We start from the raw sequence: 56482 nt of genomic DNA, 5'->3' as shown, positions 1-56482 counted from the left end.
GCGTTGTAGAAGGCCAGGGTTTGCAGCGGGGCCAGCTTGAGCTCGTAGCCGATGCTCATGGTGGTGAGCGAGGTGCGGCTCCAGCTGCGGTCGGCGGGGTCTTTCACGTAGGGCCGCGCCTCGCCGGCCATCTGGAAGCCCAGCGGCTTGTCGAGCCCGAACTTCTTGAGGTAGTCGGTGTACTCGGTGGGGTTGCCGGCGAAGTATTTGTCGACCAGCTTGGCCACGCCGATGTTGCTCGACTTCTCGAACACCTGCTGCACCGTGATGCGGCCGAAGGCGTGCGAGTCCGACTTCACGGCCCCGCCCACGTACATGCGGCCGTTGCCGGTGTCCACCATGTCCTCCAAGGTGATGTTGGGCCGGGCTTCAAACAGGGCCATCATCGAGGCCAGCTTGAACGTGGAGCCCGGCTCGGTGCGGCCCTGGTCGGCAAAAGCGTAGTTGTAGTCTTCCTTATAGGTATCGTCCGAAGCCTTGCCCAGGTTGGCCACGGCCTTGATTTCGCCGGTGGCCACTTCCATCAAAATCACGCAGCCGTACTGAGCGTTGTTATCGACCAAGGACTTGTAGAGGGCGTTTTCGGCCACGTCCTGCAGATTGATGTCGAGCGTGGTTTGCACGTCGTAGCCGGGCTGGGGCTTGATTTCGGTGCCGTCGTACACGGGCTTCACGCCGCCGGGCACCCGTTCAAACAGGGCTTCGCCGGCCTTGCCGGCCAGGCTTTGCTCATAAGTGTACTCCAGGCCCGCGCCGTGGCGCTCCTCGTTCACGAAGCCAATGGTGCGCTGCGCCAGGCCGCCAAACGGCCGGAAACGCTTGTCAACCTTCTCAAAAATGGCGCCGCCGCGGTTGCGCTTGGCCCGGAAAATGGGCCAGTTGGCCAGCAGCTTCTTCTCCTGAAAGTTGATTTGGCGCGAATTGAGCCGGATGTAACGGGCCTTGCCGTCGTGGGCGTTCTTCAGGCGGCGCTTGTACTCCTGCACGCTGCGGTCGCCGAAGAAATGCGCCAAGTGCCAGGCCAGCGAGTCGACCCCAGCCCGAAACAGGTCGTCGTCGACCACGCCCGGGTCCCAGGCCACCCGGTAAAAAGGCAGCGAGGTGGCCATGATGCTCTTGCCGTCGCCGGCGTAGATGGTGCCGCGCGTGGCCGGCACCGGCAGGTAGCTGATGCGGCGCTCCTGCTCCAGCGCCCGCCACTTGCTGCCTTCCTGAAACTGTATTTTGGTGGCTTTCCAGAAAATGGCGCACGAAAACACGGCCACGCCCAAAAAGGCCAGCCGCACACGCGTAACAATGGATTTTTTAACGCTGCCTTTCATCGGGAGTGGCTTCTGGCGGCGGGCTTGGCCGCGCTTGACGTGGGGCGGTTAGGCTTGCGGGTTTTGGCCTTGGGCGCGGGTTTGGCAGCCGACTTGGCGCGGCGGCTGCTCGGCCTCGCGGGTGTCGAGCGGGGCGCCGGAGCGGCGTCGGTCGTCACGGAGTCGCCGTTGAGCGGCTGGGGCGGGGCAATGATTTCGGGGCCGGAGTCTTCGCTGCTCACCGTGCCGCGCTTGCGGCCGGCCAGCAGGTCGGCCTGCAGCGCAGCAGCCGAGTCGCGGGCAGCCCGGGCGGCCAAGGTATCGGCCGTGAGCACGGGCATCAGTTCCAGTTCGGCGGCGTCGAGGTGGCCGCTGGGCACGGTGATGCGGAAGGGTGGCGAGGAGCTTTCTACCAAGCCAAAAGCGGCCACCTTGCGGGCCACCTCGCTTTGCTTGCTGGCCTCCATGTAGTCTGATTTCAGGGTGGTGTAGTCGGCTCGCAAGTCTTCGGTTTCCTGCTTGAGGCGCTGAATGCTGCGGTTCATGCGGTTGCCGTAGTGCGTGTTGCCGATGTAGAGCAGCGTGAGCAGCATGATAAACAGCAGGTTGGGCAGGTAGCGCACCGGCAGCCCTTCCCGAAACAACCCGTCGACGCTGGTTACCCGGTCGAGCAGCGAAAACAAGCTCCACGAGCTGCGCGGGCGCGGCTCGGGGGCCGGCCTACGGGGGCGTTTTGCGGGTTCGGGCGCCGGCTCGGGGGCGGGCGGAAGCTCTTCCACCACGGCTTCGGGCACCACGGCGGGCTCGGGCACGACCAGCTCGCGCGGCACGTTGGCGCGCCGGGGGCCGTCGGAAGGTCTAAGCGTGTTGGAAGCCACGGTCTGGGCGGAAAGGGTGTTTATAGTTTCACGGCAACCCGCAATTTAGCACTTCTGGCGCGGCTGTTCAGCGCCACTTCGTCCGGGTCGGCCTCTTCGGGCTTGCGGTTCAGCGCCTCAAACGGCTTGCTTTCATTGCCAAAGAAGTCTTTTTCGACCTCGCCAAAAAACTTGCCCTTGGCGATAAAATTTTTCACCAGCCGGTCTTCCAGAGAATGGTAGCTCAACACTACCAACCGGCCGCCGGGCCGCAGCACGTCGGCGGTTTGCAGCAGCATTTCCTGCAGCGCCTGCATTTCCTGGTTCACTTCAATGCGCAAGGCCTGGAAAACCTGGGCCAGGTACTTGTTCTCCTTGCCGCGGGGCGTGCACGGCAGAATGGCCTGCTTGAGCTCGGCAATGGTTTCGAGGCGGCGGCCGCGGCGGGCCGCGCCCACGGTCTGGGCCAGCGTGCGGGCGTTGGTCACTTCCCCGTACATGCCGAAGATGCGGTGCAGGTCGGCTTCCTTATAGTCGTTCAGAATGTCGGCGGCGGTCAGGGGACCGTCGGGGTCCATGCGCATGTCAAGCGGGCCGTCAAAGCGGGTCGAAAACCCTCGCTCCGGCGTATCGAACTGGTGCGAGCTCACTCCCAGGTCGGCAAGGAGGCCATCTACTGGCAGCGCGTCAATGGCCTCAAGCTCAGCATATAAATGCCGAAAGTTCGACTTTACAAATGTAAATTGGGGCCGCGCCAGCTTCTGTGCCTCGGCTTCCGCATCGGAATCCTGGTCGAAGCTGTAGAGGTGGCCGGTGCTGAGCTTTTCGAGGATGCGGGCCGAGTGCCCTCCCCCACCAAACGTCACGTCCACGTAGCGGCCGTCGGGCCGCAGGTCGAGGCCGGCCAGGCACTGGGCCAGCATCACGGGGCGGTGGTAAGCACTGTCGTTGGCGTAGTCGCTCATGCGGTGGGGCCGCTCTGCGGCGGCGTTTCAACGGATAAAAACTTCTGCGCCAATTTGCTAAAGCTTTGCTGGTCTTTGATGAGAAACTCGTCGTAGCGGGTGGGGTCCCAAATTTCACAACGGTTTCCCAGGCCGACAATTATGGCTTCCTTCTCAATGCCGGCGTAGCGCAACATGCTGCGTGGCAGCGTAAACCGGCTGATGGAGTCAAGTTCCACTTCCGTCATGCCCCGGAAAAAGTTGCGCTGAAACTGCCGGTACTCTTCGTTGAATTCGTCGAGGGCCATCACCTTTTCGTGGATGACGCGCCAAGCGGCCCGCGGGTACAGCACCAGGCAGGGCTCAAACCCGCGCACCAGCACCAGCTGATTGCCGGACTGCTCGGGGAGGTTGCCTTTCACCTTGGCCGGCAACACAAGCCGCCCCTTCGGGTCGAGCTTGCATTCGTATTCGCCGGACAACAGGTTCATGGGCAGGGACGCCAGGAAGGCAAAAAGGCGACACGGGCAAATGTACGGGAAGCCAAGCAGAATTCAACCACCTTTTACCACTTTCTACCACAGATGCAAAACAGCCCTGAAAGGTCAAAAACTGCTCTTTTGCACCACTTATCAGAAAACCGTCTGCAATAGCTAACGCAGCTTTCGAAGCCGTGGACAAAATGTCAGCACTGCATTTCCTGATGGTAAGCCGGGACAAGTAGTGGTACCGGCATGGAATGCAGCATGAAGTCTAGGCAGTAAAACCAGCCTGCAGGCCAGGCGCGCAGGCTAGGCGCTGTTACCCTTGGGACTGAGGCAGGAATCTTGAACGCACGGCGCCGAGGTTGTGTACGCTCTTCTCCGAAGCCGTTATTGTACCTTTGTGGCCGTGCAACACTCCCGCATTCGTCGCTTATCCTGCTTAGTGCTCGCGGCATTGGTGCTCGTCGCGTCGGTGGGCCTCACGGTGCAGCGCCTGACGTGCCGCATGAGCGGGCAGAGCACCGTGGCTGTGTCGGTGGCCAGCCCCGCCGAGCTGCGCGGCTGCACCGGCGAAACAGCTCCCACCAAGCCCGAGGCCAAGGATAACTGCTGCGATTTCAGCAAGCAGCTGCACAAGCTCTCGTCGCCCGCCCACGAGCTGGCGGCTAAAATTTTGGTGCCCGCGCCGCTGCTCACGGCAGTACTGCCGGAGCGGTTTCAGCCGTTGGCACGTGCCCCCATGGGCATTGCCAGCAGCGCGACTCGGTGGTTTGCTGCCGATGCTTCGCCCCCGCCCAAGGCCGGGCGCGCGCTGCTGACTTTCGTTTGTAAGCTGGTGGTTTAGGAATTCTGAAACGACCGTGCGCGGCTGCTTCGGCGGTGGGCACGGGTGTGCTCGGGGCAATGGCCTCGATATTTCAGAATGCCTTAACTTACAGAACTTATGAAACCCATTCGCGGGGCTTACCCGCTGCTTTTCGTTTTTTTCGCGGGCATCATTGCCCTGCAGCCGCAACGGGCGCGGGCCCAGTCGGCTGCCATTGCGCCGGTGCGCGGCGAAATAACCGAAGCCGGCAAAGCCACTCCCCTGCCCGGCGCCGTGCTGCGCTGGCTCTTCGATGCCCCCGAGGCTTCCGACCCGGTGGTTACGGCCAGCTCCGATGGGTCCGGCCGATTCTCCATAACCCGGCCTGCCCGGGCCGCGTCGCGGCTGGTGGTGCAAGCCCTGGGCTACCGCGCCGACACCGTGGCCGTGGCCGCTACCGGCGCGCCCTACCTGCGGGTGGCCCTGCGCCCCGGCCAGGAGCTGAGCGAGGTGACCGTGACCGCGCGCGGCCCCTCCTACTCGGCCCTGACGCCGGCCAACGTGCAAGTCATTTCGAGCCGCGACCTGACCAAGTCGGCCTGCTGCAACCTGGCCGAGAGCTTCGAAACCAACGCCTCGGTGGAGGTCACGACGTCGGATGCCGTGTCGGGCGCCAAGCAGATTCAGCTACTGGGGCTCGACGGCAGCTACTCGCTGCTGACCGTGGACAACCAGCCCGCGCTGCGGGGCCTGGCCGCGCCCTACCGGCTGGGCTACCTGGCCGGGCCGTGGATTGACAACATTGAAATCATCAAGGGCACGGGCTCGGTGGTGAATGGCTACGAAGCCATTTCGGGGCAGGTGAACGTGAAGCTGAAGGAGCCCGAGAAAACCGACCAGCTTTTGTTCAACGCCTATGTCAACGACCTGGGCAAGTTTGACCTCAACCTGAACACCTCGGCCCGCATCAACCCCAAATGGAGCACGGTGCTGCTGCTGCACTCCGACCACCTCGGCAACCGCGTGGACCGCAACAAAGACGGCTTTCTGGATTTGCCGCTGGCTACGCAGTTCAACGCCTTTAATAAGTGGAAGTACCAGTCAGGCCACGGCGTGGTGAGCGAAGTGGGCCTGGGCGCCCTGCGCGAAACCCGGCAAGGCGGCCAAATGAGCTTCCGCGACACCGACGAGGCGGCATTCCTGGCCAACTACGGCACTACGCAAGCCACCACCCGCTACACGGGCTACGCCAAAACTTCCTACACCTGGCCCAGCCGCCCCTTCCAAAGCCTGGGCCTGCTGCTGAGCGGCACCAGCCACGACTTCACTTCGCGGTACTCCTACGGCTACGATACCTACACCTTCGAGCCCAACCTGCCGCCCACGGCCACCACCAACCGTTCCATGCGCGACTACGACGGCACGCAGCGCACGGGCCTGGGCACGTTGCTGTTTCAGAGCGTGATTGGCAACACCGCGCACGTATACCGGGCCGGCCTCAGCTTTTTATACGACGACTACAAGGAGCGCCTTACCTCGGGCCGCACCTATCTGTTTGAAGGCCCGCAGGAGAATTTCACCCGGCGCGAGCTGGTGCCCGGCGCCTTCGCCGAGTACACCTACCAAAACAGCCGCAACCTGACCCTGGTGGCCGGCCTGCGGGCCGACCGCCACAATCTGTACGGCTGGCAGGTGACGCCCCGCCTCAACGTGAAGTACGACGTGGCCAAGAATACCGTGCTGCGCCTGGCTGCCGGCCGCGGCTTCCGCGTGGCCAACCCCATTGCCGACAACGCCTCCCTGCTCGTGAGCGCCCGCGAATTCAACATCAGCCCCAACCTGCGGCCCGAGCGGGCCTGGAACGTGGGCGGCAGCGCCACGCAGTACTTCACGGTGCTGGGCCGGCCGGCCACGTTCGTGGTCGACTATTACCACACCGAGTTCGATAACCAAGTAGTGGCCGACATGTATACGGCCGCGCGCTACGTTTTCATCGACAACCTGGGAGCCGGCGGGCGCTCCTTCGCCCGCAGCCTGCAGGGCGAGCTGCAGGTAGAGCCCGTGAAAGGCCTGCAAGTGAAGGGGGCCTACAAGTACCTCGACGTGCGCACCACCTACGACGGCGTGCTGCTGCCCAAGCCCCTCACGCCCAAGCGCCGCGGCTTCCTCAACCTGGGCTACGCCAGCGCTTTCGACAAGTGGCGGGGCGATTTCACGGTGCAATGGTTTGGCCAGCGGCCGCTGGCGCACATCAGCAGCACCCACGTGCACGGCACGGGCCAAGAGTATACGCCCGAAACCTCGCCGCGCTACGCCCTGCTCAATGCCCAGCTCACCCGCGGCTTCAAGCGCCTCGACGTGTACGCGGGCGTGGAAAACCTGACCAACTACCGCCAGACCAACCCCATCGAAAGCGCCGCCAATCCCTTCGGGCCCACCTTCGACGCAGCTATGTCGTGGGGGCCGGTATATGGCCGCCTCACCTACCTGGGCCTGCGCTACCGCATTGAGTAGTAGCGCCGGTTTTCGCTAATTTTTTCGGCAGCAATTTTGTTATGGCTGCCTCACCCACGCTTTTTCAATTTTCGACGTATGAAATTCTTTCTCCTGCTGCCGCTGCTTGCGCTATTGAGTTCCTCGCCCAGCGCCCACGCCCAAACCACTCCCGCTGCCTCGGCCAAACCGGCCGGCATGGCCACCGTGCAGTTTAAAACATCGGCCGTGTGCGACATGTGCAAAGCCCGCCTTGAGAAAAGCCTGGCTTATGAAAAAGGCGTGCAGTCGGCCACGCTCGACGTGCCCACCAAGGTGCTCACCGTGACCTACAAAGCCGACAAAACCACGCCCGACGCGCTGCGCACTGCCGTGCAAAAAACCGGCTACGACGCCGACCAGCTTACCGCCGACGCCCGCGCCTACAGCCGCCTGCCCGACTGCTGCAAGAAAACCAACGCGGTGCATTAATCTGGACCACGGATTCGACGGATTTTTCGGATGAGTCGGATTTTGTGGACGCTTTTGGAAACCAGCCGCATACGATGCAAAAGGCCGCCCCATTGGGCGGCCTTTCTTGTTTTTCCCGTGGTGCAAGCCGCTTCTACTTGGTGCCGTCCACAAAATCTGACCTATCCGAAAATTCCGTCGAATCCGTGGTTCAGGCTATTTCGACTTCCACAGCCGCCACCAGGGCAGATAGGGCTGGTCGTGGTGCTCATAGTGATACCCGAAGAAGTAGCAGCTCACAAAGGCCCACAGGTGGTGCCGAAACTGGCTGCGCGACTTGTGCGGGTTGTCGGGTGCGTGCTCGCCGCGGTGCGGCAGATAGGTGCCAAAGAAAAAGAGCTGGAACGTGGCCAGAATGGCCGGCACCATCCAGAACGCAATGACGTTGGCCTGCGGGAAAAATAGCTTGAGCACGTTGTAGGTGGCGGCCATCAGCAGCACTTGCCACCAGGTCACGTAGTTCCAAGCGAAGCGCAGGAACCAGGGCAGGAAGCCGGGGTGGCGGCCATTGTGAAAATCGGGGTCATCCTGCGTGCCCACGTGGCGGTGGTGGGCGTGGTGCTTGGGCAGCTGGCCCGGAAACCAGTTGTAGGCAAACAGCCCGGCCGCCAGGGTGCCGATGGCATTATTAAGCCGTTTGTTGGGGCTCACCAGGCCGTGCATGGCATCGTGCGCGGTGATGAACAGGCCCGTATAGAGGTGCGTTTGGAGCAGCACCAGCAGGTACGGCGCCGGGCTATACCAGTTGGGCTGGTACCACGCCAGCAAAAAGCTCAGCAACGCGGCCCAGCTTGCACCTACCGTCGCGGCCACCGCAACCCCTTTCAGGCCGAGCGGCTCCGGCGCCACCCGGAGGCGGCTGGATGGCAGAATAGTAGATGGATGGGCTGTGGTTGCGGCGAGGGCCATGCGACGAATTACGAACGAAACAGTCAAACGGCGGGCTCAACAGTTTTAACCCGCCACTCCGACAATCAAACAAGCCACCGCTATAGGCTCAGCAGCTGGTCGCGCACTTGCTCCATCAGCCACATGGGCGTGCTGGTGGCGCCGCAAATGCCCACCGACTGCCCCGGCTGAAACCACTCCGGCTGAATCTCGCCCACGTTCGAGATAAAATGGGTTTGCGGATTGGTTTCCTTGCACACTTGGTAGAGCACCTTGCCGTTGGAGCTTTTGGTGCCCGACACGAACACAATCTGGTCGAACTGCGCGGCGAAGCGCCGCAGGTCCTTGTCGCGGTTGCTCACCTGGCGGCAGATGGTGTCGTTGGCATTCACCTGGTAGCCACGGCCCTCCAGTTCGCCCTTGATGTTGTAGAAGCTGTTGGTGCTTTTGGTGGTCTGGCTGTAGAGCGTGATGTTTTCAGGCAATTCGTGGCGCAGCAGCTCGTCGAGGTTTTCAAACACCACGGCGTCGCCGCCGGTCTGGCCCAGCAGGCCCAACACTTCGGCGTGGCCATGCTTGCCGTAGATGAATATTTTCTCCTTGCGGTCGTAGCTCGCCTTGATGCGGTTTTGGAGCTTGAGCACCACGGGGCAACTGGCGTCAATCAGGGTCAGGTTGTTTTCCATGGCCATCTGGTAGGTAGCCGGGGGCTCGCCGTGGGCCCGGATGAGCACGGCTTCGTTGCGCAGCTCGGCCAGCTTTTCGTGGCAAATGATGCGCAGGCCGCGCGCTTCGAGGCGCTGCACCTCCTCGTCGTTGTGCACGATGTCGCCCAGGCAATAGAGGTAGCCTTGCTCGTCGAGCAGGTCTTCGGCCATTTGAATGGCGTAAATCACGCCAAAGCAAAAGCCGGAGTTAGGGTCGATGCGGACGCTGAGGTGCAAGTGGGGCATACGTCAGGACAAACCGCGAAACCACGGTTAAGGTTGTGACCGCCGGAAACGTTTTTGGCGGGCGCCAAAAACTACGTCAGAACCGCGCAAACCGGTTTTAGGTTTACTCGGCCACGCGGCTCAGGCGTTGGGCCTGCTCGTCGCTCACGTGGCCACGGTCCACCAGGAAGCTACGCACCGTGCGGAAGGCCTCGGCATCGAGCCCCGATTTGGGGTGGCTCAGGGCCGCGTTGAGCAACATTTCCTTGTCTTCGTCGATGTGCTTGCTCAGGCCCAGAAAGGCCGGCAGGTTGCTTTCGACCGAAAAACGCAGAAACCGGATTTCGGGGTTGCGAGGGTCCAGGCTCACCGCCTGCTCGAAGGTGCGGGCGGCGTCCTGCACGTAGGTCAGCTTGTTGAACATCGAGGCATCGCGGGCCCGGATGGCCTCGGCGGCGCCCTTGTAGCCCAGCACCAGCGCGTCGCGGTCCTTGTAATCGGCCAGGAGCTTGTAGAATTTTTCGCCCGCGGCTTTGTCGGCGGCGGCCTGCTCGTAGTGGCGGCGAAGAACGGAAGGGTGGTAAGGAGAAGCCACGGAAAGGGTCGGGAAAGAGGGATTAGTAGAGGAAACGCGGGCCGCCGCAGGGTCGCTCGCGGGAGCAAAGCTGCACGCCATCGGCACAAGCAGCAGGCCCAGGCCGCGTCGAAACAAAGCATTCATGGGAGCAAAACTACTTCAGGCTTCAAAGAATTCAGCTCATTGGCAAACGGGCCCGGCCGACCCGCTCAGATGCGCGACAGCCGGTAGCGGAAATACGAGCCCAGCAGCAGCAGCAGCTTGGTGTTGTCGGGCACGCGCACCCGCTCGCCCAGAATGCGGGCCGCCGGCAGCTTTTTGATTTTATAAAACAGCTTTAGGTAATACACATACGCCAGGTACACGCCCAGGCGGGCCGAGCGCGGCAGCTGCTGAATGCCCACGTAGGCGGCCTCAAAATCGGCCTTGATGTCGGCCTCAATCTCGCTCTTGGTGGCGTCGTTGAAGCGCTGGTACACCACGCCGGGGAAGTACACGCGGCCCCGTTCCTCGTAGTCGGAGCGGATATCGCGCAGGAAATTCACCTTCTGAAACGCCGCCCCCAGCCGCCGGGCCGGCTCGCGCAGGCGCTCAAACAGTGCGTCGTCACCGTCGCAAAACACCCGCAGGCACATCAGCCCCACCACTTCGGCCGAGCCGTAGATGTACTCGTTGTAGAGGTCGGGGTGGTAATTCTGGTCTTCCAAATCCAGCGCCATGCTGTGCAGAAACGCTTCGATGAACTCGCGGTCGATGCCGTAGCGGCGCACCACGTGCTGAAACGCGTGCAGCACCGGGTTGAAGCTCAGGCCCGTGTCCAGGGCCTCGTAGGTTTGGCGGCGGAAGTCGGCCAGCAGCGCCGCCTTGTCGTGCTCGTGAAACGTGTCCACGATTTCATCGGCCCAGCGCACAAACCCATACACGGCGTACACCGGCAGGTGCAGGCGCTTATCGAGCGTGCGAATGCCCAGCGTGAACGAGGTGCTGTAGCGCCCCGTGATGAGTTTGCTGCAAGCCAGGCTGGTGTCGGTGAAAAGTTTAACGTGGTCCATTTTCTTTCAAAACTTCTCCCGCCACCACTTGGCCCGAAATTAACGAGGGCGGCACGCCCGGTCCGGGCACGGTAAGCTGGCCGGTGAAATACAAATTACTGACTTTTTTACTCTTCAACGTGGGCTTCAGAATAGCCGTTTGCCGCAGGGTATTCGCTAAACCGTAGGCATTGCCTTTGAAGCTGTGGTAGTCGGCCATGAAGTCGCGGTGGGCGTAGCTGCGCTTGAACACCACCGCGTCGCGGATGGGGTGGCCGCAGTGCTTTTCGAGCCGGTCCATCAGCAGGTCGTAGTACCGCTCGCGGGTGGCTTCGTCGTCGGTCAGGTCCGGAGCCACGGGGATGAGCAAAAACAGGTTTTCCTGGCCTTCGGGGGCCACGGTGGGGTCGGTTTTGCTGGGCACCGAGGCGTAGTACAGCGGCTTGGTGGGCCACTGCGGCTGCTCGTAAATCTCGCGGGCGTGCTGGTTCAGGTCCTCGTCGAAAAACAGGTTGTGGTGGCGCAGCTTGTCGAGTTTGCGGTTCACGCCCAAGTAAAACAGCAGGCTCGACGGGGCCATCACACGCGAATCCCAGTACTGGGCGTTGTAGTGCCGGTATTCGGGCGCCAGCACCTCCTGCTCGATGTGGTGGTAGTCGGCCCCGGCCACCACGGCATCGGCCGCCAGGAAACCGGTGGCGGTGCGCACGCCGGTGCTGCGGCCGTTTTCCACCGCTATTTCGGTCACTTCCTGATTGTAGCGGATTTCCACGCCTAGCTCTTCGGCCAGGCGCACCATGCCTTCCACAATCTTGTGCATGCCGCCCTTGGGGTACCAGGTGCCCAGCGCCAGGTCGGCGTAGTTCATCAGCGAGTAGAGGGCGGGCGTATTTTCCGAGGTGGCGCCCAGAAACAGGATGGGAAACTCCACCAGCTCCAGCAGGCGCGGGTCTTTGAAGAAGCGGCGCACGTGCTTGTGCATGCTTTGCAGCACGTCCATGCGCACCATGTCGACCAGCAGCCGGGGGTCGGCAAACTCCAACACGGAGCGGCTGGGCGCATACACCAGCCGGTTGATGCCCACTTCGTACTTGTAGGCCGCTTGCTTCAGAAACTCGTCGAGGCGGGCGGCGCTGCCGGGCTCGTAGCGCTCAAACAAAGCCCGCAATTCGCTCATTCGGGCCGGAATGTCCACCGCCTCGGGCCCCCGAAAGATTACCTGATACGACGGGTCGAGGCGCACCAGCTCGTAGTAATCGGCCACTTTTTTGCCGAAGCGGGCGAAATACTTCTCAAACACATCGGGCATCCAGTACCAGCTGGGGCCCATGTCGAAGGTGAAGCCCTGGGCCCGGAAAACCCGCGCCCGCCCGCCGGGGCCTTCATTTTTTTCCAGGATGGTGACGCGCCAGCCGGCCTGGGCCAGCGTGGTGGCAGCGGCCAGCCCCGCAAACCCCGCCCCGATGACGACGGCTTGTTTCGACGAGCCCGAGTTGGGCGTGCGGGCAGCATGAAGGGCGGCATTAACTGCCGCATTGACGGCGACGCTGGCGGCAGTGGTGGCGGCGGCTGAAGACAAAAGCAGTAAAAATCTGGATGAATGAATAAGCGAAAGTCGCCCGGAAAAACGGACCGCCGGCCCCGCGCCGCGCGAGCAGCAACAAGGCCGGCGGCCAACGCAATTACAGCCGGGGGCTAGTCTTCAACTACTTCGCTGGCATCGGCGGCCGAGGCGCCCACCGGCGCATACACCTGCAGGGCCGATTTCAGTTCCTTGCGGGCAATGTGAATGCGGTTTTTGACGGTGCCAATGGGAATTTGCAGCTTCTCGGCAATCTCCATGTACTTGTAGCCAATGTAGTACATCATGAACGGCGTGCGGTAGTCGGTACCCAGGCCGGCAATGGCCTCGTTGATGTCGCGCACCACAAAATCCGACGTCGCGCCGTTGTGGGTGATGTAGTTCTGGTCGGTGTTGAAATACTGAAAATACTCCGTCGAATCGATGTTGGAGCTGCGCTTGGTAATCTTGTTGTAGTTGTTGATGAAGGTGTTGCGCATGATGGTATACAACCACGCCTTCAGGTTGGTACCGGCTTTAAACTTGTCTTTGTTGAGCAGGGCTTTGAGGAGGGTTTCCTGCACCAAATCCTTGGCGTCATCAGCGTCTCGCGTCAAGTTCATGGCGGCGGGCCGGAGGGTGAGCGAAATCTTCTGCACTTGCGAGGTGAATTCTAGCGAAGTCATGCTGTTTAGCTTTTCGTGGCCGATTGTTAAACAAATATACGAGCCCGCCGCAAAATCAGCTAGCCCCGCCGAAATAATTTCGTTCGGCACGCCTACTAGTTGCTCGCAGGCGCGGCAAGGTACGCCCGGCCAGGGCTTCGCACCGGCGCCGGACTGACTTTTGCCATTATCCTTTTGTGAAGCCGGCGCGCACGCCGGCCTACCATTACGTGGCAAACTGCGCCAATGGTTTGTTTTTCGGCACGGCCGGGTTTACGCCGCCACCGGCTCGGTAGCGTGGTCGGCCACCAGCGCCAAAAAATCAGTCATCAGCGCCGGCGAGATGCAGTTTTTAGGCAGCACCAGGCCCTCCTGCCGGGCCAGCTGGCCATACAGCACCACCAGCTTGCCGGGGCAGCAGGCGGCCACGGCTTCGGCAAACTCGCCTACCCGGCTGCGCTCGGGCTGGGTGGTGAGCACCGTGGCCACGGCGTCGGGCTGGTAGGTGCGGCACACGGCGTCCAGTTCTTCCAGCGGCAGGTTCTGGCCCAGGTACAGCGTGTGCAGGCCCCGAGCGCGCAGCACGTAGTTCATGAACAACAGGGCCAGCTCGTGCAACTCCTCAGCCGGCAAAAACAGCACCCAACGCCGCGCCGTGACCGGCACGGCGGGCAGGGCATCGGTAGCGGCCAGCATTTTCTGGCGCAGCAAATGGGCCAGCAGGTGCTCCTGGGCCGGGTTCACGGTGCCGGCCAGCCACATCAGGCCAATGCGCTGCAGCAGCGGGTAGGCCACGTTGAGCATCATGTTCTCGAAACCCAGCTGGGCACTGGCTTCACTGAACAATTGGTTTATGCGCTGTTCATCGAAGCCCAGCATGGCGGCCAGCAGCGCGTTCACCTGCTGGTGGTAGTCGTGCACGTCGTTGCAGCAAGCCAGCACGGCGGCCTGGATTTCGTCGTCGCTGAGGCGGGCCACCTGCGAAATGCGCTGCCCCCGGCTGCACAGCGTGGTCACGTTGAGCAGGCGGCGCAGGTCGTCTTCGCAATAGGTGCGAATGTTGGTGGCCGTGCGCACGGGCCGCAACAGGCCGTAGCGCTGCTCCCACATCCGAATGGTGTGCGCCTTGATGCCCGAAAGCTGCTCTAAGTCGCTGATGGAGAAGTGGCCCATTGTGGGGTATGAAAAGGGTATAGCAAGAAGGTAAAAAGCAGCGGGCGCGTGCTGCTAGCCCGGGCCCATTTCGGAGCCCGTTTTCATTTTCTCGCTTTTTAGTTTTTGGCGCCGTTTGCGGGCCAGCTCCAGGTATTTGGGCGACACCCACAGCAGGCCAAACTCGGCCGAGCCGTCGCGGCCCTGGGTCTTGTGGTGGGTTTTGTGGGCCATGTTGAGGGCCCGCAGGTAGGTGTTGTCCGACTTTTTCCAGAAGCGCAGGCGGCCGTGAATCAGCACGTCGTGCACGAAGAAATACACCGTGCCATAGGCCGCAATGCCCACGCCCACCCAAAACCACCAGCGCGCGCCGTTGTCGCCGGTGATGAACAGCGCGGCCGAAATGGCGCCGTAAATCAGGAAAAACAAGTCGTTGCGCTCCACCGGGTGCGGGTGCCGCACGTGGTGCGAGCGGTGCAAAAACCACAAGGGCCCGTGCTGCACGTACTTGTGCATGAACCAGGCCCAGAATTCCATGAATCCGAAGGTGGCGAGCGTGATGCCGAGGGCGGCGAATGCAGTCATGGGCAACTAACCAGAACGGGAAACGGGATGTTTCGACGGGGAGTAATGAGTAACGGTTAGTGCGTGGCAGACGGCCGCCTGGCCTTCCATCATTCACTAACCGTTAACTGCTAGGTACTAAACCATTACCAGCCGATTTTTTCTTTGCTGAGGAAGGCCGCAATGCCGCGGCGGCAGTCGTCCGAGCCGCGGGCTTCGGCGTTGCGCTGGGCGGCGTACCGAAGGCCTTCTTCGAGGTCCATCTCGGGCAGGCGAGCCAGCATTTCTTTGGTTACCTCCATGCTCTGGGCCGAGTTTTCGCGGCAGAGGCGCTGGGCGTAGATTCTCACGGTTTCGGCCAGCTCCGCTTTGGGCACCATGAAGGTGATGAGGCCCATGTCGAGGGCGGCCTGGGCCGGCACGACATCGCCCGTGAGCAGGAGCTGTTTGGTGCGAGCTTCGCCGATTTTGCGCACCAGGAACACGCTCACGATGGCCGGCAAAAAGCCGATTTTCACTTCGGTGTAGCCAAACTTGGCTTCGGGCACGGCAAACGTGAGGTCGCAGATGGCGGCCAGCCCACAGCCCCCGGCCAGCGCGTGGCCCTGCACCTGCCCTATCACCACCTTTTTGAGGGTGTAAATCTGGTGGAAGAGCTGCATGAGGTGCGTGGAGTCTTCCAGGTTGTCGGTGTAGCCAAAGCCCTGCAAGTCCTGAATGTAGGCCAAATCGGCGCCCGCGCAGAACACGTCGCCGGCCGCGCGCAGCACGATGACCTTCACGGTTTCGTCGTTTTCGGCAAACTCGAAGGCTTGCTTTAGCTCGGTCACCACGTCGGCGTTCAGGGCGTTGCGCTTGTCGGGCCGGTTGAGGGTGATGTAGCCGATGCGGTCCTGGGCTTCGTAGCGGATGTAGCGGAGGGCTTCGAGTTCGGGAGTGAGCAGGTCTTCCATGAGGGCGGGGTTGGCGCGGGCGGATGGGTGTAACCATGATGCCAACCGCCGGGGAAAGGTGGCATCACCAGAGCAATTAACGGAAAAAAGACGCACTTGGTCGGCCGCGCTCGACCAAACCCGTGCCCGGCCTTACCCAATGCCCTGGCAAACTGGACGAACGCCGAATCAGAGGCAACTCGGACGGGATTGCCGCTTGGGTTGCCTGCGCGGGCGGCTACCGCAGCGGCGCGCACTGGAAAGCCCCCTGCGCCGTCACGTCCCAGGTGCGAAAGCCGCGGGCGCGCAGCAGCGAGTCCTGCCGGGCCACGTACCAGATTTTGCAGCTGGAATCGAACACCACGCGCGCGTTGGTGCCAAACACGGCGGCCAGGGTTTCGGGCTGCACGCGGGCATTGCGGCGCAGCACCAACACGTCGACCGGCGCCGGTTGGGTGGCCGAAGAAATGCGGTTCGACACAAACCCGATGCGCAGGCCGCGCCATTGGGCCAGCAGCACGGGGCCGGGCTTCCAGTACAAGGCAGCTTTGGCGCTGTCGGCATCGGCCAGGCGGCGCACGGGCACGGTGGTGCCGCGCCAGCCCACGCTGTAGTGCGTGCGGCGGGCCGCTTTGCGAATGATGCCCGGCAGCAGGCGGTAGGTGCGCTCGGTTTCGTTGAGCGGCACCGAATCGGGGGTGACGAACTCGGCCGCCGCGCCCTGCCAGAAGCCCACCGCCGAGCGGCGCGGAATGCTGTACACGATGAATTCCTCGGTGGGGGCCACGGCGCGGGCTTCGGCCATGCGGCTGCCCGCGTAGCCCAGCAGCAGCAGGGCCATGCCGCGCAGCCAGCTCAGGTGGCGGGTGTTGAGCCAGGCCAGGAACGTGCCGATGAGGCCAAAGATGAGCACCGTCTGCAGGGCCGAAACGTGGATTTCGCGCACCACCCAGCCAGAAAAGTAACGGCTAATGAGAAAGATGTATTCGTTGAACACCCACACCATTTTCTCAAATAGCCAGGCCACGCTGCTGGGTGCCCAGTCCAGGTACTTGGCCGTGGATGGAAACCAGAGGCTGGGCCAGGCCACAAGCCCTTTCACGGCCAGCAACGCCAACCCCACATACACGGCCGCGCTCGAAATGGGCACGGCCACCAAGTTGGAAAACAGAAAGCTGAACGGGAATTGGTGGAAATAATACAGCCCCAACGCAAACGTGGCCACCTGCGCCGCTAACGACAGCGCCACGGCCTGCCACACCTTGTCCAGGCCCACTCCGGTCCATTTCCAGACCCACTGCACAGCCCGGGGCTGCCACGGGCGCCGCCGGGCGTAGAAATAGCCTTCTACGTCGAGCCAGCGGGCAATGCGCGGCTGGATGTACACGATGCTGAGCACCGCCAGAAACGACAGCTGAAAGCCCACGTCGGCCACCAAAAACGGATTCCAGAGCAGCAGGAAAAACGCTGCCACGGCCAGCGTATTGAAAATGGAGCTTTGCCGCCCCCAGGCCCGCCCGATGATGAGGAACGTAAACATGACCGTGGCCCGCAGCACCGACGCCGACAGCCCCGTGACAAAAGCATAACTCCAGATGACGGCCAGCCCCAGCAGTGCCGACCACAGCCGGAAGCCCGGCACCCGCCCGAACAGTTTTTGCAGGAGCCACGAGAGCGCCAGGTACAGCAGCCCCACCTGCAAGCCGCTCACGGCCATGATGTGCGACGTGCCCGTGCTGCTATACGCCTGCTTGGTGGTGGCGTCCACGTCGTCCTTGATGCCCAGCACCAGCGCCGAAGCAATGGCGTATTCGCGCTTGGCCTTGATGTACTGCCGAAAAACGCCGTCCAGCTTTTCGGCGCAAACCATGCTCCAGTACACCAGCCTATTGGGCGGGGACGTGCGCAGCACCCGGTACTGGTCGGGGTGGATGTATTGCTGATGGTATACCTGCCGGTAGGCCAGGTATTGGCGGTAGTCGAACTCGCCGGGGTTTAGCGGGGGCTTGCTGGGGTCGGGGTGGCCGCGAATGAGCCACACCTCGCCGTAGCGCGGCTGGGCAATGCCCGCCACCCGGGGCAGCGACACCCGCACGCCGCCCGTGGCCCGGCGCCAGCGCCCGCCCACCCGCACGGCCTGCACCCGCAGCGTGGTGGCAAAGGTGGCGGCGCGCACCACGGTAGCCTCGTCCACCACGGCCTGGTAGCAGTCCATGCGGTTGTCGAACCGGAAGAGGTGGTCGGCCCGTCGGCTTTCGGTGGCGCGCTGCGTGAGGGCGGCCCCAAACAGGAAAACGGCCAGCAGCGCCACCAGCCCGGCCGCATCGGTGGCCGCAGGCCGGCGCCTACGTATGGCCCAGGCAATGAGCAGCATAGTTACGCCCGCCAGCCCCGCTGCCTCGGGCCACAGCTCCGGCCAGGCGTCGCCGAGGTAGAGGTAGGCCACGATGCCGCCAATCAGCGCCGGCGTGTAGCGGACGAACGGGAACGTGGCCCAGGTAATCATTCGTGGCAGAAAAAGAGAGCGTATTAAGTTGGCAATGTAGGACTTTGCCCCGATACTGCCCAAGCGCCCCTTCCGTGGGGCTGGCGGCGGTCGTAATTTGGGCGGGCAATTCCCTCCTGCCATGCTTTCCTTTCTGCGCCGCCTCAAGCTCAGCTACGCCGCCTACAACATGTTTCAGCCCCGCCGGCTGCGCCACAACGTGCCGCTGTACCAAAAGCTGGGGCTCAACAAGCAGTACTTCTCCCCCATCAGCAGCCGCGACTTTCGGCACTTGGCGCCCGATGCGGGCCTGCCACCCGTGCCGCCTTTGGCCGAGCGACTGGCGGCCACGCCCGCCTTCCGGGGCCTGCCGGCGGCCAGCCAGGCCAGCCTGCTGGCGTTTGAGGAAAACGGCTTTGCGGTGCTGCCGGGCTTTTTCAGCGCCGAAGCCGTGGACGGCATCAACGCCGATTTGGCCCGGCTCATCGAAACCGGGCAAATCAGCCAGCGCTACCGCAATAAGTTCATGTTCGCCTTTCGGCAATCGGCATGCATCCGGGAGGCGGGCGAAGGTGCCTTGCGCAGCCTGGTGGCCGCTTTGCTGGGCCATGAAACCAATCTGTTTCAGAGCATCAACTTCCTCACCGGCAGCGAGCAGCGCACCCACTCCGACAGCATCCACATGAGCACGTTTCCGCTGGGGGGCATGGCGGCGGCCTGGGTGGCGCTCGAAGACATCACGCCCGGCAATGGCCCGCTGCACTACTACCCCGGCAGCCATAAGCTCCCCTACTACCTCAACGCCGACTACCAGAACGAAGGCACCGCCTGGCTTATCGGCGACAAGGAGTACACCCAATACGAAGCCTATATCAACCAGAAAATTGCCGAAGCCGGCCTGCCCAAGCAGGTTTTTCTGGCCCGCAAGGGCGACGTCTTTGTGTGGCATGCCAACCTGATGCACGGCGGCGAGCCCCACCTCGATAAGGCCCAGACGCGCAAAAGCATGGTGTTCCACTACTTCAGCCAGGCCCACATTTGCTACCACGAAATCACGCAGCGCCCGGCCTTGCTGTAGCGCCGACGCCGTCGTGAGTTTGCCCTACAGCACCATTTTGTAGTGCTGGATATTGGCTTCCTCAAACATATCGCCTTCCATTCGGAAGCCGTGGCGCTCGTAGAATGGCACGGCCCGCAGTTGGGCGTTCAAATAAACTTCAGCATCGGGCAGCTCAGCCTGCACATCGGCCAGCACGGCGTGCAGCAGCGCAGCGCCAATCTCCTGGTTGCGAAAATCAGCCAGCACGGCAAAGCGCTCCAGCTTCACGCCGTGTTCGGTTTCGCGCCAGCGGGCGGCACCGGCGGGCGTGCCATCGGCGGCCCGGGCCAGGTAGTGGCGGGCGTCGGTGCGGTCGTGCACGTCGTGTTCCTTGGCGGCCGGCACCCCCTGCTCCTGCTGAAACACTTGTTCGCGGATGGTGAAAGCGGCATCGAGGTCGCGCAGGTCGGTGATGCGGTAGGCGGTGGCGGGCATGGCAGTGTTGATGGGTGTGATTAAAAACCGTCATCCTGAGCGCAGGGAAGGACCTCATCACGTTTGAACCAATTGTTCTGACGTGATGAGGTCCTTCCCTGCGCTCAGGATGACAGCATATTACTGCGAAACTACAGCGCCTGCTCGTGGTTGACGGGCAGTTCCGTCTCGGAGTCCGCAGCAGGCTGTGCGGCGTCCAGCAGGCCCTGCTCGCGGAGGCGGCGCTCGTGGCGCTCGTCCCGACGCGCGGCGCCGTTTTGCTGGGCCTGGCGGGTGGTTTCCTCGGTATCGTACCGGTCGTAGGCTTCCACGATTTCCTTCACCAAGCGGTGGCGCACCACGTCCTCCGACGTCATCTCGACGTAGCCAATGCCGGGCACGCTCTTCAGAATGTCGAGGGCCTGCAACAGGCCCGATTTCTGGCGGGTGGGCAGGTCAATCTGGCTGCGGTCGCCGTTCACCATCACCTTAGCGGTGGGACCCATGCGCGTCAAAAACATCTTCAGCTGCGAGGGCGTGGTGTTCTGGGCCTCGTCGAGCAGCACGAAGGCGTTGTTCAGGGTGCGGCCGCGCATGTAGGCCAGCGGCGCGATTTCAATGATTTTATTTTCCTGGTAGAATTTCAGCTTTTCAGCCGGAATCATGTCCTCCAGGGCGTCGTAAATCGGGCGCAAGTAGGGGTCCACCTTCTCCTTCATGTCGCCGGGCAGGAAACCGAGGCTTTCGCCGGCCTCCACCACGGGGCGCGAGATGATGATTTTCTTGACCTCCTTGTTTTTGAGCGCGCGCACCGCCAGCGCCACCGAAATGTAGGTTTTGCCGGTGCCGGCCGGGCCCAGGGTGAAGGTCAAATCATGTGCCATCACGGTATCGACCAGCTTTTGCTGGTTGGGCGTTTTGGCCTTGATGACGCCGCCTTTGGCGCCGAACAGGATGACGTCGGGCGAGGCGGCCAGCACCCGGCCCTCGGCCTCTTCGGAAGTAGCGGAAAGGTACTGGTTGACGGTTTTGTCGGTGATTTGGCCGTACTGATGGTAGTGCTCGATGAGCGACGACAACAAATCGTTGATGCGGGAGATGACCGCCGGCTGGCCCTGAATCTTGATTTCGTTGCCGCGGCTGATGATTTTAGAACCAGGGAAAGCAGCGGCTAACTGACGGATATTCTGATTGTCGGGGCCGAGGAAATCGACCAGGGACATGTTTTCGAGGGTGATGATTTTTTCGACCAAGGATGGGAAGTGGGGAAAAGAAGGCGGGGGAACAGCCAAAAAAGAAACAAGCCTTTCCGCACAAACCGGCTACTTTTGCCCCGGTTCGGGCGGACGAACAATACTACGAAAAACTACCGAACGCAGGCATGGGATTGATTACGTTGCTGACCGATTTTGGCTACCGCGACCATTACGTGGCGGCGCTGAAAGCGCGACTTCTGCAATTGGCCCCGGCGACGCCCGTGGTGGACATCAGCCACGGCGTCGAACCTTTTAACATCGCGCACGCCGTTCACGTTCTCCAAGCCGTGTTTCGCGACTTTCCGGCGGGCACGGTGCACGTCATCGGCGTCGACGACCACGGCGCGGGCCCCGAGCCGGGCTGGCAGGCCGCCCGCTTCCAGGGCCACTTTTTCGTGGCCGGCGACAACGGCATTCTGGCCTTGCTCACCAACAGCGCGCCCGAGGAGCTGGTGGCCCTGCCCGCGGCCGTCACGGCCTCGCCCACCCGCGATGTGCTGCTACCCGCCGCCGTGGCCCTTGCTCACGGCGAAGCCCTGACCTCGCTGGGCCCCGTCGTGACGGGTTTTCACCAGCTCAACAACCGCCAGCTGCGCCTGCAGGACCACCGCATCACGGGCCACGTGGCGCACGTGGACCACTACGGCAACCTGATTACCAACATTTCCCGCACCGCGGTAGAAGCCGTGGGCCACGGCCGGCCCTTTGCCGTGCATTTCGGCCGCGACGTGGTGCGCGAGGTGCACCCGCACTTCTCGGCGGCCCCTCCCGGCGAGGCCGTGGCCGTGTTCAACAGCCAGGACTGCCTGTGCCTGGGCATTTGCCAAGGCAACGCCTCCGAGCTGCTCGGCCTGCATTTCGACTCGCAGGTAGACGTGCGCTTCCCGGCGGAGTAGTGCTTTTACGGTCAGGCAAGCACAAAAAAGAACGTCCTGCTGAGCGCAGGCGACGCAGCTCCACCGCGCAAGTAAATAATTACTAGTGCGGCAGAACTGCGTCGCCTGCGCTCAGCAGGACGTTCTAATGTCAGCTAAGACTGCGGAGGCCTTTACTTCAGGGCACTTTTCAGGTCGCTCACGGCTACGTTTTGTGCGTCTTTGGCTTCGGGTACCACGGCAGCCATGCCGAAGAATTCGTGCGTCGTGCCGTCGTACTTTTTGTAATTGGTTTTCACGCCGGCGGCCGAAAGCTTATCGGACAAGGTTTTGCCCTCGCTCGTGAGCGGGTCGTAATCGGCGGCGATGATGGTGGTGGGTTCCAGTCCTTTCAGGTTGGCGGCCACCAGGTTGATGCGCGGGTCCTTCAAATCGGCCTGGGTGCGCTGGTAGTTTTTGAAGAACCACTCCATGCCGCCCTTATTGAGCGGGGCGGTTTCGGTGTTGGCCTGGTAAGAGGGCGTATTGGTGTCGGAACCGGCAATGGGGTACACCAGCACCTGGTACTTGGGCAAGGCCACCTTCTTATCGCGGGCCATGATGCTCACGTTGCAGGCCAGGTTGCCGCCGGCGCTTTCGCCCACCACGGCCACTTTATTGGGGTCGCCTTTCATGCTGGCGGCGTTTTTCAGCACGTACTGGTATGCGGCAAAAGCGTCGTCGTGCGCGGCGGGAAACTTGTGCTCCGGCGCTTTGCGGTATTCCACCGACACCACCACGGCGCCCACCTGCTCGCACAGGGCCTGGGCCGAAGCGGCGTAGGTGTCGTTGGTGGCAATGACCCAACCACCGCCGTGGTAATACACGATAACCGGAAACGGAGCCGTGCCCCCCTTGGGCGTGTAGATGCGGGCTTTCACGCCGGGCATCAGGGTTTTGGTCACGGTGTCGCAGTTCAGGGGCGGCGCCGGGACGTTGCTCAGGCGCATCTGCTTCATGGCCGCGTCGGCGGCGCTGGGCTGCTTGCGGGCCTGGGCGGCGGTGAGCTCGGGCAGGGGCTTGTTTTTGAAGCTCATGAACTGTTCAATCACGGCCTGCATCTCGGGCTTGAGGTTGGGGCCCCAGGCGGGCTTGGCCATGGTGGGCTTCACGGCGCCGGGGGTGCCAGCTGTGGCGGCGCTATCGGGGGCGGTGGCGCCGGTGCTATCGGCCGAAGTGCCGGCGGCGGTAGTGGTTTCGGTTTCGGTGGTTTTGCTGTTGCAGCTGCTCAGAAGCAGGCTACTCGCGAGGGCGGCAGTCAGCAGCTTGGACAAAGGCAGTGAGCGGGAAGCAGGGTATTTCATATAAGGATGAAAAATGATTGAGGTGTTTGGTGAAGGCAAGGGACACGGCCGGGCATCTGTACGAACTATTCATGCCGGAGTTGGAATCATGTTATTTTTTCAAGCCATTACGCAATAGTCGCTGTAGATAGACTCAAAAGGACTGAAAAAACCGAGCAACCTGAGCCGTGTAGAAACCTAACGGCCCCGCCGCAACGCACTTGGCGAGGCAGCGGGGCCGTTGGCTAACCTAATGCAAAGGCTACTTGGCCATCGTGGAGTCGGTACCCATGGCGGAGCTATCGGCCCGCACGGTGGTAGCGGCGCTATCCGAGGCGGCGTTGGTTTCGCTGTCCACTACGGTGGCGGTTTTGTCGGCGTCGGTGGCTTTGGGTTCGCTGTTGCAGCTGCTCAACGACAGGCCACCGGCCAAGGACAACAGGCACGCCACAGCGGCGGGCCGGAAAACGGAAACTTTCATAAACAAAAGAGTTCTAAGGTGGAAGGAGGCATTTGCTTCGTTTACGGCCGGCGGAGCGCCAGAGTTGGTTAAACGGGTGCGATGCTCCAAATGGCCCGCCCGGGCATCCGCCGGTTTCGGCCTCCCGCAATCCTTTGTGATGGGGTGCCAGCGGTGTTTTTTACAGGATTTGCATCCGGGCAGGTATCTGTAAATTTGTGTTCCCTCCCAACTCCCTGGTTACTATATGAGAAAATGTTACGCCTTGGTGGCGCTGTGGCTGCTGGCCCTGCTCGGCCAGTTCCCGGCCGCCGCCCAAACCACCGTGAAACGCGTGGTGCTGCAAGCTTTTTGGTGGGATTATTACAACGGCAACTACCGCTTCAAGTGGGCCGACTACCTCACTGAGCTGGCCCCGCGCCTCAAAAGCCTGGGCATCGACGCGGTCTGGATTCCGCCCACGCCCAAGAACAAGAACGCCACCAACGACGTGGGCTACTCCCCTTTCGACCCCTACGACCTGGGCGACAAATACCAGAAGGGCGACGTGCGCACCCGCTTTGGCTCGAAAGACGAGTTGCTGCGCCTGGTGGCCGTGCTGCACGCCAACGGCATCGAGGTGATTCAGGACGTGGTGCTGAACCACACCGACGGCGCGGGCACCACCACCGGCGCGGCCGGCCAAGACCCCGAGCCCACCTACTCCATGGCCACCAACAGCGGCTACAAGACCTTCCGGTACAGCTCCTTTGCCACGCCCCTGCCCGAGGCCGGCGACAACGGCGCCGCCTACGCCGCCCGCCAGGGCCGCTGGCCCAAGAACTACGCCAACTTCCACCCGCACCTGGGCCACAACGACACTGGCATGGATATGACCGCGCCCTACTTCGGCCCCGACTTTTGCTACGGCAACGACGGCGGCTCCGACGGCTACGGCCCCCTCAGCCCCGCCTACCTGGCCCTATACCCCGGCGCCTACAACCCCAGCCAAACCGCGGGCTACAGCCAAACCCAGGCCCGCAACTGGGTAGTGTGGATGAAAAAGCAAACCGGCGTCGACGGCTTCCGCTGGGACGCGGTGAAGCATTTCAGCTACAACGCCCAGCAGGATTTGAGCTACAACCTGAAGTACAACGCCGACTGGGCCAGCGCGGGCGAAACCATGTTCAACGTGGGCGAATACGTGGGCGGCAAAACGGACCTCGACGCCTACGTGACGAGCGTGAAGGGCCAGAACGGCGGCCAGGATTTCCTGATGGGCACCTTCGATTTTAGCCTGCGCGGCGCGATTTACAACATGGTGAGTTCGGGCGGCGGCTACGACTTGGGCCAAATTCCCAACCAGCAGCAGGACCAGCGCGTGGCCTACTACGCCGGCTCGAACACCTACGTGCACCGCACGGCGCCCTTCGTGAACAACCACGACACCTTCCGCCCGCAGCTCGACGCCAACGGCAACTACACCGGCTGGAACACGAGCGACGAGTTGGCGGCCCACATCGACCCGTTCGACCCGCGCCTGTCGGCGGCCTACGCCGTTGCTTTCGCCGTGGACGGCAACCCGCACATCTACTTCGAGGACCTGTTTAACATCGGCGGCACCGGCAAGCGCTGGACGCACCTGCCCGTTTCCACCGCCGACCTGCCCACCCGCGACGACCTCGTGAACCTGCTCTGGTGCCACCAGAACCTGCATTTCAAGGACGGTGCCTACCGCGTGCGCTACCAGTCGCCCGACCACCTCGTCATCGAGCGCGGCGCCAAGGCCATCATCGGCATCAACGACAGCTACAACAACTGGCAGGAACACTACGTCGATTCCGACTTCGCGCCCGGCACCGTGCTCAAGGACTACTCCGGCGCCAACGGCAACTACACCTACACCGTGCCGGCCGACCAGCGCGTGCGCATCAACACGCCGCCGTGCAACGGCACGGCGTTGCTGGGCCGCCGCGGCTACTCGGTGTGGGCCCCGGTGGGCCAGGACAATTCGGCCTACGCTCCCGCCCACGCGGCCCTCACGACCCAGGAATGGGAAATGGCCGACGACCTCGGCGACCTCCACTGCGGGGGCCTGGGCCAGGGCGGCGCGCTGCCCAGCAACTCCACCAACACCCGCCTGGCCGGCAAAATTTACGCCCAGGCCGGCCAGCCCGTCACGTACACCCTCTACCCCGAAAACGCCGGCACCAACACCCGGACGCTGGCCGTGGGCGTGTACGACCTGCGGGGCAACCTGCTGAGCAGCGCCACCGGCACCGCCGCGGCCACGGGCACCTACACCCCAAGCACCACCGGCTGGCTAGCCCTGAAAATCCGAAACACCAGCGCCACCGTTGCCGGCCAGCGGGCCTACGTGAAAGCGAGCTATACCGCCCCCGCGGCCGTGAACACCCTCACCGCCACGTTGCCCACCAATCAGGTGGCCATCTGGACGAGCAACGACGCCTCAGCCGACCCCACCGACTGCCGCAACTGGGAAAACGGCGTGCAGCCCACCGCCAGCACCGACGTGCTGATTCCGGCCGGCACCAGCTTCGCCCCGCAGCTTGGCGCCGGCACGCTGGCGGCTCATAACCTCACCATCGAAAGCGGCGCCAGCCTCGCCCTGGCCGCCGGCACCACCTGGCAGGTGAGCGGCAACGTGGTGGCCGCCGGTGCCATCACGGGCTCCGGCACGCTGGAGCTGAACGGCAGCACCGAGCAGACGCTGAGCAGTGGCAGCGGCGCGGCACTGGCCCTCAACCGCCTCACCGTCAGCAACCCAGCCAACGTGCGGCTGCTCAGCCCGGTGAGTTTGAGCGACGCCCTTACTTTCACGGCCGGGCATATGGTGGTGGACAATAACTCGTTGGCCCTGAGTGGCAGCGCCACCCTCAGCGGCGCCGACGCCAGCCGCTACGTGATAACTCCCGACGTGGCCGCCAGTGGCGGCTACGTGGCGCGGCCCGTGCCCACGGGCGGGGCGGCCGTGCTGTTCCCAGTGGGCACGGCGGCCTCTTATACCCCACTCACACTGGCTAATTCGGGCGTCGGCACCACGTTTCAGGTGCGCACCTTCAGCGGGCTGCTGGCCAATGGCCGCACCGGGGCGCCCTATGCCCGGCAGGCCGAATTCGTGAACCGCACCTGGGAGGCCACGCCGGCCCTGGCGGCGGGCCCGGTGGTGAGCGTGAGCGTCCAGTTCAACGCCCCCGACCAAAACGCCAGCTTCGTGCCTGCCCAAGCCAGTTTGTATGGCAACGCCGGCACCCCCGGCAGCACCTGGGCAGAATTGGGCCGGGCCGCGGTGAGCGGCGCGGGGCCGTTGGCGGCCACGCTCAGCGGCGTGAGTTCGTTCCCGCTGTTTGCCTTGGGCAACGGCCTCACCCCTCTGCCAGTCACGCTGACGCAATTTGCGGCGCAGCGCACCGGCCCCGGCACCGTGCGCCTGACCTGGACCACGGCGCTGGAACAGCACAATGCCGGTTTCGACGTGGAAAAGTCGGCCGATGGCCAGACCTTCCACCAAGTGGCAACGGTGGCCGCGCAAGGCGGGAACCGCCCGGCTACTTACGGCTACAACGACCATGACGCCGCTTCCAGCGCTTTCTACCGCCTCAGGCAGCGCGACACCGACGGCAGCCACCGCTTCAGCGCCGTGGCGTACGTGGCGGGTGCGGGCAGCCCCTACGCGGTGGTGCCCAACCCCAGCCGGGGCGAAGCCCTGCAGCTGCTCGGTGGCGCGCTGGCACCGCCCGACGCGCCGCTGCGCCTCTCGCTAAGCAACGTATTGGGCCGCAATCTATTGGTTACGACCGCTGCGCCCCGGGCGGAGTTGCAGGATTTGCTCAGCAAGGCGCTCGGCAGTGCCGCGCCGGGCGTTTACCTGCTCACCGTCACGGGCCCCGACGGCCTGCCCCAGCGCCTGCGCCTGGTGCGCGAGTAGTCGCGTCGGGCCGCTACGCGGCTGCGCCCAAAGCCCCGGCAGCCGCAGGTGTGGCGCCGGGGCTTTTATTTTCGCCGTTTCAACAACCTTTCCCGCGATGCTCATCCGCGTTGTCCGCATGACGTTTGCTCAGGAGCAAGTGCCGGCTTTTTTACAGCTTTTCCACGCCACCAAGCACCGCATTCGGCAGCAGCCCGGCTGCCAGCACCTGGAACTGTGGCAGGACGCGGAAAACCCAGCCGTATACTGCACCTACAGCCATTGGGACGACGACGCAGCCCTCAACGGGTACCGCAAATCGGCATTGTTTGGCGAAGTGTGGCCGGCCACCAAAAAATTATTTGCGGCCCCAGCCGTGGCGTTCTCGTCCGCACCAATTGCGGTGGTTGAAAAACACGCTTAAGCGGGTCTTTTAGCGAATGTGGCGGCAATTCATACCAAGGCGCAGTCCCCGTTCAGTCGCCGAAGTGCCGCCCGCTCCCGAAAGGACAATCTGGAAATTGCGCAGCGGGCGCGCCCCAACCCTCTCCTTTGTTTGGCGGTAAAACCACCAGCGCGCCCCTGCGCCGTTACCTTCGCCTCATGCCCGCTGCCCTCAATTACTTCGATTTCTACGGCCTTCCAGAGTCTTTCCGGCCCAATGAGGCCGCCCTCAAGCGCCTCTACTACGCCAAAAGCCGCGAAACACACCCGGATTTTCACGCCACGTCGTCGTCCGAAAACCAGGCCGAGATGCTACGCCAGGCCACTCTCAACACCGACGCCTACCGCACCCTCTCCGACCCCGACCAGCGCATGGCCTACCTCCTGCGCCAGCACGGCCTGCTCGAGGAAGGCAAGCAGGAGCAGCTCCCGCCCGATTTCCTGATGGACATGATGGACCTGAACGAGCAGCTAATGGAACTGGAAATGGCCCCCGACGCCGCCGCCCAGGCCAACGTGGCCGCCGAAGTGCAGGCGTTGGCCGACACCCTCGACGCCGGCATCGAACCCGTTCTCGCTGGCTATGAGCAGCTCCCCGCCGACCACCGCCCGGCCGCGCTGCAACAAATCCGCACCTATTACCTAAAAAAGCGCTATCTGTTGCGCATCCAGCAACAGCTAGCTACCTTTGCAGCCCGCTCCTGATACCGGCAGAGCGGAATTGTTCTGAAGTGAAGCTCATCCTGCCCGGATGGCGGAACCGGTAGACGCGTTGGTCTCAAACACCAATACCGCAAGGTGTGCCGGTTCGACTCCGGCTCCGGGTACTAGGAAGGTCTAACGACCACCCCCAATGCTAGCCTCAAAAGCTGTAAATCTGTTCGCAGATGCAGTTTTTGAGGCTTTTTTGCGTTCAGGCCAATCGGGATTCATTAATGGGTTTACCCAGACTTACCGATGCTTTTACGCCACCTCCTACGCCACCTCTTTTTCTAAATCTTATGAAAGTTGTGTTTGAGCTGCGGCATGATAAACAGGATAAGGCAGGCACGGTGCCGGTCTATGTATCGGCGTACTTCGACGGGCTGCGGCTGCGCTGCTCCACCAAGGAGCGGTGCGAGCCGCGGCAGTGGAACGAGAAGGAACAGGAGTTCCGGCGCTCGTTTCCGGGCTTTACTTCGGCTAATTTGGGGCTGCAGGCCCTGGTGCGCCGGCTGGAAGACAAGTACCGCGAAATGCGGGCGGCAAACGTCGCGCCGAACGTCGCCTTGATGCGCGAGGCAGTGAATCCTGCGACTGTAGTGGTGAAGGAGGAACCTACACTCGTGGCCCGCTTCTGCGAGTTTCGGGACGTCCTAGCGGGGCGAGGATATGCCTTCCACACGTTGCGGCACTACAAAACGGCGAGCAACCACTTGGAGACCTTCTTGGAGAAGACTCGGCGCAAGGGGCTGTTATTGGCCGGATATACCTCGGCGGTGCATGATGACTATGTGAGCTATTTGCGAACCGTTTGCGGCTTATCGGCCAACGGGGTGTACACCTTGCTCAAGGACCTGAAGACGTTTTTGCGGCACGCGCAGGATGAACGAGGGCTAACGCTGGGGCTGGAATTGAAGCGGTTTGAAGTGAAGTACACCGACCAAGCCAAAACGTACCTGACCGGGGCCGACCTGGCGGCGCTGGTGTCGGTGAAGCTTTCGAAAACCTTGGAGCCTGCCAGGGACGTGTTCTTGTTTTGCTGCTACACGGGCTTGCGCTACTCGGATGTAGCGGCGCTACACGCGGGCAACCTGCATTTGTTGGGCGCTAATGGCGATGGGGACCGGGTGCTCCGGCTGGTACAAACCAAGACCCGGGCCACGGTGAGCATCTACCTGAGCAAGCTGGCAGCGGAAATACTGGACCGGTACGCGACGCCGGAACGGCAATTTGAGGGGGCTAGGCTGCTGCCGGTGCTGGCCAACCAGCCGATGAACCGGTACTTAAAGAAAATCACACAGCTGGCAGGGTTGTCACGGCCGGTGGAAGTGGTGAGCACTGCTGGCGGGCAGGTGGTGAAAAATGCAGTGCCACTGTACGAGCTGGTGACTATGCACACGGCTCGCCACACGTTCGCGGTGCAAAGCTTGCTGCGCGGGATGCCGGTGACGGTATTACAACGCGTGATGGGTCACGCCAAGATTCAGAATACGATGCGGTATGCGCAAGTAGTTGAAGAGTTGCAGCACCAAGCCATGCGGGCGGCGTGGGATGAGCCGGCCACCGCGCCAGCTGTGAGCGTGCTGGATGGTTCGGTTTGCACGGTGATGGCGGCGTAGCAAATTGAGGCTTGTATCATTGTAGCCGACTAAAGACAGCTACTCAGTTATGAGCGACATCAACCAGCAGCGGGCAGCACTACATCAACGCGGGCTTTCTACCATGGCCGACTTGGTCAACCTGCTTCGTCCACTGCTGCTGTCTGCCAGCAAGCTAACTCCCCGCAAAGCCCGACAGCCGTTAGACGGTTCGCAACTGCGTTCGCACTTTGGGGGAAAACCTTATTTTGAGAGGGGAGAAACTTGGCCAACTACCAAGACAGGCCAGCCACTTGATTTTATCATGCAAGTGGTGGCTAGCGAAGGCGCTGGCCTGCCAGCGGGTGTTGCGCTGTTACAGCTTTTTTACAGCTGGGAGGCATTTCCGTGGGACACGGAAGCGGAGGGCTGGTTGGTTAAAACGTATGGTTCTGTTTCTCCGGAGCAAGCTCAGCTTATCGAGCGGCCGACTTCATTGGACAAGCCAATCTTTTGCGATATCATCTTCACTCCCATCCAGTCGCTTCCCGATTGGGGAGGGCTGAACGAGTTGCCGGCTGGTGCCGATGCCACCATTCTGGCAGAGATGCTTAATGCAGAAGACCCATGGGATGCATATGATGAGGCGGTTACGCAACTCTTGGGCGAGTCAGATTATCAGTCCATCATTGGGGTCTACCCTCGATGGTTACAGGGAGCGGAAAACCCAGTCGATGCGAATGGCCAGAATCTGCCCCTGCTATTTCAGCTTGACTCAGAGGACAAGGCGGGCATCATGTGGGGCGACACGGGACTGGTGTATGTGTTCCACGACCCGCAAAGACCAGGGCATTTCACGTTTGATTTGCAATGCTTGTAGCAACTGGCTGCTAACTTGCCGGCTAACAACCAACTTGCCCAGTTTGAAAAAGCCAGGTCAAGAGCTGCTTACTTCTTTTTCTGTTAAAAAATAGCCGCTCAATTACCTGGTTTTTTCACTGGCAATGGTTGCCAGGCTGCGTTAGCAGCTTACTTTTTGAAGCAGTAGCTCAGCGGTAGAGCATGAAACAGCGCTGGAATTACCCGCAAGGGTCAACCGGCGCTTACTTCTAGGATTTTAGGGTCGTTGGTTCGAATCCAACCTGCTTCACCCGGTGGTTTAGGTGCCGGGCACCTGGGCCATATTTTTTGAAACAGTCGTCTAATGGTAGGACGTCGGACATCTATAGTTCTGTCATTACCTAAGCCAGGTCAAGTAAGACTTACTTCTGAGCTTATTCCGAAAACGCTGGTTCGAATCCCGCCTGTTTCACTCCTTTTTTGCAGCCTTCCACCTGCTCCATGACTCCACCGCTACTCCAGGTTGGCCTGCGCCAAAAAGCCGTTTACATTCCAGCCGCAGCTTGGGCTGGCAGCCAGCCGGGCCCGCCCCCTACCCTGCCCGATGCCACGGCCGTGCTGGTCGCGAACCTGGCCAAGCTCGGCTACGGCGTTTCGGAACCACTGCTGCGGGCGTTGGAACGTACCACGCCAGACTTTCAGGTGCAGCTGCTGGATGTGGTGCGCGAGGTGATGGGCGTAAAAAAGAACTGGACGCCGCTGGTGAAGGCCTGGGACACGCCCACCGGCGAAAGCCGGCTGGACCATGTGCTGACGTTCTTCGCCAACCTTTTCCAGGCGAAGGGCACGCAACTGCCCTGTGGCCATGTTATTCCGCCCGATACCTTCCCGCTGGCCCGCTACAACGGCTGCCCGTTTTGCGGCACGCCCTTCGAGTTTGCGGCCATTGAGCACACCGGGCAAGGCAGCAAGCTGAAAGTGCTGGACCTGTGGACGGATGCCGATGTGGCGAACCTGCTGCGCGACTTATTGGCCTCGAAAACGGCGCTCGACGCCACGCAGGTGGACAGCCTGCGCCGGCTGCTGGCCGAGCTGCCGCTGCCCACGGAGGTGCCCATCGCCATGAAAGAGACCCGGCTGGCCGTGGTAGATGCCTACGTGGAGCTCAATCAGCCCGACCAGGCGCAGGCGCTGTTGTCGACGCCGACCGATATTCTGCGGTACCTATGGTATAAGAAGACGGGCTTCGCGCAACTGGTGGAGCCGAAAGTCATCCGGCGGCGACAACAGAAAAACACCCGCAACATCGTCTGGTCGGTGGACCGTAATGCGCAGGCGCAGGCCCAAACCCAGGCGCAGGCCCGGGCCGACCTCAATCTCAAATACAGCCGGCGCGAGGCCGCGATGGTGGCCGGCTGGCTCAATGCGCTGCCGCAAAGCCCGGCGCAGCTCGGCGAAATTATGCACCCCAAACGCGGCATGTGGGTGCGCTTCATACGGGCCCTACGGCTGGCAGAATACAGCAAGCGGCCGGCACTGGGCAAGCTGCGGGAGACGCTGGACGTGTTCTACAATCAGACTTATGAGGTGTGGCAGGGCCGTGTCAACCATTTCCGGCTACGGCTGGACGCCGACCACACCTTTGCCCTGTTGCAGCAGCGGCCAGGGCTGTTTGCCCGCTCGCTGTTTGCCAACATGCTCTGGTTTGGAGCTGAGCCCACGGTAGCGGCTTTTGCCAAAGTGCTTGACAAGGTACCCGCCCGGCTGGTGTTTACCTTGGCGATGTATGCGGAAGACTATTTCAATCCCGGTAACAAGCGCACGGTGAAGCCCCTGGGCGGCGGCAGCAAGCAGGTTAAAGCCAATCAACTGCTGAAGAATTACAGCCCAGAACAGCTGCAGGCCATGCAGGCGGCCGTGGTAAACTTGTGCATGCTGGCCATGGAGCAGCGGTTTGCCGCCCTGCCGACCGAGCACCGCACCATGTACATCGACCCGGCCCTGTTTAAAATCCCCGTGGCCATTGGCGACCGCAGCGACACGGTGCAGGACTTGCCGGCCGCGCTCATGGGCACCCGGTTTGCGGTGGAGGGCGAGGCTGTGCGCTTGTTTATGCAGTGGGGAGTGGGTTTGTCTGCGCAGCACTTGGACATGGATTTGAGCTGTACCATTGCCTATGCCACCAAAACCGACCACTGCTCTTTTTCCCAGTTAGTGACAACGGGCTGCAAACACAGCGGCGACGTGCAATATGTGCCCGACCAGATTGGCACGGCCGAATACATCGAGCTGGACTTGGCTGCCCTGCAGCAGGCCCAGGCACAGTCTGTCACCTTCACCTGCAATGCCTACACGGCCGGGGCTCTGTCTCCTAACCTAACGGTGGGCTGGATGAGTAGCCAGCATCCCATGCGCATTGCGAATAGTGGCGTAGCCTATGACCCGTCCTGCGTACAGCACCAGGTGCGTGTAACGCAAGGCCTGAGCAAGGGCTTGGTATTCGGGGTTCTCGATGTGGCGCAACGAGAAATCATCTGGCTGGAGATGCCCTTTCAGGGCCAGCGGGTGCAAAACCTGAATGTAGCCAGTGTGCAAACGCTGTTGCGCAAGTTGGAGAGCAAGCTCACCATTGGCCAGTTGTTGAGGGTGAAGGCGCAGGCCCAGCACCTGGAACTGGTAAATATTCCGGAAGCCGATGAAGCATACACGGTCGCTTGGGCGCAGAACACCGCAGCGGTCACACAGCTGCTTGTGGACTAAGGTTGCATTTAGTTTTCTGCTGTGTGCTTTCAGGTCAACTTAGTTTTTTGCTAATTAAATTAGCTGTATCTTGCTAGTATAATTAGCTTACCACTGCTGTATGTCTGACTTTGCCTACTCGTATGCCCGTCCTTCTGCTTTGGAGCAGCGCCCGGGCGGCAACGCCCTGCTGCTGTCTGCTTTTTCGGAAGCAGGGCTGGACACGGAAACCGCCTGCTTTTTTTGGGGTCGACTCCGCAACTCCTGGCTGGCGGCGCGCGGGCTGAGCACCCTGGCCAAGGTGGTCGCCTCGCGCTTTGTGCCGCAGAGCGCCGCCTTGCGCGACCCCATCGTGACGGCCGGCGCTGGCCAGTTGCGGTTCGAAGCCTTTTCCTCGTGCAACGGCGTGTATGCGCGCCTGGACCTAGGCCCGGACGCCCTGGATGGGGAGTTTCTCAGCAGCGGCACCACCAACGTGGACTTTAACGAGCCGATGGTGAACGCGCTGGCCCGCATCTCCCGCACGGAGCCGGTGCTGCTGTCTGTGGGGCAGCAGGAAGTGGTGCTTGAGCGCGCCGCAGGCAAGGTGGTTGAACGGAAGGTGGCCCTGCCCGAGCGCTGGATTAAAGGACTGACGTCGGTGCAGGCTTATTTGGCGTTGATGGAGGAAAAGCTGCGCCTCACCCGTGCACAGGCTATCCAACTGGTGCAGAGCATTCCGGCGGGCTCATCCAAAGCCGATTATTACCTGGTGCTGCGTGGCCCGCGCCCTAGCTTCACCCCGGTGGCCAGCGCGGGGGCCGTGCGGGTGGGCGGGGTACACCGTCTGCGCCTGCTCGATGGGCTATTGCCCCTCTGTGAAGCTGTGCGCGTTTACGCCACACCGGACGGTCAGGCTTCGGCCTTCGTCCTGGAGCTTGGGGGCGGGCAGCGCTTCTTACTGGCCCTGTCAGCCGACGTGTGGCGTGGCTTTTCGGGCGAAGGCAACCAACTAGAAACGCTGATGGACGAATTGCCGGCGGAATGGGTCAGCGGCGCCAATCGGCTGTTCCGCGGCAATGAGGTGTTTAACCCTAGCCTATTTGCCCTGGAGCACGACCTGGCGCCCGACACCGTGGAACGGCTCTGCGCCAGCCTTTCGGCGATGGGCCTGCTGGGCTTTGACCTAACCGATAACCAGCACTTCTACCGGCGTTTGCCCTTCAAGCTCGGCCGCATCTTGAGCCTGAACCCGCGCTTGAAAAACGCCCGCGCTTTACTCGATGCGGCTGATGATGTGCAGCTCGTGGGTGTGGGGGCCGGTGGCCGCACCGAGGCGCGTGTGCGTGGCACCGACGTGTGGCACACGGTGCTGGTAGGTGGTGCGGAGGGTGCCAGCTGCACCTGTCCGTGGTTCAGCAGTAACCAAGGACAGCGCGGTCCCTGCAAACACATTTTAGCGGCTCAGATGCGCTACTTGTAAGCAGTTCTGCGTCTGCTCGCTCCTTTCGCCGAGGCTACTGCCCGTCTTTCCGTAATTACCTATGTCTGCTGTCGATACTTTTGAACGCATCATTCGTCACCAGAGCGTGCACCAACTCGTGCCCGTATTGTTGGCCCTAGATAAAAAAGAGCAGTTGGCCGTTCGCGCCAAAACCAAGGCGCTACGGAAGGAACTAACTGAAGTACGCCAGTTAGGCTCTTCTACATGGGGGCGAACGGGCACGGAGTCGCAGCTAGCTATGCTGTTTTTGGCCGGCGTGGCGACGTACACCCGCAAAGAAGCCATGGGGCTGGATGAGCCACTGGGCATGCATTGGGAAGAAGGCAACATCCGCGTCGTTAATCAGGAATCCTTTTTCGTCGTGGCGGAGCACGCGCGGCCGAACTGGTTTGGGGAATGGTTTGAGCGCCGAAGCCGGGGTGGCCCGTGGGGGTTGCCCGAATACGAGCTGCTGCGGGAGATGGAAGCCCGGCAACTCATCGACTACGAGCCGGCGCTGTTCAGCCGCACATTGGCGCATTCCTTACACCTGAAGAGTTTCCATCGCCGGCGCGAAAACAAGCCGGTGCCCAATTACGCGGAGAAGCTCCTCTTGGACTTTGAGGCCAGCGCCGCCACCATCCAGCGGGATTTGCTTGGGTTTTTCGACTACGACACTACGGTGGACTCGACGCAGGCTTACACGGGGATAGCGCAGCAGCACGTTGCGTGGCTGGACGTGCTGCTGCACCTGTCGACTGCGGGCCACGTTGACCGGACGGAACTGCTCACGCGCAGCCTGGTAGCCTTGCGTCGCGACTTCCGCCGGCCGCTCCTGACGTGGTTTAAAAACCTCTTTCTGGCCCTGCAGCCCACTAGGGAAGAGTGCTTGGCCCAGCAGGCAGAACTGGTCGAACTGCTGGCGCATACGCAGCCGCAAGTGGTCAACTTTGCGCTGGAACAGCTAAAACCCTTCTGGACGGACGCGGCGTTCGACCCGGACCCGCTCCTGCTATACGCTGAGGGCCTAATAAATCGGCAAGACCTTAAAACGGCGCAGCGAACCTTATTAGGTGGATTCGAGAAGTTACTGAAGCGTACCCCAGCACTCGCCCCGGAACTGGGTAGACTGGCCGCCGCCGCCTTGGCCAGCGCCGACGCGGCCGTGCAAGCCAAAGCAGCGAAGCTGGTGGTTTCGCTGCTCCAGGCCAAGAAACCGTTGTTATCGGCTGATGAGACTGCCGACTTAGTCGGTTCCCTGGCCGATTACACCGACCTGTTGACGGCGGGCGCCCGACAGCTGCTGGCGCCCTGGCTGGCCCCTGCTTCGGCACCCCTAGCGGCTTTGGGCACCAATTACGTCCCTGTGACGGGGTTTGTGCCGGATTTGTCAGCCACTAATGCGGTGACGCCGGTTGCGGATTGGCACGAGTTGCTATTTCTCACGGGCCAAGTGCTGCGCCACGACAGCGCCTTGGAACTGGAGCGCTGGATGGATGGCTTGCTGCGGCTGCAACCGCAGTTCGCGGCGGATTACGCCCAGCAGCTACTGCCTTACTTGGTGCAGGTTCGGCCTTTTCTCAAAGGCAAAACCGGCGAGCAAGCCACCGCCATCATCGCCGGCAATGGCCTAGCGGGTCACCGCGGGCTGGTGGAGGCCTTGGTACTGGGCTGGGCGCAAGGCTTTACCACCGAGCGCGTGAACAAGGTAAACGTGCGGGACGACCACGACACCTCCGACCCGCTGGTACTGGTGGAACAACGCCGGTTCGCGGCGGCCGAAAAACACCTGCGCACCCGCTCCGGCCTGCCGTTGCTGAGCACGCCGTCGCATGCGCCGCACTGGGTTGCCCCTTCCGTTCTGGTCGGCAAGTTACTGACCTATGAGGCCGCAGCGGTTGAGCCAGACCCGGCAGACTTAGTGGTGGCGTTAGCTCGCACCGCCTACGCAAACGCTGCAGATGCCCAAACAGCCTTGAGCCGGCTTGCCCAATTGCAACGGCCGGAGCTGCGCGAGCTTTTGCAGTGGCTGCTAACGCCAGGGCGGCACCCTTTGCCGACCTTCCAGCCGGCGAAAACTTCCGTGTTCAAGCACCTGACCGCGCGCTTGGGCAAGCTGCTGCCGGGCAATGCCGGCGGGGCCACTACCCTGGCCGATGCTTGGCCGTGGCTGTGGGCGGTAGCCGCGCGAACCCGCCAGCCCGATGGCGTATTCGAGGAACTAACTGCTTTGATTCCGGCTGATTACATCGGCGTGGTACGCCCCTGGACACCGGAATGGCACTTTGAGGTAAAAATCAATACGTGGGTGGAACAGTGGAAACCCGGCAAGCCCACCGTTACGCACCAATACCCCGTGTTGCAGTTTCCGAGCAAGTACACCAGCCAGACACCCCCGTCGCCGCTGCTGCTTTATTCCCAGCACGCCCGCTTTCGGGCGATGGGCCAAGCGGGGTGGGTGTTACCTCACGACTACCGATTCGTGGCCAGCTTGGTGCCCCACAACTCGGCACCTTTGCATTGGCATGTGATGCGCACCGCGGCCTGGGCCGATGGTTTGGAATCGAACGAGCGAGACGTCGTTCAGGCGGCCTTACAGGAGCTGCTGGCCCCCGGCCCTGTGTTTACGGAGCCTACCACCCTGCTGCTGGCAGTCGGCCTAATGCATAAAGTGCCGGCGTGTCGAGCCCTGGCTTTGGAAGTCTTCCTTTCAGCCATTGCGACTGGGCGACTTGAACCTGCCGCCTTGGGCACAGTACTTGGGCGCTTTCTCGCCAATGAATTTGTTCCCGTGCAACGCTTGGTCGAAAACCTACAGCAGGCCCGCGCCATTGATGCCACCACCGATGATGCACTGCAACAGGTTTTAGATTATCTGTTGGCAGAGCTGCCGGCATCCCCACTGCGCAACACGAAGAAGCTGATTGAGTTGTACGCCGACTTAGCTGGTCGTAGCGGCCGGCGGCCGTTGGAAGCAGCAAAAATCAACCTGCACAGTTGGAAAGGCACTGCCACGCTCAGGAAAGTCGTTGGAGAGTTGGTGTAGCAGGTTCTTAGGCTCGGATTTATTGCTTGAACAATAATGGCGGTCGGAAAGCAGTGCGTTGCTCGCTGCTAGTTTGCGCTTCGTGGTGCCTTCGAGTACGCTTTGAGGTGCCTTGGAGTACGGTGCGAGCTAGCGGGAAGCAGGGGCATTCAGGGCGGCGGACACTTCCTCGGCGTTGAGGCCGGTGAGGCGGCAAAAGTCCTGGATGGAGACCAGGGCCCCGGCCGGCTTCCCAGCGGCCTGGCGGGCGCGGCGTACCAGGCGCTTAGCGGCGTCGTAGCTGCGGCCGGTAAGGGTGGCCACGTCTTTCGGGTATAGGCAGATGCGGGGCACGGGACTGGGGCGGGGTATGGAAGGGCAGACCGGGTTAAACGGGGCGCGGCGGTTGGTTTGTCAAATTTACTTGAAGTATTTCGGCTCCACAAACAGCGCCCTGACTATGAATGCGGGTTATGGAGCTGGCCGCTATTGGCAAGACAAGCGCATTTCAACAACTTACTTTTCACAATGGCACAACAAACTGGAATTTTGGGCCTGCAGGGGACGGTGGGCGGGCTGGTCTTCCGCAAGGATGGCTCGGTGGCGCAGAAGCCGGCTTCCAACAAAGCCAAGTTCATGAACTCGGCCAGCATGGCGCGGACTCGTGAAAACGCCTCGGAATTTGGCCTGGCGGCCAGCTACAGCAAGGTGCTGCGCGACTCGTTGCGCGTGGCCATTGCCTCGGCCAGCGACAGCCGCGTGGCCTCGCGCCTGACCAAGGCCATGCGCGAAGTCATCGGCCTCGACGACACCAACGACCGGGGCCAGCGCGTTTTCGACGCCTCGAACTCGGCGCCGTTGCTGGGCTTCAACTTCAACGCGGGGGCTGGCATCGGACAGACGATGTACTTCCCCTTTGAGGTGACGGGCAACGGCGCGGACGTGACGCTGAGCATCCCGGCGCTGAACCCGGCCTCGGACATTGCCGCCCCGCAGGGGACGACGCACTTCGAGGTGGTGTTTGCCGTGTCGTCGCTGGACATGGAGACGCTGACCTTCACCAATGCCGTGGTGGCGGCTCCGCTGGGCATCCTGGCAGTGAACAGCGCGGCCCTGGTGAACCAGGCCGTGGTGGCCAGCCTGCCGGCAGCTCCGCCTGCGGCCAACCTAGTGGTGGGCGTAGTGGGCATCAACTTCTACCAGCAGGTAAACGGCAAGTTCTATCCCCTCAACAACAACAGCACTAACCCGCTGGCGATTGAGTACGTGGCCTAAGCCATGAGAACTTGTCGGAACGGCCAGCCATTACCGGCTGGCCGTTTTTTCTTACCTCACTCCTCCCCTTTTCTATGGCACTCACCGGGTATCAGCTGCAATACAAGCGGCGCATGAAAAAGGCGCTGGCCTTACGGGCCAAGGCTGACAGGCAGGCCCGTTTCCTGGTGGCCCGGCTGGTGACGGTGCTGGCGCAGGGCGAAATCGCGGCGGGTCGTATAGACCGCATCAACACGCTGTATGGCACGAACCTAAGCCTGCACACGGACCTGGTGAACGGCTACCGGGTGGCCGGTACTGCAGCCGCTTTGAATCAGGTGGCGGCGGCCAGCCTAGGTGGGGCGCCGGCGGTCATGTTTGTCAACCTAGTGGCCAATTCAACTGATGCCATGCTTCCGCCCGACGCGGACCTGGACTAAGTATTTTCTTACGCTCAACTTTTAATTCATTATGGCACTTACGGCCTATCAAGTTCAATTTAAGCAGCGCATGAAGCGCGCTATTAAGCTTCGCGCCAAAGCTGACGCCAAAGCCCGGCGTTATTCTCAATTGCTGGCTGACTCCATTACTTCAGCTGAGGATGCAGCAGCGCAAATGAATGTACTGAACCAGCTCTACAACGTGGACGTGAGCACCTACACCCTGCTCACGCAAGCGTTGCACGCCGGCGGTGTGAAAGGGGCGCTAGTAGACGAGTTGGCGAACAGCACGCCCGGCGAGGAGCTAGTTATCTTCAATCAAGTGCCGGACGGCAATGGCGGACAGCCGCTGCCGGCTAACGTGCTGTTTGGCGAGCTGGTGGCAACCGGGACACCGATTGTTCCGCCCGCGCAGGCCGGCAAAGCCGCTCAGATGGTGGCGCCGGAAAAGCTGGTCGACGCGCCTGACGCTGCCCCGGCATTGGCGGTGGATTAGCCGCCGACTCTATAACGAAAAAGCCGGCTCCTGTTTGACAGGGGCCGGCTTTTTCGTGCGCGGTGAAGTTGGGCGGCATCTTGGTGATTCGGTGTCCTCGTTTTGCCTACGCATTTCCTGAATTCGCCTACAATCTGCGCCCTGGTCGCCGGCAAGCTTTGCAGTGTTCTTACCTCAACCCAAAAATGATGGCACCACAACAAGCAACAACGGACACCAGCACGGCCAGCGCGCCGGGCAAAGTATGGTTTATTACGGGAGCCTCGCGCGGCTTTGGCCGCATATGGACCGAAGCCGCCCTGCAGCGGGGCGACCAAGTAGCGGCCACGGCCCGCACGCTGGCGAGCATCGCCGACCTGACGGCCACCTACGGCGCCAACGTGCTGCCGCTGGAATTGGACGTGACCCAACCCGACCAGGTGCAGACGGCCGTGACGCAGGCCCACGCCCACTTTGGGCGGCTCGACGTGGTGGTGAATAACGCTGGCTACTCGCTGGTGGGCACCATCGAGGAATCCCCCGCGGCGGATGTACGGGCGCTGTACGAAACCAACATATTCGGCACGCTGGCCGTCATTCAGGCGGCGCTGCCGCTGCTGCGGGCGCAGGGCCACGGGCACCTCATCGGCGTGTCGAGCGGGCTGGGGCTGGTGAGCTTGCCGCTGATTGGCTACTACTGTTCTTCGAAGTGGGCCTTCGAGGCTATTCACGAGAGCCTGGCCGCGGAAATCAAGCCCTTTGGCCTGCACGTGACGCTGGTGGAGCCCGGCGCCTACGCCACCGAGTTCGGCAGCGAGCAGTCCCTGAAATTCGCTCCCGGCCTGGACGTATACACGGGGTTGCGCACCCAGGTCATGGAGCGCCTGAAGTCGTCGGAAGGCGGCGACCCGCGGGCCACGCCCCCGGCGTTGTTCGCCGTGGTGGACGCGGCCGAACCGCCGCTGCGCTTTTTCCTAGGCAGCCAGAACCTGCCCTGGATACGAGGCGCCTACGCCGAGCGCCTGGCCACCTGGGAGCAGTGGGCCCCGGTGTCGGAGGCCGCGCAGGGCGTTTCACGTCAGTCCCACTAGCCCAGCAGCCACGGCCCGGCACCTTTTCTGACACTATATTAGGGTTGTAGCCCCCGGCGCTGCGTGCGGAAACGCCTGGCAGCCGGGGGCCTTTCCTGCGCTTATGAAAAAACCTGACACTGCACCGCACCGCTTTAACTCCTTGGCCGAGGCGCACGAGGCGCTGGGCCTGCCCAAGCCGCAGCACCCGCTCATCAGCTTGGTGGACGCGACGGCCCACCCGATGCGGGCCGCGTCGGCGGACGGGCCGCACGTGCTGAGTTTCTACAAGATGGCGCTCAAGACCGGGGGCGCCGGGCAACTGCCCTACGGGCAGGGCCGCTACGACTTCACGGACGGCAGCCTGTTGCTGGCGGCCCCGGGCCAGGTGCTGGGCGTGGGCGGCACCCCGGAGGTGGGCTGCCAGGGCGGCTGGGTGCTGCTGGTGCACCCCGACTTTCTGCTGGGCTACCCGCTGGCCAAGACCATCAAGCAGCACGGCTTTTTCTCCTACGCCACCGATGAGGCCCTGCACCTCTCCGAGAAAGAACAGGCCACGCTGGTGGCGCTGTTTTGGAACATGGCCGAAGAGCTCAACAGCCGGCTCGACGCGCTGAGCCAGGAAGTGCTGCTGGCGCAGCTGGAGTTGCTGCTGACGTATGCGCAACGCTTCTACCAGCGGCAATTCCTGACCCGACGCCCGGCCACCCGCGCGCTGCTGCAGCAAGTGGACGAGTTGCTGGACGCCTATTTTGACGCGCAGCAGCCGCTGGTGCGGGGCCTGCCGAGCGTGCAGTATTTGGCCGAGCAGGTGCACATGACCCCGAGCTATTTGAGCGATTTGCTGCGTTCATTCACCGGGCAGAACGCCCAACAGCACATTCACCACCGGCTGATTGAGCGGGCCAAGGAACGCCTGGCGGCCACCAGCCTCACGGTGGGCGAAATTGCCTACGAACTGGGGTTCGAGCACGCCCAATCGTTCAGCCAGCTGTTCAAGGCCAAAACAAGCACCACGCCCCTGGCCTTCCGGCGTTCGTTCGCTTCTCGACGGTAGCAGCTGCGGCAAATAAGCACGCTCACGAGCCCCGTTTTCAGCCATTCATTTTCTAATGCAAAAAGCCCGCTGGCAAGTTATCAGCGGGCTTTTTTTGTGAATACAAAATTGCATTGTTAGCTCAGGTCCTGCACCCGGGCCTCGGGGGCTTCGCGGATGACGACCTGCAGGCCGTGGTCGCGGGCCTGGGCGGTGGTGTACTTCTCGCTACGGCCGATGATTTCACCGTTACTGGCCACGTGGTTGAAGCCGTACTGGCCGGCATTGAAAAATGATTCGAAGCGCCGGGGCTGGCAATTGGCTTTGACGCTCTGGATGCCGTTCTCGCAGCTGGCCCTGCTGGTGTAGCCTTCGCCGGACTGGACAATTTCGCCGTTGTCGGCACGCAGGTGGTACCAATACTGGCCGCTGGTGCGGGAAATTTGGAAGGTTGCCATACTCGACTACAAGGTTGAGGATGAGAGAATATAACAACAAGTTAGGCTGCCATGGCCAATGCTCCGGCAGGCGCGCCCGGCTGCTGAGCCAACATAGTGGCCTGCCGACGGGCGTGGTGGCGCAGCAGGGTACTGTACTTCTTGCGGCCCTGCTCGATGAGGTTGGGCATGGCGGTGAGTTCGACTCGCCAGACGTTGTGCGGGGCCTTTTTTTGCACGCCGATGATGAGGAAGCGGGTGGCGCCGAGTACGTCCAAATAAAGCGCAGCTTGGCGGTCGTAGTCGTACTTCTCGATGGTGGTGAGGAAGTGGGCCAGGTCGGGGCTGCTGGTGGTTTTGAAGTCGATGAGCGTGAGGCAGCGGCCGGCGGGACTGGCCACCAACAAGTCGGGGCGTAGCTTCACCCCTAGCCCGGTGGCGGTGTGGGTGGCGGTATAGGACTGCTCGGCGAGGCCCCGATAAAGCAGGTCGCGGCAGTAGCGTTGGCGGCGCACCTGGCGGGCCAGCAGCTCCAGGTCAGACCACTTGATGCCGCGCTCATCGGTGCGCTGGTAGTGCGGAGGCTCCAGGACGGCGGTGTGAAAGTGGCTACCATAGGCAAGGGCCACGGGGTTGAGCTGGCGGGGCTGGCCTAACAACTCGTTTTTGAGGGTGCTCAGGTCGGTGTTGCTGATGTACGGCAGGGCGCGGTGCTGGGCCTGGGTCAGGTCGGGATAGTGCGTGAGGGCGTGAAACATGACGTTTGAGGAAAGAATGTTAGCGGATGATGGCAAGTCGTTGGGAAGCGGCGGCGCGGTGCAGCCAGATGTGGGCGCTGCCACAGCCGACCAAATAAGTAGGCTCGGGAAAGAGCTGGCGGATGGCCGGGGCCAGGTCGCGCAGGTCGGGCAATGGCACGGCGGTGGCCACGAGTTCGACGAGGTGGGACAGCGTGGCGGCCTCGGCTTCGTCGTGGGGCGGCTGCTCGATGAGCAGCTGCAAGGCTTCGGTCAGGGTATCCATGAAAGCGGATTTGAACGTGGGGAGGTAGCCGGGTGGCCCCTACGGCGGGTACCGTGGGGCCGGGGCATTAGGCAGCCTGGGGCAAGGCCTCCGGCTCAGCGGCGGCCGGCTCGGGGCTGGTGGGGTCGTCCTCGACGGGGACGGTGTAGCCGTGCTGGATGCGCGTGTCGGCGCTGCCGGTGTAGGTTTCGGCGCGCCAGATGGGGAAGTCGCGGGCGAAGTCGCGGCGGGCGGCTACCTCGGCCGCGTCGGCGGCTTCGTAGGTGAATTGGGCGATGTAGTAGGTGGCCGTCTTGCCGTCTTTCGTGGTCTGCTTCTTCTCGGCGGTAACCTTTACCGTCACGTCGGCCAAAGTCAGGTCGTCGTAAAACAGCGGCTCAATGAGGCGGTACAGGTTTTCGACGCTGTAGCCGTGAAAGAGCACGGCGCAGATGGCGCCTTTGTCGTCGGCAAAAAACAGCTCGGCCCACAGCTTGCGGCCCATGTTCAGAATGTCGTCCTGAAACACGCGCCAAGCCAGCGGAATGAAGGAAAGGGCGTTGCCAAGCGGCACGGTGCCGTTGATGTTGAACTGGCCAGCTTTGGCATCGAAACGCACCTGGCGCGGGTGGCCGGGCAGGTAGCGGAAGCGGGGCACCTGCACGACTTCGCCCGTAGCCTCGTCGGCCTTCTCGATGAGGTAAGCCGGCACGGCGGCGGCCGAGCTGGTGAGGGTCATGGTGGGAGCCGCTACTTCTTCGGTGGTGGCGCTGCGTTGGGGTTTGGCTTTGGTGGACATGGTGAAAATGGTTGGGGTGATGAGTGGAAAAGGTGGGGCCAGTTGGCGGCCGGCCCCGGCGCCGTTGGGGTTAGTTGGCTTCGGTGACGGGCGACGTCAGCACGTAGTATTTGCGGAAAAGGGCCTTGGCTTTTGCCAGGTTAGCGGCCCGCTCCGTTTGGAGCACGGCGACTTTGGAGCGGCTTTCCTTTTCGTAGCCGTAGGCTTGGAATAGCTTGCTTTTCATGGGAAAGAGAGGGAAAGCGGGGCCAGCTGAAGCCGGCCCCTGATGGGCTAGCGGAATTGCTGGTCGTGGCAGAGGATGGCGCGGCCCACGATGCAGTCGACGCCCCGGGCGGCGGGCTGGTGCTGGTGCCAGACGTAGGTGGCCAGCAGGTTGAGGTAAGTCGGGTTGCGGAACTTGCCTTCGTCGTCGATGATGAGAATCAGCTCCTCGGTGACGCGCACCACGTCGACGGTTTGGCAGTCGAGCAGTTGGTACAATTCGGCCAGCTTGAAGCTGCGGCCGTTGGCGGGGCTCACCGGCTGCGGCTTGGCGCTGGTTGGGTCGAGCAAATGGGGCTGGTAGGTAGTAGCAGTTTTTGGCATGATGGGGCGTGTTTAGCAGGGCCGCCCGGCTTGGCGGCGCCTGGTGACTTCTTGAAATGTGGTGGCTAGTGGCCCGCGCGAGCCTGATGCTAAAAGCGAGGGTAGCAGGCTCGGGCGGCCTGCAAGGCAGCGCCGGCGGGGCTGGCGTGGAAAGCGGCGGCAGCAGATTTGTAAGTGGCCTGGGCCTCGCGGCAGCGGAGGATGGCGGCGCGCAGCCGGGCAAAGCGGCCGGGCTGGGTGCGGTAGTCATCGCGTAGCGCATACTTGGCGGCGCGGGCATCGAAAAAAGCGGAGTGGGCGCGGGCCAGCGCGTGGCGGGCGGCCACCGTGACGGGGCAGACGGGAGCCGGCGCGGGCTGGGGCGCTACCTGGGGCCGTGGCGGAAACATGACCTCCAAGCGGGCAAGCGTGGCGTGCAAGGCAGCGAGCTTGCTGGCAGCCGCACCCACAACGGGCGCGGCTGGGGCAATGGCGACGCTAGGCATGAGCGGGGACGCCGGCAAATTCATCCTCGGCTTTCATCACCTCCCACACGGCGGCGAATGCATAACCTGGGGCTGCGGCGCGCATGGCTCGAAAAGCCCGGCGCAGCGCCTCAAACGGACAGGGTGATGAGCCGGCGAAGCCACCGGAGGGCTGGCACTCCGGCCGCTGCTCCAGGCTGAGCATGACGTGCCAGGTGGTGCCGCCCTTGCCATAGGTGGCGGCGGACTGCGAAATGTAGATGCCCGAGAACGAGCACAGGGCGGGGCCTTTCCAGGCGGCAGCGGCAAGCTGCAAAAGTTGATTGGGTTGCATGGCTGTATGAGTTAGCCGTGGGGTGCCCGCGCCGTAGGCCTCCGGGTGGGCAAGCAGCCAGGGCCTTCCCGACTACAAACCAAAGATACAAACTTACTTGCACAATGACAACTACTTTGACAAATAAATGCGCTTGCTTGACAACTTTATTTGTTGTATCTTGTAGTATGGAAAAACACAAAAACAAGGTAGTAGCGGTGGTGGGCAGCCGGGGAGTGAAAAGCTGCGCGGCCCTGGCCCGGCGGCTGGCCGAACTGGCGCCGGCGGAAGTAGTGAGCGGCGGGGCCGCCGGCGTGGACGGCCTGGCCGCCAGCTGGGCCAGAGCCCACGGGGTGCCGCTGACAGAGCTGCGGCCCGACTACGCCACCCACGGCCCCACTGCTGCCACCCACGTGCGCAACGCCGAGATAGTGAAGCGGGCCAGCCTAGTGCTGGTGGTGTGGGACGGCCGGAGCAAGGGCACGCTGAGCACGCTGAAGGCCGCCCGACGCCTGGGCCGCCCCTGCGAGCTGCTGCCGCTGGACTGACACGGCACCTGGCGGGCCTGCCGGCACCGGCCGGGGACCTGACCAAACAAGCTGAATGCCTTTTAAAGGGGTTTGGGGCTGGCCCCAACTTTTGCTCGGCGGAGCCGGCCTTGTGAGGGTGGAGCGGCCGACCATCGGGAGGCTGCGGAGGCCGAGGAGGATGACCGGGCGGCAAGCCAGGGCATGATGGCGGGGGTTTGGGGTGCTCCCCAACAGAACCTCCGCGAAGCGGGCCTTGCTTCTGCCTGCGTGGCTTGAACGCATGTTTTACTGGCAGGTGGCAGGCTTTTTTGAGCCTGCGGCCTGCAGCCTGATTTGGGGGTGTGAGCGGGCGGCGCGGGGCTTTTTTATGGCCCTGCGCGGCACGGGAGCGGTGCGGTGGGCTGGCGTTAGGATAGTATCTGGTGGGGCTTTGGTGGCGGGGGTATCGGTGCGGTGGGGAGAGGGGTGGGACGACGCTGGAAGGACCGCAGCGACCGGAGCATAGCAAGCGGAGGGAATGAGGAGCGCAGCAAGGCGAAGCGTGGAATGGACGTAGCGCCGCGTTGCGAAGGGAGTGCAGGGAGTGGAAGCGGCGGCTGGCCCCGGGGCGTGGATTGGTGGGGGCCGACGCGCGACCTGGGTGGGCTGAGAAGTGCGGTTAGCAGGGCAGGTGGCGTGGCGGCCGGCGCGGGGGTGGTGGCTGCAGAATCTGGAGCTACGGGTGTCGAGCTGAGGGATGGGAAGGGCGCGACCAACGGGAGCGGTGCACAGCACGGCAGCGTAGCGGACCCCTGTACAGCCCGACCCCGGCCCGTAGCAGCGCAGAGGGCCGGGGGCAGCCCCAACAAATCAGCTCACTTGTTTAAATGCAAAATACACCTAATCTGACTTTGCATCAGTTGTGTATAATATGTTTGACAATTTATAACTTTGTTCAAACAAGTTAGACTCAACCATTCAATACCATGTTTAGCAGCACGAAAGCAGGACATATTTCCCACATTGTGAGCACAGCGGTGCTGGGGCAAGTGGTGAGCAGCGGCCTTACGCCGCCGGACCCGTCGAAAATTGAGAACTACGGGCACTTAATCATTCAGGCCCTGGTGGCGCTGGTCACGATTTGGGCGACGGTGCGCAAGGCCCTGCAGAAGCCCGAGGAGGTGGTGAAGGTGCCGGTGGAGGTGGTGCCAGTGGAGAAAACGGGGCTTAACGGCGACAAGGGCCATGGAACTGGAGCTGAGTAAGAAGCCGACGGGGCTGGCGCCATTGAAAGCGGCAGCTCCGGTGGCGCGGTTGACGGTGGCGCAGCGGGTGCGGCAGGCGGAGCGGCTGGCGCAGGTACGCCCGGCGCTGGTGGAGGCCTACCAGGTGGCGCTGCGGCGGTGGATGGGCGACCCGGTGCTGATGGCGCAGGGGCTGCCGTTTGTGACGGAGGGGTACCGAGGCGCGGGGCGACAGGATGAACTGTACACGCACGGGCGGTCGGCGCCGGGGCCCATCGTGACCTACAAGCGCGGCGGGGAGAGCAAACACAACTCGCTGCCGAGCCGGGCGCTGGACGTGGCTTTTATGCTGGCCGACGGGGAAGTGAGCTGGTCACCTACCCTGCTGGGCAAGTTTGCGCGGCTGATGAAGGCGGCCGATGCGCGGGTGCGCTGGGGCGGGGACTTCCCGGGGGATTTTAAGGACCGGCCACACTTTGAGGTGTAGGGTACAAATGAAACGAGCGGGCCAGATGGTCCGCTCGTTTGCTTTCTAGGGTGGCAAGCGTTGGAACGAGGCAAAACATGGATATGAGTAAGTAAAGAAGTTTGCACAAGAGCAAGCATATTTGACAGGCAAGTTATGACTTTACTAATATTTTTGACAAATAGAAAACTAATATGATTAGTAACACCGTATAATTGCATCCCCAACAGGGGGTAAGCATATGGCAAACGCAATTTTATTAGGCAGTGTCCGGGCCGGGCTCTCGACGCTGCCGTTCATTAGCGCCCGGCTTTCGTGCGGGTTTCCGTCGCCGGCGGCCGACTACGAATCGGAACTGGTGGACCTGAACCGGCTGATGCTGCGGCACCCGGACGCCTCTTTTCTGGCCCACGCGCAGGGCGACAGCATGACCGGGGCGGGCATCCACGACGGGGACGTGCTGGCGGTGGACAAGAGCCTGCTGCCGGTGCACGGCGACATTGTGGTAGCCTGGGTGGAAGGCGAGTGCGTGGTGAAGCGGCTGGAGAAGCGGGCGGACTCGGTGGCGCTGGTGGCGGAGAATGCGGCGTATGCGCCGGTGGTGGTGCGCAATGCCGAGGACCTGTGGATACTGGGCGTGGTGGTGACAGTGCTGCATCCGCTGGTGCCGGAGAGCCGGCGCGGGCTGGGGTACGTGCGGCCGGGGTAAGCCCGGCGTTGTATGGTGAGCTTACGGACTTAGCGTTTTTGCTGCCCGCCTGGCGGCGCTTGTAAACGGCCAGGAAGCCTGCTTCAGCCTTCTTTTTTCTTCACGCGGCACCTTTGAAAAAGGGAGCCCACTCCCCCACTGCCTTATGTTTGGCCTAGTTGACTGCAACAATTTTTACGCTTCGTGCGAGCGGGTTTTCCGGCCGTGGCTGGAGGGGCGGCCGGTGGTGGTGCTTTCGAATAATGACGGGTGCGTGGTGGCGCGGTCGCAGGAAGCCAAGGCGTTGGGGGTGAAAATGGGGGTGCCGTACTTCCAAATCAAGGCGGATTTTGAGTCGCGCGGCGGGGTGGCGTGTTCCTCGAACTACGAGCTGTACGGGGACATGAGCCGGCGCGTGATGTGGTACCTGCAGCAGCGGGCGCCGGCGGTGGAAATCTACTCGGTGGATGAGGCCTTTCTGGACTTGCACGGCATGCAGCGGCACTTCGACCTGGCGGGCTGGGCCGGCGACGTACGCGGAGCGGTGCGGCAGCGCACGGGCATTCCGGTGTGCGTGGGCGTGGCCCCGACCAAGACGCTGGCCAAGGTGGCCAACCGACTGGCTAAGAAGGACGCCATTGCAGGTATCGGGGCCGGGGTGCTGGTGCTCGACGATGAGGCGCAGCGGCGCGAGGCGCTGGGCCGGGTGGCGGTGGAGGACGTGTGGGGCGTGGGCCGGCAGTCGGCCAGCAAGCTCTACGCGGCGGGGGTGCGCACGGCGGCGCAGCTGGCGGGCGTGGGCGATGCCTGGGCCCGGAAGAACCTGGGCGGCGTGGTGGGGGCACGGCTGCTGCACGAGCTGCGGGGGTTTTCGTGCTCGGGTGTGGTGGTGGAACCGGACGTGCGCAAGTCGGTGTGCAAGTCGCGCTCGTTTGGGCAGGTGCTCTCGGAGCTGGAGCAGGTGGCCGGGGCGGTGGCCACGCACGCGGCGCGGGCCGGGGAGATTCTGCGGCACGACGGGCTGGCGGCGCGGCTGCTGACCGTGACGGTGGAAACCAGCCGGTTTGCGAGCCTGCCCCCGCCCTACTCCCACTCGGCGCAGCTGACCTTGCCGGTGGCTACGGACGACACGCTGACGCTGACGAAGTGGGCGCAACGGGGGCTGGAGCGCATCTGGCGACCGGGGCTGCGCTACGTGAAGGCTGGGTTGGTACTGGATGGGTTGGAGCGGGCCGGGGCCAACCAACAAGCCTCGCTGTTTGGGGACGTGGGGCGGTCGCCGGAACGGGTCAAGCTGATGGGGGCGCTGGATGCGCTGAACGGGCGTTTCGGGGCTGGGGCGGTGAAGGTGGCAGCTGCGGTGCCGGCGCCGGGCACGCGCGAGCCCTGGGGCATGCGGCGGGACGCCAAGAGTCCGGCGTTTACGACGAAATGGGCGGAATTGTGGAAGGTGCGGTGTTGAGGCCGCTGGCAACGAATGATTTTTACATCTATCTACTATGGCTAATGCACGGGAATTGATGAGTGTCCGCATCACAGAGCTGCCGGAAAGTGGCCGGGCAATGGAAATAAGCCGTCCGGGCCGGGAGCCCTGGCGGGTGGAGCTGCCGGCGGCGCTGGACCAGCGCGAGAACACCACGGAGCTGGTGGACTACGTGACGGCGCAGTACCTGGTGCAGCTGCCGGCGGAGAGTATTCGGCTGGGCTGGGAAACCATTTATGCGCTGGTGCGCACGGCGCTGGCGGATGCGGCCTGAATAAGTATGCCTGGCCTTAGTGGGCAGAGGCTTGAGTGAAACTGAACCTTTTAACCTTTGAATGAATATGCTTTTCCCTATTCCGCCGGCCCACGTGGCGGGCAGCCAGGCACAGTATGAAACCCGGCGCGGCGTGATGCGGCGCCTGCACAATCGGCGCATTACTATGCTTATCACGCCGGAGGGCGACTATCAGCTACAGGTGGCTAAGGTGCTGGCACCCGGCGAGGCGGCTGAGCTGCGGGCGCTGGGCCATCGGGATGCGCTGGATGATTTTATTCTGCGGGACCGGGTGCGGTACTCGGTTATTCAGCTGACGGCCGAGGCTTTTGAGGCGGCGGTATCGTGCTGGGAGCAGTTGAGGGGGCGGCAGCAGCGGAAGCGGTAGCAGTTTTTGGCAGGTTCTGGTTAATTGTCCTTCATCAAGGTGCTGATGAGGATTGTTTGTCATACATTAGTTGCCTTTTCTACTACGCTATGAGTTCTACTTCTACCGCCCTTACCATCCAAAGCTTATTTCCGGCCGTGCGTAATGCAGGAATTGGCCAAAGTGGAACAACAGCGGGAAAAGTCTTTGTGGGTATAGACTTTGGTACTTCTACTACTGTCATCAGCGTAGCACAACTGATTGGGGGTCCTGAAGCACCGATTCAAGTGCAGCCAGTTTGGACGGAGCAGTTGCAGGCGGATGGTATCGGCACCGAATCCGCAGACAAGTTGCCCTCAGTTATTGCTTGGAATGGGGAGAAGCTGTTGATAGGAAATGGAGCGGCAGAGTTAAAGCATCAGCTCAAGCGCGGTGTGAATGTCTGGTACTCCTTCAAAATGGAGTTGGGTGAAGACCTTGGCTCAAAATATTTCAACAGCGAGTTGAAGCGCAACCATCCGGTGGCGACCATTTTGAAGCCAACGGATGCGGCAACGGTCTTCTTCACTTATCTAAAAAAGCAATTAGACCAGCACCTGGACAAATTAGGCAGTCGGCCACAGGTTGAGTACGCAGTGAGCATACCGGCTTCATTTGAAGCGAATCAGCGGCGAGATTTACTTGACTCGCTCGCAGCAGCGGGCATCAAGCTCGGCTCGCAAGCGCTGATTGATGAGCCTAATGCGGCTTTCCTGAGCTACCTAGTGGCCAGCACGGCAACCGAGCGGGGTGCTCAACTACTGCTTACTCCCGATTACCCAATACATCTACTCGTCTTCGACTTTGGGGCCGGCACCTGCGACGTTTCCGTCCTTGAAGTAGGTACCGCCCTGCAGGGTACGTACTCTAAAAACCTGGCCATCTCCAGGTTTGAGAAGTTGGGAGGAGATGACGTGGACCGGCTTATTGCGCTGCGGGTGCTACTGCCACAGCTGCTGGAAGAAAATGGCGTTAGCATAAAGGACTTTCGCACTCCACAAATCAACAAGGGCATCTTGCCGCGGTTGCTGAAGGCCGCGGAAGAACTAAAAATTCGCCTCTGTAAGCAAGTGGCAATGGAGATGCAGACGGCGTCGGAACTACCAATGGTAGCGGGTAGTGAGACGGCCGTGACATTGGGAACTCCAATTGAAGTTTTTCTTCCCAAACATCAGCTAACTCTCAAGCAACCGCGCTTGTCCTACCGGGAGTTTCGAGAACTGATGGGAACGTTTACGGGCAAGGCAGGGCGCACTACGGCGCGTCAGGAAGGCCAAGATGAGTTTGTCAGCATCTTTAGTCCTGTCGAGTCAGCTTTGAAAAAAGCGGGGCTAGCAAAGTCAGAAGTCGATTATGTTTTGCTGATTGGCGGCAGTGCCAAAAACCCTTACATCCAACAAGCTTTAGCGGCTTACTTCGATGACTCGGAGCTGATAATTCCACAGGACCTGCAAACGCACGTGGCGGCAGGAGCAGCAATTCATTCTCTCATCTACAACGGCTTCGGCAAGAACATTATTCAGCCGATTGTCAGTGAGCCACTGCTAATAGTGACCAAGGGCGGCCAACCAGAGGTATTGGTTAAGGCTGGTACCCGCATACCGTGCGAACCGGTGGTGCTGGACGAACTGGTGACTCAACGGGATGGACAAGCGCAAATTGAAATTCCCATCTGCGTATCGAGCACAGACAAGGTATTACAGGTGCTCAAGGTATTCGCGCCAGCCAATCAGCCATTCAAAGCCGGAACACCCATTCGGCTGGAATGTAGCATAAGTGCTGACAAGCTTGTGCACGTGCAAGCCACTGTCAATGGGCAGGTGGTGCGGGTAGAGCCGATGAATCCGTTTGCGAACCGGGCCTTGAGCACCGCCGAGCGGATGCTTTACCAGGCGGAACGTAATGCCAACATTGCGGCCGAGCAGCAAGGCGGGAAACCAGCTCAGAGCACATTGTATAAGCTTTTTCAAGCTTACGAGTTTGCAGACAATCATTTGCGGGCAGCAGAGACCCTAGAGCTTATACAGGAGCTGTACCCAACCAATGATTATCACAACAATATTGGCTACCACTACGATATGGCAGGCCATCGCGACAAGGGCCAGCACTGGTACGAGCAAGCTTACCTACGTAGCCCGGCTCCAGTAACTGCGTTCAACTTGGCGATGAGCTTCCGGTATACTAAGCCGGCGCGGTACGAGGAGCTAATGGAGGAAGTACTGCGCATGGACCCCTCCTACCCTTATGCTCCTCACTACTATGGGGAACACCTCATGAAACGCGGAGATGGGCGAGGTCGGCCCTTGGTGCAAAAAGCATTTGACATTTTCAATGCCCGATTTGAGGCTGGTACACTAGGTTCAAACGACTATCATCGGCTGGCTGACTGCGCGCGAATTTTGGGCGACAAGGCTACAGCCGAACGGGTAGAAAGCAGCGCACCTACACGGCAGGAAAAGGGTCTGTACGACGACGAAAACCTGGCTCAGCTGCGTGATAACACCGGTTTGGCAAAACTATAATCCTTCACCTTTTATTACTCTGCAAGCTTATGAAATGGATGGTTCAACGCACGAAGCTGGACAGCGACCAGGAGGAGTTGATTACGCGCCACATTAGAGGTGGTAGCGGCAACGTCTGGATAAAGGGTCACGCTGGCAGTGGCAAATCGGTGCTGCTGGTTCACGGCCTTCGTGATAAACTTGTTGAAAACAAGAATCTGAAAGTTGGCGTCGTGCTGTTCACACGGGCCTTAGTGGATTTGATACGAACCGGCCTTAATGAGCTTGGGGTAGAGAAAGAATTTGGTATTCAGGTACCCGTAATGACGTACTACGAACTGCAAAATACCAGTCAGCAGTTTGACTTGCTGTTTTGTGACGAAGTACAGGATTTGCCATCCAGCATGATAACGCTGCTGCGGAATAAGGCAAAGAGGGTCATTGTGGCGGGCGACTCGCAGCAGTCAATTTACGACCGCGACCCCAAAACCCGTGAGCCGGTAGTGAGGCCTGAGGAGATAGGGAATCTGCTGGGCGGGCAGTCTCACGAGTTACCGACGATTTACCGATTGACACGGTCCATTATTAAGATGGTCAGCAGCCTAATTGGCGGCACTATTCTCGGGGCCCGTCGTGATGCTACCAAGCTCGATGTACAGGTGCGTCTGGGCTACACCAATGATGTTGCCAGGGAAATCAAATACGTATGGCGTGAGTCCAGCAAGCGCGCTCAAGCAAGCGAGTCGACCGTTATACTTCTGCCTTTCCGGGAAAACATCGCGGCATTTTGCAACGCCATATTAACGCTTAATGGCAAACCTGCCTGGACGGTTGTACCTGACCGTTGGGGCAAAAACGAAGATTTTGCAGCCATGAACCGGCATCTGGATGCCCAAGGCATTAAGCTTGAATACATCGGTAACGGGGTTGGCACACTCGATGGAGCTTATACGAACCATCGGGTGGCGGTCATGACCTATCACAGCTCTAAAGGGTTGGACTACGAAAACGTGTACTTGCCTTGGGTATCGGCAGGCCTGCATCTGAACGGTGGTGGCAAAGACAAAACGCTTTTCATGGTAGCGATGACTCGCAGCCGCAAAAATCTGGTTCTGACTTACTGCGGTACCCGCAGTAGCATGGTGGACACGTTGGCCGGTGACTGCACCATGTTTGAAATAACAGATGCACCGACGGCAACTGCTCAACCACAGGCTGCTACTTACGACTTCTAATCTATGGCTGCTCAACGCGCCCTTCTGCCTATATATAGGCTTCGCTTTAACCTGCTGTATCAATTTGGCTTCATTGAGGTCAGCTCCGACGAGTGGGTCCCTTATGAAAGGGACTCAACCACAGGGCACCCTGATGTACCAAAGGCAAACCTACTGGCTAAAATGCCAGCCTTTAGTACAGCTGATGAGGTAGTTCTGTTGGACATTGAATTGCCAGAGCAGAGCAAGGCTTCTCTACAAATAGCCAGTGCCCCTAGTATGGGTGCACACTATCCACAACTTAGCTCAGTGGCCCAAGCAGCTTTTGACACCTTGGCTGCGGAGTTGAATAAGCAGCCTACTGCGAGCGGAAATATCAGGCTGAACATTGCGCACGTCCGGCGTCTATATCCACTTACTACACAAGCCGGACAACTGCTGGCGTCCCGTTTAGACCCTCGCATTAAGCGTCAACCCGCGGTGTTTGAGTCTGTGGCAGAACAGGCCGACCAACGGTTATTGACGTCCGAGACCCGGTTGGGAAGCGAAGCACTTCTAGAAATTGCCGGGTTCCCCGATGAGCGTCTTGATGAAGAGCTATTACAAGATGTAGCGAAGGCTGTTGCAATACGGCTCGGGCGACGCGAAATTCAATCGGACGACTCGTTCTGGGTGCATCTTATTACCTATGACCGGTATGAGCCCTTCCCCAAAAACGATTACGGCTACTTATATGACCTATGTGTAGTGTTCTATCGCAGCCTAAGCGGGCGCGATGGTAACCGAGGACACGATAACGGCTTTGAAGCGACGGGATTTTACAGAGCACTGGAAGCCAACAAAGTGGCTTCTGCTCGTGAAAAAGTAACCCAACTGCTTTTACAAGTTGAGTGGGCCGAGAAGTTGCGTCAGTCATTAACTGACCCAAGTAATGGACTGCGGAAGTACTTAAGCGCCTTCCTTTATCTGAAACTTCGACAAGAGTTTGCCACTGAGGAATATCAGTTTAGTAGAACTTTGCTGGAGGTAATTCGTCGAACGGCCGACCATTATCCATCCGAAACAAGGGTTGCCCTACAGCTATTAGGAGGATTTTTAACTTTTGATAAGATTTCAGGGGCTTACTACGAGGTAATGCAAATCCCCTTATTCCAGGATAACGGGCGAAAACTTACCCGAGTCAATAACATTGATTCCAAGCCCGATACGGCTGTTAAAGCACCTATCACCTTCAAAGTGCCGAATACCACGCCTGCGCCCCGACCTGCAGAAATTCGGCCCGATGAGCCTGCTGTAACTGTTGAGTTACAAGTTGCTCCGCAAAAGCCGAAGGCTCCTGACCTATTCGCCCCACAACAGCTGCCATGGATGACTGATGAAAAGCCGGCATCTAGTGCAGTACCCGTTAGTCCACAAAACGAAACTAGCATAACTCACGAAGCTGCCAGTTATCAAGCAACTGAGCCAATAGCCAGCAAGTCTACGGCCAAGGGGGGCCGCAAAGCGGCTGCACCT

General features: G+C 61.5%; 55 protein-coding genes and 3 tRNA genes (2 of these 58 only partly in view). 31 read left to right on the top strand and 27 right to left on the bottom strand.

Annotated elements, in window-relative coordinates:
- The 4 genes in view from IC234_RS10950 to mraZ are tightly spaced (at most 20 nt apart) and all read right to left on the bottom strand, a layout consistent with a single transcriptional unit that may run on beyond the window.
- Window positions 1-1322, bottom strand: partial view of a penicillin-binding protein gene (locus tag IC234_RS10950; protein ID WP_190924409.1) — the 5' portion only. Its footprint begins 1138 nt before the window's first position; 1322 of the gene's 2460 nt are visible here — the first part of the coding sequence; its start codon is at window positions 1320-1322; the stop codon falls past the left edge of the window.
- Window positions 1319-2179: an FtsL-like putative cell division protein gene (locus IC234_RS10945; RefSeq protein ID WP_190924407.1), complete on the bottom strand. Its 861-nt coding sequence runs from the start codon at window positions 2177-2179 to the stop codon at window positions 1319-1321. The genes IC234_RS10950 and IC234_RS10945 overlap by 4 nt, the downstream gene beginning before the upstream one ends.
- 20 nt (window positions 2180-2199) lie before the next feature.
- Window positions 2200-3123 carry a 16S rRNA (cytosine(1402)-N(4))-methyltransferase RsmH gene (gene rsmH / locus IC234_RS10940; RefSeq protein WP_190924405.1) on the bottom strand — a complete coding sequence of 308 codons (924 nt, stop codon included), beginning with the start codon at window positions 3121-3123 and terminating at the stop codon, window positions 2200-2202.
- Window positions 3120-3593, bottom strand: coding sequence for a division/cell wall cluster transcriptional repressor MraZ (gene mraZ, locus IC234_RS10935; RefSeq protein ID WP_190924403.1), 474 nt, complete (start codon window positions 3591-3593; stop codon window positions 3120-3122). The genes rsmH and mraZ overlap by 4 nt, the downstream gene beginning before the upstream one ends.
- A gap of 400 nt (window positions 3594-3993) precedes the next feature.
- Between mraZ and IC234_RS10930 the strand changes: the two genes are divergently transcribed.
- The 3 genes from IC234_RS10930 to IC234_RS10920 all read left to right on the top strand — a co-directional run bounded on the left by IC234_RS10930 (window position 3994) and on the right by IC234_RS10920 (window position 7356).
- The gene (locus IC234_RS10930; RefSeq protein ID WP_190924401.1) at window positions 3994-4431 is read left to right on the top strand and encodes a hypothetical protein; all 438 of its coding nucleotides are present in this window, start codon (window positions 3994-3996) and stop codon (window positions 4429-4431) included.
- Window positions 4432-4530: 99 nt separating this feature from the next.
- Window positions 4531-6906: a TonB-dependent receptor gene (locus IC234_RS10925; protein WP_190924398.1), complete on the top strand. Its 2376-nt coding sequence runs from the start codon at window positions 4531-4533 to the stop codon at window positions 6904-6906.
- 78 nt (window positions 6907-6984) lie between these two features.
- Window positions 6985-7356 carry a heavy-metal-associated domain-containing protein gene (locus tag IC234_RS10920; protein WP_190924396.1) on the top strand — a complete coding sequence of 124 codons (372 nt, stop codon included), beginning with the start codon at window positions 6985-6987 and terminating at the stop codon, window positions 7354-7356.
- A gap of 195 nt (window positions 7357-7551) precedes the next feature.
- Here IC234_RS10920 and IC234_RS10915 read toward each other — a convergent pair whose 3' ends face one another.
- From IC234_RS10915 to IC234_RS10870, 10 genes are all read right to left on the bottom strand, one after another.
- On the bottom strand, window positions 7552-8304 hold the full coding sequence (locus IC234_RS10915) for a fatty acid desaturase (RefSeq protein WP_190924394.1): 753 nt from the start codon (window positions 8302-8304) through the stop codon (window positions 7552-7554).
- A gap of 80 nt (window positions 8305-8384) precedes the next feature.
- A complete protein-coding gene (locus IC234_RS10910) occupies window positions 8385-9236 on the bottom strand; it encodes a 4-hydroxy-3-methylbut-2-enyl diphosphate reductase (RefSeq protein ID WP_190924392.1) in 852 nt (283 codons plus the stop codon).
- A 103-nt stretch (window positions 9237-9339) separates the two neighbouring features.
- Complete coding sequence (locus IC234_RS10905) at window positions 9340-9810, bottom strand: hypothetical protein (RefSeq protein ID WP_190924390.1); 471 nt, start codon at window positions 9808-9810, stop codon at window positions 9340-9342.
- 191 nt (window positions 9811-10001) lie between these two features.
- The gene (locus IC234_RS10900; protein ID WP_190924388.1) at window positions 10002-10844 is read right to left on the bottom strand and encodes a phytoene/squalene synthase family protein; all 843 of its coding nucleotides are present in this window, start codon (window positions 10842-10844) and stop codon (window positions 10002-10004) included.
- Window positions 10831-12288, bottom strand: a complete 1458-nt coding sequence (locus IC234_RS10895; protein ID WP_190924705.1) for a phytoene desaturase family protein — start codon at window positions 12286-12288, stop codon at window positions 10831-10833. Before IC234_RS10895 ends, IC234_RS10900 begins: the two co-directional genes overlap by 14 nt.
- Window positions 12289-12518: 230 nt before the next feature.
- Entirely contained in the window at window positions 12519-13070 is a 552-nt protein-coding gene (locus IC234_RS10890) for a sigma-70 family RNA polymerase sigma factor (protein ID WP_190924386.1), read from the bottom strand.
- 252 nt (window positions 13071-13322) lie between these two features.
- The gene (locus IC234_RS10885; protein WP_190924384.1) at window positions 13323-14222 is read right to left on the bottom strand and encodes a MerR family transcriptional regulator; all 900 of its coding nucleotides are present in this window, start codon (window positions 14220-14222) and stop codon (window positions 13323-13325) included.
- 54 nt (window positions 14223-14276) lie between these two features.
- Window positions 14277-14786, bottom strand: a complete 510-nt coding sequence (locus IC234_RS10880) for a sterol desaturase family protein (protein ID WP_190924382.1) — start codon at window positions 14784-14786, stop codon at window positions 14277-14279.
- 125 nt (window positions 14787-14911) lie between these two features.
- Window positions 14912-15718 carry an enoyl-CoA hydratase/isomerase family protein gene (locus IC234_RS10875; RefSeq protein WP_190924380.1) on the bottom strand — a complete coding sequence of 269 codons (807 nt, stop codon included), beginning with the start codon at window positions 15716-15718 and terminating at the stop codon, window positions 14912-14914.
- Window positions 15719-15935: 217 nt separating this feature from the next.
- Window positions 15936-18203 (bottom strand): ComEC/Rec2 family competence protein, encoded by a 2268-nt coding sequence (locus IC234_RS10870; RefSeq protein ID WP_190924379.1) that lies wholly within the window; start codon window positions 18201-18203, stop codon window positions 15936-15938.
- Window positions 18204-18324: 121 nt separating this feature from the next.
- Here IC234_RS10870 and IC234_RS10865 point away from each other — a divergent pair, with 121 nt between their 5' ends.
- The gene (locus IC234_RS10865) at window positions 18325-19260 is read left to right on the top strand and encodes a phytanoyl-CoA dioxygenase family protein (protein WP_190924377.1); all 936 of its coding nucleotides are present in this window, start codon (window positions 18325-18327) and stop codon (window positions 19258-19260) included.
- Between the two features lie 24 nt (window positions 19261-19284).
- On the opposite strand, the gene IC234_RS10860 is transcribed toward IC234_RS10865, so the two are convergent.
- Both IC234_RS10860 and IC234_RS10855 read right to left on the bottom strand, forming a co-directional pair.
- Window positions 19285-19716, bottom strand: coding sequence for a GNAT family N-acetyltransferase (locus tag IC234_RS10860; RefSeq protein WP_190924375.1), 432 nt, complete (start codon window positions 19714-19716; stop codon window positions 19285-19287).
- A gap of 131 nt (window positions 19717-19847) precedes the next feature.
- Entirely contained in the window at window positions 19848-20948 is a 1101-nt protein-coding gene (locus tag IC234_RS10855) for a PhoH family protein (protein ID WP_190924373.1), read from the bottom strand.
- A gap of 128 nt (window positions 20949-21076) precedes the next feature.
- Here IC234_RS10855 and IC234_RS10850 point away from each other — a divergent pair, with 128 nt between their 5' ends.
- Complete coding sequence (locus IC234_RS10850) at window positions 21077-21847, top strand: SAM hydrolase/SAM-dependent halogenase family protein (protein WP_190924371.1); 771 nt, start codon at window positions 21077-21079, stop codon at window positions 21845-21847.
- Between the two features lie 152 nt (window positions 21848-21999).
- Here IC234_RS10850 and IC234_RS10845 read toward each other — a convergent pair whose 3' ends face one another.
- Both IC234_RS10845 and IC234_RS10840 read right to left on the bottom strand, forming a co-directional pair.
- Window positions 22000-23139: an alpha/beta hydrolase gene (locus IC234_RS10845; RefSeq protein ID WP_223827607.1), complete on the bottom strand. Its 1140-nt coding sequence runs from the start codon at window positions 23137-23139 to the stop codon at window positions 22000-22002.
- A gap of 271 nt (window positions 23140-23410) precedes the next feature.
- Window positions 23411-23629 carry a hypothetical protein gene (locus tag IC234_RS10840; protein WP_190924367.1) on the bottom strand — a complete coding sequence of 73 codons (219 nt, stop codon included), beginning with the start codon at window positions 23627-23629 and terminating at the stop codon, window positions 23411-23413.
- Window positions 23630-23855: 226 nt separating this feature from the next.
- On the opposite strand from IC234_RS10840, the gene IC234_RS10835 reads away from it, so the two are divergent.
- The 11 genes from IC234_RS10835 (at window position 23856) to IC234_RS10785 (ending at window position 38325) form a co-directional block, all read left to right on the top strand.
- Window positions 23856-27536, top strand: coding sequence for an alpha-amylase domain-containing protein (locus IC234_RS10835; protein ID WP_190924365.1), 3681 nt, complete (start codon window positions 23856-23858; stop codon window positions 27534-27536).
- Between the two features lie 97 nt (window positions 27537-27633).
- Complete coding sequence (locus tag IC234_RS10830) at window positions 27634-27939, top strand: putative quinol monooxygenase (protein ID WP_190924363.1); 306 nt, start codon at window positions 27634-27636, stop codon at window positions 27937-27939.
- 179 nt (window positions 27940-28118) lie between these two features.
- The gene (locus IC234_RS10825) at window positions 28119-28664 is read left to right on the top strand and encodes an iron-sulfur cluster co-chaperone HscB C-terminal domain-containing protein (RefSeq protein ID WP_190924361.1); all 546 of its coding nucleotides are present in this window, start codon (window positions 28119-28121) and stop codon (window positions 28662-28664) included.
- A 40-nt stretch (window positions 28665-28704) separates the two neighbouring features.
- Window positions 28705-28786: transfer RNA gene (locus IC234_RS10820), tRNA-Leu, on the top strand.
- Between the two features lie 174 nt (window positions 28787-28960).
- On the top strand, window positions 28961-30280 hold the full coding sequence (locus tag IC234_RS10815) for a site-specific integrase (protein ID WP_190924359.1): 1320 nt from the start codon (window positions 28961-28963) through the stop codon (window positions 30278-30280).
- A 49-nt stretch (window positions 30281-30329) separates the two neighbouring features.
- Complete coding sequence (locus IC234_RS10810; protein WP_190924357.1) at window positions 30330-31118, top strand: DUF1963 domain-containing protein; 789 nt, start codon at window positions 30330-30332, stop codon at window positions 31116-31118.
- A gap of 158 nt (window positions 31119-31276) precedes the next feature.
- A tRNA-OTHER gene (locus IC234_RS10805) sits at window positions 31277-31388 on the top strand.
- A gap of 40 nt (window positions 31389-31428) precedes the next feature.
- Window positions 31429-31550, top strand: a tRNA-OTHER gene (locus tag IC234_RS10800).
- A 29-nt stretch (window positions 31551-31579) separates the two neighbouring features.
- On the top strand, window positions 31580-33838 hold the full coding sequence (locus IC234_RS10795; RefSeq protein ID WP_190924355.1) for an RING finger protein: 2259 nt from the start codon (window positions 31580-31582) through the stop codon (window positions 33836-33838).
- Between the two features lie 100 nt (window positions 33839-33938).
- On the top strand, window positions 33939-35279 hold the full coding sequence (locus IC234_RS10790) for an SWIM zinc finger family protein (protein ID WP_190924353.1): 1341 nt from the start codon (window positions 33939-33941) through the stop codon (window positions 35277-35279).
- Between the two features lie 61 nt (window positions 35280-35340).
- Window positions 35341-38325: a DUF6493 family protein gene (locus IC234_RS10785; RefSeq protein ID WP_190924350.1), complete on the top strand. Its 2985-nt coding sequence runs from the start codon at window positions 35341-35343 to the stop codon at window positions 38323-38325.
- Window positions 38326-38454: 129 nt separating this feature from the next.
- Here IC234_RS10785 and IC234_RS10780 read toward each other — a convergent pair whose 3' ends face one another.
- Window positions 38455-38658, bottom strand: a complete 204-nt coding sequence (locus IC234_RS10780) for a hypothetical protein (protein ID WP_190924348.1) — start codon at window positions 38656-38658, stop codon at window positions 38455-38457.
- 174 nt (window positions 38659-38832) lie between these two features.
- Between IC234_RS10780 and IC234_RS10775 the strand changes: the two genes are divergently transcribed.
- The 5 genes from IC234_RS10775 to IC234_RS10755 all read left to right on the top strand — a co-directional run bounded on the left by IC234_RS10775 (window position 38833) and on the right by IC234_RS10755 (window position 42600).
- Entirely contained in the window at window positions 38833-39579 is a 747-nt protein-coding gene (locus IC234_RS10775; RefSeq protein ID WP_190924346.1) for a hypothetical protein, read from the top strand.
- A 74-nt stretch (window positions 39580-39653) separates the two neighbouring features.
- Complete coding sequence (locus IC234_RS10770; protein WP_190924344.1) at window positions 39654-39998, top strand: hypothetical protein; 345 nt, start codon at window positions 39654-39656, stop codon at window positions 39996-39998.
- A gap of 31 nt (window positions 39999-40029) precedes the next feature.
- Window positions 40030-40494 carry a hypothetical protein gene (locus tag IC234_RS10765; RefSeq protein WP_190924342.1) on the top strand — a complete coding sequence of 155 codons (465 nt, stop codon included), beginning with the start codon at window positions 40030-40032 and terminating at the stop codon, window positions 40492-40494.
- A 185-nt stretch (window positions 40495-40679) separates the two neighbouring features.
- Window positions 40680-41564: an SDR family NAD(P)-dependent oxidoreductase gene (locus tag IC234_RS10760; RefSeq protein ID WP_317173360.1), complete on the top strand. Its 885-nt coding sequence runs from the start codon at window positions 40680-40682 to the stop codon at window positions 41562-41564.
- 103 nt (window positions 41565-41667) lie between these two features.
- Window positions 41668-42600, top strand: a complete 933-nt coding sequence (locus tag IC234_RS10755; RefSeq protein WP_190924340.1) for a helix-turn-helix domain-containing protein — start codon at window positions 41668-41670, stop codon at window positions 42598-42600.
- Between the two features lie 116 nt (window positions 42601-42716).
- Here IC234_RS10755 and IC234_RS10750 read toward each other — a convergent pair whose 3' ends face one another.
- The 8 genes from IC234_RS10750 to IC234_RS10715 form a co-directional block, all read right to left on the bottom strand.
- On the bottom strand, window positions 42717-43037 hold the full coding sequence (locus tag IC234_RS10750; RefSeq protein ID WP_190924338.1) for a YegP family protein: 321 nt from the start codon (window positions 43035-43037) through the stop codon (window positions 42717-42719).
- Window positions 43038-43078: 41 nt separating this feature from the next.
- Window positions 43079-43774, bottom strand: a complete 696-nt coding sequence (locus tag IC234_RS10745) for a PD-(D/E)XK nuclease-like domain-containing protein (protein WP_190924336.1) — start codon at window positions 43772-43774, stop codon at window positions 43079-43081.
- Window positions 43775-43793: 19 nt separating this feature from the next.
- Window positions 43794-44039 carry a hypothetical protein gene (locus IC234_RS10740; protein ID WP_190924334.1) on the bottom strand — a complete coding sequence of 82 codons (246 nt, stop codon included), beginning with the start codon at window positions 44037-44039 and terminating at the stop codon, window positions 43794-43796.
- A gap of 67 nt (window positions 44040-44106) precedes the next feature.
- On the bottom strand, window positions 44107-44817 hold the full coding sequence (locus IC234_RS10735; protein WP_223827606.1) for a hypothetical protein: 711 nt from the start codon (window positions 44815-44817) through the stop codon (window positions 44107-44109).
- A gap of 70 nt (window positions 44818-44887) precedes the next feature.
- Window positions 44888-45043 carry a hypothetical protein gene (locus IC234_RS10730; RefSeq protein ID WP_190924332.1) on the bottom strand — a complete coding sequence of 52 codons (156 nt, stop codon included), beginning with the start codon at window positions 45041-45043 and terminating at the stop codon, window positions 44888-44890.
- Window positions 45044-45090: 47 nt separating this feature from the next.
- The gene (locus IC234_RS10725) at window positions 45091-45405 is read right to left on the bottom strand and encodes a DUF3846 domain-containing protein (RefSeq protein ID WP_190924330.1); all 315 of its coding nucleotides are present in this window, start codon (window positions 45403-45405) and stop codon (window positions 45091-45093) included.
- A gap of 89 nt (window positions 45406-45494) precedes the next feature.
- On the bottom strand, window positions 45495-45890 hold the full coding sequence (locus IC234_RS10720) for a hypothetical protein (protein WP_190924328.1): 396 nt from the start codon (window positions 45888-45890) through the stop codon (window positions 45495-45497).
- The gene (locus IC234_RS10715; protein ID WP_190924325.1) at window positions 45883-46203 is read right to left on the bottom strand and encodes a hypothetical protein; all 321 of its coding nucleotides are present in this window, start codon (window positions 46201-46203) and stop codon (window positions 45883-45885) included. Before IC234_RS10715 ends, IC234_RS10720 begins: the two co-directional genes overlap by 8 nt.
- 167 nt (window positions 46204-46370) lie before the next feature.
- Here IC234_RS10715 and IC234_RS10710 point away from each other — a divergent pair, with 167 nt between their 5' ends.
- The 10 genes from IC234_RS10710 to IC234_RS10665 all read left to right on the top strand — a co-directional run.
- On the top strand, window positions 46371-46730 hold the full coding sequence (locus tag IC234_RS10710; RefSeq protein WP_190924323.1) for an SLOG family protein: 360 nt from the start codon (window positions 46371-46373) through the stop codon (window positions 46728-46730).
- A 947-nt stretch (window positions 46731-47677) separates the two neighbouring features.
- Entirely contained in the window at window positions 47678-47956 is a 279-nt protein-coding gene (locus tag IC234_RS10705) for a hypothetical protein (protein ID WP_190924321.1), read from the top strand.
- Window positions 47937-48422 carry a M15 family metallopeptidase gene (locus tag IC234_RS10700; protein ID WP_223827605.1) on the top strand — a complete coding sequence of 162 codons (486 nt, stop codon included), beginning with the start codon at window positions 47937-47939 and terminating at the stop codon, window positions 48420-48422. Before IC234_RS10705 ends, IC234_RS10700 begins: the two co-directional genes overlap by 20 nt.
- A gap of 220 nt (window positions 48423-48642) precedes the next feature.
- Entirely contained in the window at window positions 48643-49110 is a 468-nt protein-coding gene (locus tag IC234_RS10695) for a LexA family protein (RefSeq protein ID WP_190924319.1), read from the top strand.
- Between the two features lie 145 nt (window positions 49111-49255).
- A complete protein-coding gene (locus IC234_RS10690) occupies window positions 49256-50551 on the top strand; it encodes a Y-family DNA polymerase (protein ID WP_190924317.1) in 1296 nt (431 codons plus the stop codon).
- 100 nt (window positions 50552-50651) lie between these two features.
- Complete coding sequence (locus tag IC234_RS10685; RefSeq protein WP_190924315.1) at window positions 50652-50846, top strand: hypothetical protein; 195 nt, start codon at window positions 50652-50654, stop codon at window positions 50844-50846.
- A 67-nt stretch (window positions 50847-50913) separates the two neighbouring features.
- Window positions 50914-51234: a hypothetical protein gene (locus tag IC234_RS10680; protein WP_190924313.1), complete on the top strand. Its 321-nt coding sequence runs from the start codon at window positions 50914-50916 to the stop codon at window positions 51232-51234.
- 89 nt (window positions 51235-51323) lie between these two features.
- Window positions 51324-53774 carry an Hsp70 family protein gene (locus IC234_RS10675; RefSeq protein WP_190924311.1) on the top strand — a complete coding sequence of 817 codons (2451 nt, stop codon included), beginning with the start codon at window positions 51324-51326 and terminating at the stop codon, window positions 53772-53774.
- Window positions 53775-53803: 29 nt separating this feature from the next.
- Complete coding sequence (locus tag IC234_RS10670; protein ID WP_190924309.1) at window positions 53804-54988, top strand: 3'-5' exonuclease; 1185 nt, start codon at window positions 53804-53806, stop codon at window positions 54986-54988.
- A gap of 3 nt (window positions 54989-54991) precedes the next feature.
- A protein-coding gene (locus tag IC234_RS10665; protein WP_190924307.1) for a hypothetical protein crosses the window boundary here: on the top strand, window positions 54992-56482 show its 5' portion. 162 nt of this gene lie beyond the right edge of the window; 1491 of the gene's 1653 nt are visible here — the first part of the coding sequence; it begins with the start codon at window positions 54992-54994; its stop codon lies beyond the right edge, outside the window.

Origin of the sequence: Hymenobacter armeniacus, from assembly GCF_014699055.1 — a bacterium.
GTDB classification, from domain to species: domain Bacteria; phylum Bacteroidota; class Bacteroidia; order Cytophagales; family Hymenobacteraceae; genus Hymenobacter; species Hymenobacter armeniacus.
Note: the sequence above shows the minus strand (reverse complement) of the source record. Positions and strands in the feature narration are given on the sequence as shown.

Coding starts and splice junctions, on each gene's coding strand:
- rsmH (WP_190924405.1), bottom strand. CDS start 3,123: ATGAGCGACTACGCCAACGACAGTGCTTACCACCGCCCCGTGATGCTG.
- mraZ (WP_190924403.1), bottom strand. CDS start 3,593: ATGAACCTGTTGTCCGGCGAATACGAATGCAAGCTCGACCCGAAGGGG.
- IC234_RS10925 (WP_190924398.1), top strand. CDS start 4,531: ATGAAACCCATTCGCGGGGCTTACCCGCTGCTTTTCGTTTTTTTCGCG.
- IC234_RS10920 (WP_190924396.1), top strand. CDS start 6,985: ATGAAATTCTTTCTCCTGCTGCCGCTGCTTGCGCTATTGAGTTCCTCG.
- IC234_RS10915 (WP_190924394.1), bottom strand. CDS start 8,304: ATGGCCCTCGCCGCAACCACAGCCCATCCATCTACTATTCTGCCATCC.
- IC234_RS10910 (WP_190924392.1), bottom strand. CDS start 9,236: ATGCCCCACTTGCACCTCAGCGTCCGCATCGACCCTAACTCCGGCTTT.
- IC234_RS10900 (WP_190924388.1), bottom strand. CDS start 10,844: ATGGACCACGTTAAACTTTTCACCGACACCAGCCTGGCTTGCAGCAAA.
- IC234_RS10890 (WP_190924386.1), bottom strand. CDS start 13,070: ATGACTTCGCTAGAATTCACCTCGCAAGTGCAGAAGATTTCGCTCACC.
- IC234_RS10885 (WP_190924384.1), bottom strand. CDS start 14,222: ATGGGCCACTTCTCCATCAGCGACTTAGAGCAGCTTTCGGGCATCAAG.
- IC234_RS10880 (WP_190924382.1), bottom strand. CDS start 14,786: ATGACTGCATTCGCCGCCCTCGGCATCACGCTCGCCACCTTCGGATTC.
- IC234_RS10875 (WP_190924380.1), bottom strand. CDS start 15,718: ATGGAAGACCTGCTCACTCCCGAACTCGAAGCCCTCCGCTACATCCGC.
- IC234_RS10870 (WP_190924379.1), bottom strand. CDS start 18,203: ATGATTACCTGGGCCACGTTCCCGTTCGTCCGCTACACGCCGGCGCTG.
- IC234_RS10865 (WP_190924377.1), top strand. CDS start 18,325: ATGCTTTCCTTTCTGCGCCGCCTCAAGCTCAGCTACGCCGCCTACAAC.
- IC234_RS10860 (WP_190924375.1), bottom strand. CDS start 19,716: ATGCCCGCCACCGCCTACCGCATCACCGACCTGCGCGACCTCGATGCC.
- IC234_RS10850 (WP_190924371.1), top strand. CDS start 21,077: ATGGGATTGATTACGTTGCTGACCGATTTTGGCTACCGCGACCATTAC.
- IC234_RS10840 (WP_190924367.1), bottom strand. CDS start 23,629: ATGAAAGTTTCCGTTTTCCGGCCCGCCGCTGTGGCGTGCCTGTTGTCC.
- IC234_RS10835 (WP_190924365.1), top strand. CDS start 23,856: ATGAGAAAATGTTACGCCTTGGTGGCGCTGTGGCTGCTGGCCCTGCTC.
- IC234_RS10830 (WP_190924363.1), top strand. CDS start 27,634: ATGCTCATCCGCGTTGTCCGCATGACGTTTGCTCAGGAGCAAGTGCCG.
- IC234_RS10825 (WP_190924361.1), top strand. CDS start 28,119: ATGCCCGCTGCCCTCAATTACTTCGATTTCTACGGCCTTCCAGAGTCT.
- IC234_RS10815 (WP_190924359.1), top strand. CDS start 28,961: ATGAAAGTTGTGTTTGAGCTGCGGCATGATAAACAGGATAAGGCAGGC.
- IC234_RS10810 (WP_190924357.1), top strand. CDS start 30,330: ATGAGCGACATCAACCAGCAGCGGGCAGCACTACATCAACGCGGGCTT.
- IC234_RS10795 (WP_190924355.1), top strand. CDS start 31,580: ATGACTCCACCGCTACTCCAGGTTGGCCTGCGCCAAAAAGCCGTTTAC.
- IC234_RS10790 (WP_190924353.1), top strand. CDS start 33,939: ATGTCTGACTTTGCCTACTCGTATGCCCGTCCTTCTGCTTTGGAGCAG.
- IC234_RS10785 (WP_190924350.1), top strand. CDS start 35,341: ATGTCTGCTGTCGATACTTTTGAACGCATCATTCGTCACCAGAGCGTG.
- IC234_RS10775 (WP_190924346.1), top strand. CDS start 38,833: ATGGCACAACAAACTGGAATTTTGGGCCTGCAGGGGACGGTGGGCGGG.
- IC234_RS10770 (WP_190924344.1), top strand. CDS start 39,654: ATGGCACTCACCGGGTATCAGCTGCAATACAAGCGGCGCATGAAAAAG.
- IC234_RS10765 (WP_190924342.1), top strand. CDS start 40,030: ATGGCACTTACGGCCTATCAAGTTCAATTTAAGCAGCGCATGAAGCGC.
- IC234_RS10760 (WP_317173360.1), top strand. CDS start 40,680: ATGATGGCACCACAACAAGCAACAACGGACACCAGCACGGCCAGCGCG.
- IC234_RS10755 (WP_190924340.1), top strand. CDS start 41,668: ATGAAAAAACCTGACACTGCACCGCACCGCTTTAACTCCTTGGCCGAG.
- IC234_RS10750 (WP_190924338.1), bottom strand. CDS start 43,037: ATGGCAACCTTCCAAATTTCCCGCACCAGCGGCCAGTATTGGTACCAC.
- IC234_RS10745 (WP_190924336.1), bottom strand. CDS start 43,774: ATGTTTCACGCCCTCACGCACTATCCCGACCTGACCCAGGCCCAGCAC.
- IC234_RS10740 (WP_190924334.1), bottom strand. CDS start 44,039: ATGGATACCCTGACCGAAGCCTTGCAGCTGCTCATCGAGCAGCCGCCC.
- IC234_RS10735 (WP_223827606.1), bottom strand. CDS start 44,817: ATGTCCACCAAAGCCAAACCCCAACGCAGCGCCACCACCGAAGAAGTA.
- IC234_RS10730 (WP_190924332.1), bottom strand. CDS start 45,043: ATGAAAAGCAAGCTATTCCAAGCCTACGGCTACGAAAAGGAAAGCCGC.
- IC234_RS10725 (WP_190924330.1), bottom strand. CDS start 45,405: ATGCCAAAAACTGCTACTACCTACCAGCCCCATTTGCTCGACCCAACC.
- IC234_RS10720 (WP_190924328.1), bottom strand. CDS start 45,890: ATGCCTAGCGTCGCCATTGCCCCAGCCGCGCCCGTTGTGGGTGCGGCT.
- IC234_RS10715 (WP_190924325.1), bottom strand. CDS start 46,203: ATGCAACCCAATCAACTTTTGCAGCTTGCCGCTGCCGCCTGGAAAGGC.
- IC234_RS10710 (WP_190924323.1), top strand. CDS start 46,371: ATGGAAAAACACAAAAACAAGGTAGTAGCGGTGGTGGGCAGCCGGGGA.
- IC234_RS10705 (WP_190924321.1), top strand. CDS start 47,678: ATGTTTAGCAGCACGAAAGCAGGACATATTTCCCACATTGTGAGCACA.
- IC234_RS10700 (WP_223827605.1), top strand. CDS start 47,937: ATGGAACTGGAGCTGAGTAAGAAGCCGACGGGGCTGGCGCCATTGAAA.
- IC234_RS10695 (WP_190924319.1), top strand. CDS start 48,643: ATGGCAAACGCAATTTTATTAGGCAGTGTCCGGGCCGGGCTCTCGACG.
- IC234_RS10690 (WP_190924317.1), top strand. CDS start 49,256: ATGTTTGGCCTAGTTGACTGCAACAATTTTTACGCTTCGTGCGAGCGG.
- IC234_RS10685 (WP_190924315.1), top strand. CDS start 50,652: ATGGAAATAAGCCGTCCGGGCCGGGAGCCCTGGCGGGTGGAGCTGCCG.
- IC234_RS10680 (WP_190924313.1), top strand. CDS start 50,914: ATGCTTTTCCCTATTCCGCCGGCCCACGTGGCGGGCAGCCAGGCACAG.
- IC234_RS10675 (WP_190924311.1), top strand. CDS start 51,324: ATGAGTTCTACTTCTACCGCCCTTACCATCCAAAGCTTATTTCCGGCC.
- IC234_RS10670 (WP_190924309.1), top strand. CDS start 53,804: ATGAAATGGATGGTTCAACGCACGAAGCTGGACAGCGACCAGGAGGAG.